The organism is Acidovorax sp. KKS102, from assembly GCF_000302535.1.
Lineage (GTDB): Bacteria > Pseudomonadota > Gammaproteobacteria > Burkholderiales > Burkholderiaceae_C > Acidovorax.
In genome coordinates this window covers 1,309,795-1,366,269 of the sequence record NC_018708.1, presented here as the reverse complement: position 1 = coordinate 1,366,269, position 56,475 = coordinate 1,309,795, and the positions used below count along the sequence as shown (strand labels likewise).

Sequence of the window (56,475 nt, the reverse complement as noted above, 5' to 3'; positions counted from 1 at the left end):
GGCGCCAGCGCGTCGCTCATGCTCACGCTGGAAGCGCTGTTCACAGCCACTCTGGCGTGGTGGTTGTATAGCGAGACCATGGACCGCCGTGTGTGGGCAGCCATGCTTCTTTTGCTGGCCGGTGGCATGGCTTTGGTCATGGACCAGGGCCTGCAGGGCGGCACGCAGCTGCTCGGTCTGCTTGCCGTGCTACTGGCGACGGTGGCCTGGGGCGTGGACAACACCCTGTCCCGGGGACTGGCCGAGCGCGATCCCAGCCAGGTCGTAATGGCAAAGGCCTCGCTGGGAGCCGCTGCGACAGCATGTCTTGCCATGGCGTGGGGCGAGCCTTTGCCCACCCTGACGGCAGCTCTAGGGCTCTTTGCCGTGGGGGCCACGGGGTATGGCTTGAGTCTTCGGTTCTACCTTCTAGCGCAGCGGGCTTTTGGGGCGGCGCGGACTGGCTCCGTGTTCGCCTTTGCACCTTTCATCGGTGCGGCTGTAGCGTTCGGCTTCGGTGAACGGTCTGCGGGGTGGCTGATGCTGCTCGGTGGTCTTCTGATGCTTGCGGGGGTGCTGCTGCATTTGGCTGAAAGTCACGGGCATGAACATGCGCATGACCCGCTGGAGCATGAGCATGCCCACCGTCACGACGATGGACACCATACGCACTCCCATGACGTGATGCCCACTGGGAGCCATAGCCATGTGCACTTTCACGAGCCGGTGACTCATGCCCATCCCCACGCGCCCGATGTGCACCATCAGCACAGGCATTGACTCATTGAGCGGTACCGAGACAGCGGCTAAGGAAATTTCATGATGAAAAAATCAATGCTCTTGTCAGCTGCTGCGCTGACATTCCTTGCGATCTCCGGCTGCAGCACACCTGTCTACGAGGACCGGTACGCTTGGTCCGAAGGCTGGAGGGTCGGCAAAGTGACCAAATTAATCCAAGCGGACGAATTCTTGAAGGTGAGCGGCTCTCGCTGCCGGCAAATGGAGCTCGGCCCCACCGACCAGATTGCAGTCATCCGATGGCGGGAAGTCACCCGAACCCGTGGGCACTTCGCCAGAGTTGACGCGGGCTCCGGCATGGCCGTGGGCGATGAGGTTTACTTCAACGCGTGGAAGTGTGACCAACCTCCAATAGTGCCGAAGGCCCCGCGTGGGGCCAAGGCGGGGCAAACGCCGTAGAGACTGACGAGGAGCCTCAACGAGACGGACTCTTTCTGACCGTGCCTGCGTACACCACACTGCCCGCATCGCGATACTGCAATTCCTCCCCCACGCGCACCACGTCAAAGCAGACGGGCGAGACCTTGCTGACCTCGGGCAGCAGCAGGCAGAGTTGGTTGTTCTGCGTGCTCCAGCGTCCGGCGCGTGTGCGGCCGTTTTCTGAACGCTCTAGGCGGCCGTCCAGGAAATAGTCATGCCCCCAATGGCGTCCGTCGGTGACATGGTGCCCGCCCAGCGTGGCGCGGATCTGCGCGGTGGTCAGTTTCGTTTCCGGGGGCGCCGCGCAGGCCAACGGAGCAAGCGTCATGCACAGGAAATGCGCTCACAACGCCTTGGTAAAGCGGCTGAGCCACCGCCTAGCACCCGCCGTCATGCGGCCATACTCGGGGGCCAATTGTGGGTTTCTGCCTAGCAGGACTTACACCAAGCATGGAGCGCGTTGTACATCACCATGCCATGCCCTAGCATCTCAAGGTCATCGCTGAAGGTCTTGCACAGGCCAAGCGACAGCGCCTAGAGGCCCGCAGACTGCGGCGCCAGGTCCAGCCTGGATGTGTCTGCGCCCCGCACGATCACGGTCAGTTGCTGTAGGGCGGGATCGGTGAGTTCGTACTTCTTGAGAAAGGCGTCAAAGCTGCACAGGTCACCGTCGTGGGTCAATTCGACGCCGCGCACGTCGTAGGGGATCGCTCCCGTGTCCTGGGCCACCTGAAGCACCGAGGCTGTAGGCTTATAGAGGAATTCCGGCTCTTTGTCGATGAACCGGGCAATCAGCCAGGGGCAGGCAATGCGGTCGATCTTGGGCCGCTCGCGGGTGACCCATTTCATGCGGCACCTCCTTGCGTTTCCAGAGGCAGGGCAGCGGCTTGCCAGGCCTCGATGCCGCCCACGTGGTAGCGCGCGTTCATGCCGCGTGCCCGCAGCGCCAGGAACGTAGAGCGGCCAATGTCCTTGCCGCGCAAGCAATACAGCCGCACAGGTTTCGTGGCGTCCAGTTCCTGGCTCCACTCCAACACGCGCGACGGATCGCGCGAGGACACTCCGGCAATGACCTGCGGGCTCTGCAGATAGTCCTCCTCAAGTCGCAAGTCAAACGCACCTGCCGCACCGGCCAGCGCAGAGCCTGTGTCGATGCCAAATGCCAACGCATCCGCCTCGACAGCAGCGCCTTAGCGCTTGTAGACCTTGTCCCACTGGATTTCGCCATGTAGGCATCCACATAGGCGCCCGCCTTGGCCCCGAAGTCCAGTTGGTACGCATGCTCGTACATGTCCAGCGCCAGTACGGGCGTTGCGCCGGCCAGGAGGTGCGTGTGGGTCGGCCGCCCAGTGGTTGATGAGGCGGCTCTCGCGGGAGGACCAGGACAGCAAGGCCCATCCCGATCCGCCCCCCATGGCCTTGGCCAGCCCAGTGAACTGGCTGCGCCAAGCGTCCACGGAGCCAAAGTCACTTCGTCAACGAACGCCAGCACACCAGGATGTTTGCCATGCTTCTCGAAGTACGGCGCGGGAATCACGGTGAGCAAGTAGCAGGGCATAAAGGTTGCCAACGCCGCGACGACCGCGCCCCAGAAGCCGCTGATGAGGAAGCCGATAAATCCTGTCGTGATAACCACCGGGCCGGGGGTGATCATGGCCACGGCCACGGCGTCCACGAACTGGCGATCCGTGAGCCATGCGTACTCCTTAACCACGGGAGTGGTACTGCACTTGGCGGAAGGCCATGGTCACGAGCACACACACGAAGTGCTTGAGCATGAGCATGCCCACCGGCACGACGATGGGCACCATTCACATGTGCACGATGTGATGCCAAAGGGCAGCCACAGTCACAAGCACACCCATGAACCTATGACCCACGCCCATCCCCATGCTCCTGACGTGCACCATCAACACGTTCACTGAACCCCCGGTATTTTTTTGTCTGCTCCCCCGAGGTCACTTGACCGTCAGGTCGGCGACCAGGCGAGCCTTGTAAGCCCTTTCCCGAATTGCATCCTCGCCGTCAGTCGCCCATACAAACGTGCTCTTCCATGCCCAAACCGTTCCATCGATCCGAAGAAATCGTAGGTCACCAGCTTTACCATCCACGGTTGCGACTTGACGCTCTCCTTCGAAATCCAAGGTGAACGTATGCGTTCCTGGCTTCAACTTGAAGCGCACCATCGTGTTGGGGAGAGTCTCGGCGGCCATTTCGTTATCCGCGCTGATCTTCACAAACCGCCCGCCATCTCCCCAGTTGCGCCGTACGACGTAGACGGTGAGCGCATTCGGATCGGGAGTAAAGCGCTTCGCCTGAGCGTCGGCATTCAGGCTGGGGGCGGGTACCCGAGTGCACGCGACTACTCTGCCCTTACTGGTCTTGTAGCAGTATGGCGCTTCGGCGGAGGGATCGGCCCCAGTAGAGGTAGCACAACCCGCCAGCAGGCTAGCTGCCAGCACAGAGCTGAGGATCACGGAGAGGCGGCGGGTGCCTGAATATGTAGGTATTTTTGTCATGGATCTGTTTTTTTGCTGTGGAGGTTGTTGCGTATTGCCTGAAGCTTCATCAGCGACCCCGGTACCGTCACCCACGGTCTGCCTCCTTGGATTGCATATGGCGGCACCGCGATTTCGGTGTTTTTCGGTGTTTGAAACGCATTGCCTGTCGATCCCTCAGTCTCTTGGCCAGGCGTCGGCTGTACTTGATTTTTATGTCCATTGGCGGATGGCGTTTGAGCCAGATACGCCGCAGCCTCCAAAACACAAACACGGAGGTCAACAAGCCGATCCAAATCCAGAACAGTTTGGCAAAAGGCGCGACCTGTGCCGCCTGCATTGACATGGATCGCTCCTTTGTGCCTCCAGCAAAGGCATATTGCCGATGGGCTGACCGAACTCGCCGCTATGTAGTCAGTTGCTTTGACGTGAACGGACTGCTGAAAGTGGATCAACACTGGGGCGTCGCGAGGGCGATCCCCCCAGCCAGGCTTCGTATTACTTCAGCGTGAAACGAACAGAGGCAACCGACTTGCCGGCCTTCGAGACAGCGACGACGGCTTTGGTACCGGCGGGGACTTTGAAGCTGCCCGTGGCTTCCAGCTTGCCGTCACCGGCTTGGAGCTGGACATCCTGTTTCTCGCTGCCTGCCAGCAGCGTGACCTTGGCGGTCATTCCCGCCACGGCAACTGGCTTTCCATGATCGCGCATATAGAGCTGCAGCTTGTCGGCGCTGGCGACGAGTTCGTACTCGACCTCCTTGGCTTCGGCGACAGCACCACCGTGCATCGGTTTGATGTCGTGACCATGGTTGTCAGCAGCGAACGCCGTGCCGCAGGCCGACACCGCCACTGCGAGAATGAGTTGGGAGAGTTTCATGACATTTCCTTTGGGGTTGGAGAAAAGGGAAGGTCCCGCGATCAGCGAGCGGGACCGTTTCAACTACACGGGAGCGGACACGTCCGGGGGATGCGAGGGCTCAGCAGACACGTCCTCATCTTCCTCGTCGGGCCGGTGGGCCAGACGGTAAAGAATCGGCAGCACGAGAAGCGTGAGCAGCGTGGACGAAAGAATCCCGCCGATCACTACGGTGGCCAGGGGACGCTGGACTTCAGCGCCGGTGCCCGTCGCAATGGCCATGGGAATGAAGCCCAGCGAGGCCACCAGGGCAGTCATCAGCACGGGGCGCAACCGGGTCAACGCGCCATCCCGGATCGCTTCGTCAAGTCCAACGCCGCCCTGCCTCAAGCTGCGGATATAGGAAATCATCACCAGCCCGTTGAGCACTGCCACCCCAGAGAGCGCGATGAAGCCAACGGCCGCGGAGATGGACATCGGGATATCCCGAAGCCAAAGCGCCAGAATGCCCCCCGTCAAAGCGAACGGGATGCCTGTGAATACCAGCAAACCGTCCTTGGCATTGCCGAACATTGCGAACAGCAGCACGAAAACCAGCAGCAGAGACACAGGCACAACGATCTGCAGGCGCTTCGTGGCCGATTGCAGGTTCTCGAAGGTTCCACCCCAGCTCGTCCAGTAGCCGGTAGGAATCTTGATCTGGGCCAGGCCTTGCTCGGCCTCTGCCACAAAGGAACCCACATCGCGCCCGCGCACGTTGGTGCTTACGACGATGCGCCGCTTGCCGTTTTCGCGGCTCACCTGGTTGGGGCCGGGTGCAAGTTCGAAAGTCGCGACCTCGCCCAAGGGGATGAAGTTCGTCTTGGCCTCCGTGCCACTGGCAGAACGCGGCAGCGGAATAGGGAGCCGTTTCATCCCTTCCAGGTCGTTACGCAGGGTCTCAGGCAAGCGAACCAGGATGTCAAACCGGCGGTCTCCCTCGAACATGGTGCCCGCCTCGCGACCACCGATGGCGGTGGCCACGGTGTCTTGGATGTCGGCGACGTTAAGGCCATAGCGTGCAGCCTTCTGGCGGTCGATGTTCACCGTGAGCATCGGAAGGCCTGTTGTTTGCTCGACCTTCACCTCGGATGACCCCTGGATCTTCTGCAGCATTGCGGAGACCTCTTCGGCGGACTTGTTCAACACGTCCATGTCGTCACCGAAAATCTTTACCGCCACGTCGCTTCGCACACCCGAAATCAGCTCGTTGAAGCGCAACTGAATGGGCTGGGAGAACTCGTAGTTGTTGCCAGGAATTTTGCCCAGGACTTCCTGAATTGCGGCAAGCAACTCGTCTCGGGTCTTGCGCGGCTCAGGCCATTCGTCCACGGGCTTGAGCATGATGTACCCGTCCGAAATGTTCGGCGGCATGGGGTCCGAGGCAATCTCCGCAGTACCGGTTCTGGCGAAAATGCGCTCGATCTCGGGGAATTTCTCTTTCAAGGTCCTTTCAATCTGCTGCTGCATTTGGACTGACTGGGAAAGGCTGGTACCTGGGATGCGCAGCGCCTGGATCGCAAAGTCGCCTTCATTGAGATTGGGTACAAACTCGCTGCCCATACGCGTGGCGATCAACCCGCACAAGATCACCGCAACTGCAGCTGCGGTCAGTACGACCGCCTTGGCGGCCATGACACGGTCGAGCAGTGGACCATACAAGCGCTTGGCATGGCCCAGCAGGAAGTTTTCCTTCTCGCTGACCCGATTGCCGATGAACAGGGCCACCGCTGCGGGGATGAATGTCACCGACAGAACCATGGCGCCCAGCAGTGCCGCGACCACCGTGAATGCCATGGGGTGGAACATCTTCCCTTCAACGCCTGTCAGCGCGAAGATGGGCAGGTACACCACCATGATGATGAGCTGTCCGAACAGCAATGGACGCCTTGACTCCTGGGATGCCAAAAACACCTCATGGAAGCGCTCGGCCCGCGTCAGTGGCCGACCGTGGTGCGCTTGTGCGTGGGCAAGTCGCCGCACGCAGTTCTCCACGATCACGACAGCACCGTCGATGATGATGCCGAAGTCCAGGGCTCCCAGGCTCATCAGGTTGGCACTCACCTTGTAGTGAACCATCCCGGTGAACGTGAAGAGCATCGACAAGGGGATGACCATCGCGGTAATGATTGCGGCCCTAATGTTGCCCAGGAAGAGGAACAGGATCACGATCACCAGAACCGCGCCTTCCAGCAGGTTCTTCCTCACCGTACTGATGGCTTTGTCAACAAGCACGGTACGGTCGTAGACTGTCACCGCGTGTACCCCCTCTGGGAGGCTCTTGTTGACTTCCAACATCTTCTTGTCCACCGCCTGCGAGACAGTCCGACTGTTCTCGCCGATCAGCATGAACACCGTGCCGAGGACCACTTCGCGTCCGTTGTCTGTTGCAGCACCTGTGCGCAGTTCCCGGCCAATGCCAACTTCTGCCACGTCGCGAACGCGCACAGGAACACCGTTGGCGCTGCTGAGGATCACGTTACCGATGTCTTCAAGCGACTTCACCTGACCAGGTGCACGAATCAGATACTGCTCGCCACGCTTTTCGATATAGCCCGCGCCCACATTGCCGTTGTTGCGGTCCAGCGCAGTAACCACATCCTGCAGTGTCACGCCCAGAGAAGCCAGGCGTTCAGGGATGGGCGCGATCTGGTATTCCTTGGCAAAGCCGCCAATGGAATTGATCTCGGTCACGCCAGGAACATTTCGCAGCTGTGGCTTGATGATCCAGTCCTGAATCTCGCGCAGGTCTGTTGCGGTATAGGGTGAGCCATCGGGCTTCTTCGCCCCGTCCTTGGTTTCGACAGTCCAGAGATAGATTTCGCCCAGCCCGGTCGAGATGGGCCCCAGCGCTGGCGTGATGCCGGCAGGCAGCTTGTCGCGCGCCTCCTGGATACGCTCGTTGACGAGCTGCCGAGCAAAATAGATGTCGGTTCCGTCTTTAAAAATGACGGTCACCTGCGACAGACCGTACCGCGAAAGCGACCTGGTCTGCTCCAGGTTTGGCAGGCCAGCCATGACCGTCTCAATGGGGTATGTAACCCGCTGCTCAGTCTCCAAAGGCGAGTAGCCTGCGGCCTGTGTGTTGATCTGAACCTGGACGTTCGTGATGTCAGGGACCGCATCGATAGGCAGCTTTTGGTAGCTGAAGACGCCAAGCGCCGCCATGCCCAGGGCCGCTAGAAGCACCAACCATCGCTGTTCGATCGAGAATCGAATGAGTTTTTCAAACATGTATGCGCTCCGCGATCAGTGCGTGTGTTCGGCAGATCCCTTGCCGAGTTCAGACTTCACGACGAAGCTGCCGGTCGAGGCGTAGGGCATACCGGCTTTGAGACCCGAGAGGACTTCGACCCGCTTGCCATCGCTTCGGCCCAGCTTCACGGGTTGAGCGATAAAGCCTCCATCAACCTTGAGGAAGACCACCGGCTTTTCCCCGACGTTTTGGACGGCGTCGGCCGAGATGGTTACAGGCGCTGCCGTTTCTTCGGACACCACCTCAACATTGACAAACAGGCCGGGGCGCCAAGCGCCCTTGGGGTTGTCAAGAACCACGCGGGCTTTTGCCGTGCGGGTTTGCTCGCCAATGAGCGCTCCTACAAAAGCGACAGTGCCTGTAGCGGAGGCGTCAAAGGCGGTGGCCTTGATCGTGACCTTTTCGCCCACGCGCACCGATGGCAGATCCTTCGCCGGAACGTTGATCTCAGCCCAAACCTGAGAAAGGTCCGAGATGGTGAAAACCGCAGCATCTTCCTTCACGGCTTCGCCGAGACTAAGGTGCTTCTCGATGACAATGCCATCAAAGGGCGCTCGCAACTCGATACGGTTCAGTCCTGCTACCGACGAAGCGGACAGGCCCATCGCGCTCAGTTTCTGATTGGCGTTGGCTACTGCGACCTCTGCTTCGCTCAAGGCCTGCTTGGCCTGCAGGTAGTCCTGCTCGGCAGACACCTTCTGCTCCCACAGCTTTTTTTCTCGCTCGTAGGTGGTCTTTGCCAGCGATAAGCGCTTTTGGGCCGTCTGCAGCTCGCTGCGTTGCTCGGAAGCAGTCGGGCTCGCGATCACCGCCAAAACTTGCCCTTTCTTGACCACTTGGCCCAAGCTGGCATTGACGCTTTCCACGACTCCCGCAAGCCGGGGAACAACGTGAGACGTGCGATCTTCGTTCAAGCGTATCTCCCCGGGAAGGAGCAACGCCGTCTTGATGTTGGCTTTCACAGCAGCGTCCAGGCTGATGGATGCAGCCTTTATCTGGGCATCGGTCAGTTCGATCTTTCCTTCTTCCTTGCTCATCACGAACATGAAAGGCTCTGTGGCAGTCTGCGCAATGATCTCGATGTCGAAAGCATGGGGTTCAGCAACGATCTCTCGGCTGACAAGACTGTCTTTTTCAGCGGCAAACGTCAGTTTCTGCTTTTCATCTGTCGGGCGGGTCACAGTTGCCGTGACCGTTGCAGCATTCAGGGGCAGCGGTTTATCTTTGTCGGACAGCCAGATTCGCAGTCGAGGCTCGCCACCGTCTTCAGACAACAACGCTTCCAAGCTGAAGTCGCCTTCCTTGAACACGGTACCTCCATGTGGGCCCTTGGCTTCGCTCTTTTCGTGGTGTTCACCATCGGCATGCCCCTTGTCATCGTCGTGGCCCTTTTCGCCACCCTTGCCATGGTGCTCGCCGTCGCCGTGCCCCTTGGCCTCGGTGTGGCCGCCGTGACCGTGGCCATCGTCCTCGGTGGCTGCGGCTTTGGGCTTGCCGCCACCTTGCAAGATGAAGGTTCCCGCACCGACCCCTATTGCGAGGACTACTGCAATGGCGATCAGGTGTTTTTTACTGATGGTGGATTTGCTGGAGTTCATGTTCATGGTCATGCTCAGTGTTGCGTTGCGATCAGGCCGGGAACCATGCTGGCCCCGAGCAGGCGGTCGATATCAGCCGCTGCACGGTGTGCTTCGCCAAGGGCTTTGAGGTACTGGGATTTGGCGGTGAAGTAAGTGCGTTGGGCATCGAGCACTTCCAGGAAATTGAACTTACCGTTCTCGAACCCAATGGTGGCGGCGTCATAGGCCGACTTCGCACCGGGCAGAACTTCCTGCTGCAGTGACTGAACCTCTGCGGTGATCGTGGAAAGGCGCTCTCGTGCCTGCGCCACTTCGCTGTGCAGGCGCACGGTGGCTGCTTGCAGCTCATCGCGGGCCTTGTCCTCAAGTTTCAGCGCCTCCAGGAGGTTGCCTTGGTTGCGGTCGAAGACGGGAAGAGGCACAGAGACCCCGAAAAGAAGGACGTTGCGCTGCGTCTCGTTGCTGCGCTGCATGCCGAAGCTGACGGTGACATCGGGGACGCGCTTGCTTTGTTCCAGGGCGGTCAATGCCTTGCGCCGATCCACCTCGATCCGCGCAAGTACCACGCCTGGCGCAGAAGAAATCAGGGGCTGGAGATCGGCGATGCTCGGGACCGAGGGCAGGTTCTCGGCCTTGCCCTCCAGCACGGTGTAAGGCGCATCGATCCGTCCCAACAGCGCGAACAGGCGGGACAGAGCATTGCGTTGTTCGCTCGCGGCCTGGGCGAGTTCGACGCGAACGCCGGCTTCTGCAACCCGGGCCTTGGACTCTTCCACAGGGGATACTTTGCCAGCGGCTACACGCTTTGAGACGGTATCCGTTGAGGATTTGGCCAGCGCTGCGCTGTCTCTGGCCAGTACCAATCGATCCTGCGCAGTCAGAACATCAAAGTAAGCGGCAGCGACATTGGCCCGCACGGTGGCTTGCAGCTCGGCGAGTTGGGCTTGTGCTTGCTCGCGCGTTTTTTCGGCCGCCTTAGTGCGTGCCGCACGCTTTCCACCCAGTTCTACGGGAAGATTGAGTTGCCAGCTTTGCGTACGTGTTTTGGAGCGTGTGTCTTCCAGCGAGTACGCGAGCTCTGGATTGGGGCGCGAGCGTCCTTGAAGAACCTGTCCTTCGGTTGCCTCCCATTGGCGCTTTGCCGCAGCCACCTCCGGATTTCCCTCCAGGGCCAGTTCGATGGCCTTGGCCAGCGACAAAGGCTCAGCTGCGGCCGCTGCAGCAGACTGAGGTGCTCGTTCGCCAACGGCTGGCCCTGGTGGCAGGCCCTGGGAAAAGGCACCGCCCGAGGCGCTCAGCCATATAGCTGCGGCGCCTGCCGCGAGCTTGATCTTTCTACCGCCGCGCCATGCGTGCGGCATCTCTTGAAGGTAAGTACCCTTGAACATCCGATTCTCCAGTGATTTCAAAACACGAGGGAATCGGCGGACTGGCAACCGTGCAGCTGCCTGGCAACTCGTCAGTCACTCCAGCTGCAACACACGCAACTGCTTCGGCCGCGATGGCGGACAAGACTGAAAAAGAAAAGTGAGATGCCCCCGCCGATCAGGCGAGGACGGACCACTGAGGGCGGTCTGGGGGCGTGGGGGTTACAGCCAGCAGGCGCTTGCCTGAAGGAGGCTCCACGCGGCTTTTATGGATGAAGACTGGCTTTGCATCTGACCAGTTCAAGGCCCCGATACCCGCGCCATGACAGACTGAGCAGTCAACATCAAATGCATCGGCTCCCTGGCTGGACTTTTCGGCCTGACCATTCCCGCCCTTGGCTTCATGCTTGTGTTCGTGATGCCCAAGGTGCTGAGACTGCGCGGCTGAGCTCTCATGCATGCAATAGGCAGCCACCGCAGACCAGCTGAACTGGAACGGAAGCAATGCAAGCATAAGAACGGCGATCAATCGGCGCATTTTTGAAGTCTAGCATGCGTCATGAAGGGCGCACTGAGGCTTTGATGGCCGCTGAAGGGCACTGGGTTGGGAAATCAGCGAGCGCCGCCGTTCATGTCCAGAAGCGCCTTCTTTTCAGCTGCCGACATGTTGAGAAACTCCTGTTGAACCTGCTCACGCGTCTTTGTTGAGCCTGTTGCTTTGACTGGCAGCGCACCTCCGCGCGAAAGGATTGCCAGCGTGCCATCCTTGCGCGCTACTTCGACAGCCTGAAGCACATCGCCACGGGACATCGCGCTCTGCATGTGGTCGGGATGTGTGGTCATGCCCACTTCGCCACCAGCCGGATGGTACAGCGACGAGGCAGATGAAAATCCTGGAGCCGCAATTGCGAAGGCGATCAGAGTGAGTGCGAGGGGTTTGCGAGCAGTCATGGTGTTGTCCCTTGATATCAGTTAGCCCTCGGCGATCTGCCGGGACTATGCCTTTCGACACGGAGACACTGTAAAAATCCGCGCGCGACACGGCGCCAACAGCCAGATTACAAATTTGTAAACTACGAACTGACCGCATTCTTCGAGAATGGCAGCATGAAAATTCTGCTCATCGAAGACGAAGTCAAGCTGGCTGAGTACCTGCGCAAGGGCCTGGGAGAGGCCGGCTACGTGGTGGACATTGCGCACAACGGGGTGGATGGCCTGCACATGGCTCTGGAAGGCGTGCACGATCTGCTGGTCTTGGACGCGATGCTCCCAGGGATCGACGGCTTCAGCCTTCTAACGGCCTTTCGCAAGACCAAGCAGACCCCGGTCTTGATGTTGACAGCAAGGGTCAGCGTCGAGGATCGGGTGTTGGGACTCAAGACCGGTGCCGACGACTATCTGGTCAAGCCCTTTGCGTTTTCCGAACTGAGCGCCCGCATCCAGGTGCTGCTGCGGCGGACCCATAGCGCGCGGGATGCCGCAGAGCCCACGCAACTGCGGTTGGGCGACCTGGAATTAGACCTGGTACGGCGCAAAGCGTCCCGGTGTGGCCAGCGCTTGGAGTTGACTGCGAAGGAGTTTCTGCTGCTGACTCTGTTTCTGAGAAGAAAAGGCGAAGTGCTTTCTCGCACTGAGATCGCTGAGCAGGTGTGGGACATGAATTTCGATAGCGATACCAGCGTAGTGGAAGTCGCGATCCGGCGCCTCCGTACCAAGATCGATGTTCCGTTTGGCACTGCGCTGCTCCACACCATTCGCGGCATGGGATACGTGATGGAGGACCGCAACGGATGAAGGAGCTGGCCCAACATCGCTCATTGCGCCAGCGGTTGTCTTGGTGGCTGGCGCTGCAGAGCTTTGCCGGACTCGGGGTGGTCTGTCTGGCGGTGTATCTGGTGACCGAGTTCAATTTTCGTGATCGGCAAGAGGAAACGCTGGCACAAAAAGAAACCGTCATTCGGCACTTGCTGCAGGATGGCAAGGAGCATGGGGATTCGGAAGACCTTGCGCACAAACTCGATGACTTCCTTGTTGGGCACGGAGATCTATCGCTCGAAGTCGCGCAGGCGGACGGGATGGTTATCTACGCCCACGCCCGCAACCAGAGTGCCAAGACGGTATGGCGCCAACGGCAGTTCGAAGTAGCACAGACTGCGGACCAGACTCCCTCAAAGAACTTGCGCGTTCAGCTGTCGCTGGACATTCGAACCGACCACCAGTTGTTGCACCGACTTGCTCTTACCTTGCTGGTCGCAGCCATCGGTGGGGCCATCGTTGTATCGCTGGGCGGATTCTCCCTGGTCAACTTGGGCCTGGCGCCTGTCCGAAGACTGGCCAGCCAGACGCGTGCAGTATCGGCTGACAATCTGCATCAACGTCTCGACAGCGCCGAGCAGCCCCTTGAGCTCGTGCCTCTGATCGACCAGTTCAACGCGCTCCTAGCTCGCATTGAGAAGGCCTACTCCCAGATGGAAGGCTTCAATGCGGACGTGGCGCATGAGTTGTGCACGCCTTTGGCCACGCTCATTGCCAATAATGAACTGGCTTTGCTGCGCCCTGAGCAGGCGGATATTCGCGAGGTGCTGGCGTCCAATTTGGAGGAGCTGCACCGCCTGACGGGCATCGTCAATGACATGCTGTTCCTGTCCCAGGCGGATCGGGGTGTGGGAGCACGTCGGGCCCCCGTTGCGACTCTTGCATCGGTGGCTGCTGACGTACTGGATTACCACGAAGCGGCACTGGCCGAGGCTGGTCTCACCGCTAAGGTGGTCGGCGATGCGCATGGCGCTTTCGACGTGCCGTTGTTGCGTCGGGCCCTGTCGAACTTGCTCGGCAACGCCACCCGATACGCGAACCCTGGCTCAATCGTCCAAGTCAACCTCAGAACTATCGATGAGGGCCGTGTGTTGATCAGTGTCACCAACTACGGCAGCACTATCGATCCCGAGCTACTCCCGCAGCTGTTTGACCGATTTTTCCGTGCAGATCCTGCTCGCAGCCATGGGCAGAGCAACCATGGCCTCGGGCTGGCCATAGTCGCTGCTATTGCACGCATGCATCAGGGCAAGCCAGTCGCATCGTCAGAGAACGGGGTGACAAATGTAGGAATCGAAATCCGTCCTAACTGATGGCGATTTCGACAGACTGGGATCGCTTGTGACGCGGCCACGGAGCGCGGCGCGTCACAAGCGATCCGATTTACGTAGGACGAAGCAGCGATATTTTCATTGCCGCTTGACTTTAAAGTCACTTCAAGGTTTCCAATTGCGCTATGAAATCAGAAACAAGCATACCTCCCACCACTGTTGACACCTGCTGCTCCTCGGGCTGTTCCAGTTCCGCAGCAGTGGTCCCTGCCGCCACAAGCCGCCCGGGCCAGGGCAAGCTGTTCCGAATCGCCACCATGGACTGCAGTGCCGAAGAGTCGGAGATCCGGCGGGCGCTGGAACCTCTGGAGGGAATCCGCTCGTTGGGCTTCCAACTCGGCGCGCGCACGCTGAAGATCGATGCGGAGGATCGCGCCTTGCCCCTGGCGCTCGATGCCATCCGCAAGGCGGGCTTCGATCCACAGCCGGTGGTCGCTGCGGTAGACACCCAGGGTAGCCAGGGCCGGGTGTTTCGCATTGCGACCATGGACTGCAGCGCCGAGGAGGCGGAGATTCGCCGGGCGCTGGAGCCTCTGGATGGGATTCGCTCTCTGGGCTTTCAGCTCGGTGCGCGGACGCTGAAGATCGATGCCGACGAAGGCACCTACCCGCTGGCCCTCGACGCCATCCGCAAAGCGGGCTTCGATCCGCAGCCAGTGGCCGGCGCCAATGGCTCCGAGGGCGGACAGGCGGGCGAACCAGCCGAAGGCGACGACCATGGACATGGTTTTGCAGGCGGCATCTCCCGTTTGGTGGCCGCGCTGGTGTTCGCCACGGGGGCTGAGGTCCTCTCGTTCTTTGCTCCAGACCAGATGGCCTGGAAGGTGGTGGGCATGGCCATCGCCGCGCTGGCTATCTGGCTGGCCGGGATCGACACCTACAAGAAAGGCCTTGCGGCGCTGCTGCGCGGCAAGCTGAACATCAATGCGCTGATGTCGGTGGCCGTCACCGGCGCATTCCTCATTGGTCAGTGGCCAGAAGCCGCGATGGTGATGGCTCTGTACGCGATTGCGGAGCTCATCGAAGCCAAGGCAGTGGACCGGGCCCGAAACGCTATCAAGGGCTTGCTGGAACTGGCGCCCGAAGAGGCTTTGGTACTGGGCACCAACGGAGCATGGACCGCTACACCGGTGGCCTCGGTGGCCATTGGAGCGACCGTGCGCATCAAGCCGGGCGAACGCGTGCCGCTGGACGGTAAGGTGACCAAGGGCAATGGCGCCATCAACCAGGCCCCCGTGACTGGCGAGAGCATCCCCGTGGACAAGGCACCTGGCGACCAGGTGTTCGCCGGCACGATCAACGAGACTGGTGAGCTGGAGTTCGAGGTCACAGCCTTGTCGAGCAACACCACCCTGGCCAGGATCATCCAAGCCGTTGAGCAGGCGCAGGGCACGCGCGCTCCGACGCAGCGCTTTGTGGATCGGTTCGCCTCCATCTACACCCCCGCAGTCTTCGCCATTGCCGTGGCGGTGGCGGTCCTCACTCCTTTCCTGATGGGACTTACCTGGCTGGAGGCGCTCTACAAGGCCCTGGTCCTGCTGGTGATCGCCTGCCCATGCGCTCTGGTCATTTCCACGCCGGTCACGGTGGTCAGCGGATTGGCCGCAGGAGCGCGCCGTGGGATCTTGATCAAGGGCGGAACCTACTTGGAAGATGCCCGGCTTCTGAAGGCGGTGGCGCTGGACAAGACCGGCACCATCACCGAAGGCAAACCCAAGCTGGTGAAGTGGAAGGTGTGGGGTGCCGGTGACGAGGCAGCAGTCCAGCAGATGGCTGCCAGCCTGGCGGCTCGTTCCGACCACCCGGTTTCCAAGGCGATTGTCCAGGGCTTGGATGTAAAGGGTCCAGAAGCAGAAAGCTTCAAGGCCTTGCCTGGGCGCGGCGTCGAAGGCATGGTCAATGGTGTGCGCTTGATGCTGGGCAATCACCGACTGATACATGAGCTAGGACTGTGCGGTCCGGAGCTGGAGGCGGAGCTGGCCACCCATGAAAAACAAGGCCGCACGGTCACCCTCCTGGCGGACGAATCGCGCGTCCTGGCGTTGTTCGCGGTAGCAGACACCATCCGAGAAACATCCAAACAGGCCATCGTCGATCTCAAGGCTTTGGGTGTGACATCCGTGATGCTGACTGGCGACAACACAGCGACGGCAAAAGCCATCGCTGCGCAGGCCGGTATTGATGATGCACGCGGCGATCTGCTTCCTGAAGCCAAGCTCGACGCGATCAAGGAAATGCAAAAGCGCTATGGCACCACTGGCATGACCGGCGATGGGATCAACGATGCGCCGGCACTGGCGCAGGCCGACATTGGCTTTGCCATGGGGGGAGCGGGAACCGACACTGCCATGGAAGCGGCGGATGTGGTCATCATGAACGATGACCTGCAACGCGTCGCAGAGACAGTGCGTCTGTCCAAACGTACCCATGCCGTGCTCTGGCAAAACATCACCCTGGCCTTGGGTATCAAGAGCGTGTTCTTGGTCATGGCGGTGGTAGGCACCGCAACGATGTGGATGGCCGTCTTCGCGGACATGGGAGCGAGCTTGCTGGTGGTGGGTAATGGGCTGCGCCTGCTTCGGGGGACGCGAGTTGATCCAACCTATAAGAAGGTGAGTGCAAAACCAGTGAAACATGCACACTCGCATTAAGCGATTTCGCACTCTATGGTCGGCAGCTACGTCGCTGGAGCAAAGAAGTTGGCAGCCCAATAACTCCTGGGCTAGTCGTTGCAATAAGTACCAAAATGAGAACTGCTGATTCGGGAAGACTTCTTCGCGAGGTTGTTCGCTTGTTCACACAAGCGCAGAGTGTGGTGATTCAATGCAACACCACTACCAACAGCCAATGCAATCTGCTGGCCGAACTGGCACGCTCCGGTCCGCTTGCATTGTCTGAACTCGGCGTCCGATTCAGGCGTGAAAAAAGCTGGGTTTCCCGTTCCGTGGAAGCTTTGGCGGGCCATGGTCTAGTCGTCAAGGTGAACAATGCCGCCGATTCCCGGAAGTGGCTGGTCACGCTCACCGACGAAGGTTTGCAGTCAGTCAATGCTTGGAACGCTGCCCTGGATAACCACGCAGAGCATTTGCTTGCCCACCTGAGTGATGGGGACCGTGTCGCTGTCGAGAAATCTCTTTTCGTTTTATTAAAGGCAATGAAACAAGACTAGTCCACTGGCTACGGCCCGCGCATTGGAGCACTGAGCGAATCAATCAGCGTAGCATTGACTCCAGTGTTCACTAATGTCATCGGTATCGATACTGCTCCGGTACAGTTCCCTTGTGCGAAGAATTCTCGTTATTTGCCTGTTGTTGCTGGGTAGACCTAAAAAAGTGATTTATGTGGTTGAAGGGAGTCTGCGGCTATCATGCGACCACTTCTCAAGTGTCTGCCCATTTCATGCGCCGACTGCTCGCAGTCATCCTGTTGCTCTCCTTTTTCTGCCAGGCCTTCGCAACGGCCCGTCAGGTGGTTGCGTACGACCACGAGGGAGGGTTTCATGTGGAGCACGCTGAGATGCATTTGGAAGGTGCTGCGCACCACCATGACGAAGATGGTGTGATGCACCAGGACAATTCCCAGGAGTCGGTCCAGCACATGCTTGCGGAAGCAGGTCTAGGGACGGCAGCACTTTTCCATTTTCCGGAGCTGTCGCTTCCTGCTGACCGCTCGCCCACACCGGCTGTAAACGCTGAAACCGTCAGCCCGTCCCCCTATCTGGACGGTTTACGACGACCTCCCCGACTGATTTCCTGATCCACCTTTAGCGCCACGCCTTCTTCACGAAAGCGTGGTTGTTCATCGGTGCGGTAGTCCTTTCGATCAGGCGCTGATGCGTCAACGATCCTGGACCACTGCCTTGATCGGTCAGGAATCACGTGAGTTTTGTCATTTCCAGGCTTGCGGTGCGTTGCGCCGCTGGCTGTGCTTTCAGCTGCGCCCTCGTTGGCGCAGCCTTTGCGCAAGCCAACATCCCCCCATCACACTCAGCCACGGTATCAACCGCGAGCCCAGCGCTTGCGCAAGCCGTGGAGGGCGCATGGCAGCGAGCCACACAGGCGAGAGAAGCCGAAGGGCAGACCCAGCGGGCTGCTGCTGAACGGGTGGCTATCTCAAGCCCGTGGGCGGCGCCCCCTGCACTGGAGTTGTCCTACCGTGACGACCGCTGGCAAGCCTCGGCTGGACGGCGGGAATCCGAGGCCGGTCTTGTCTGGCCGTTGTGGTTGCCCGGACAGCGCAATGCACGCGGCGCCGCCGTTGATGCCGACGTAGAACTCTCCCGAGCTGCCGTCCAAGCGGGGCGCCTACATTTCGCGGGCCTGGTGCGAGAAGCTGCCTGGGGCATTGCAGCCTCCAGGACCGAGGCCGACCTGGCTGATGCCCAAGTGCGATCTCTTCAGGAGATACCCAGGCACCCACGGGAGCCACTGCGGCCCAGGAGGCCTATTGAACGCTGCGCCGACCATTTAACTCTCACCCTTTCCCGTAGGCATTAGTGCGCCGCCTGCCCAAGCGCGCCGTATTACGCAATTTCTCATCCAAACGAAACGCAATGACCATCAAGACCAAACTCTCCCATCTGACTGGGGGTGCTTTGATGCTGGCCGCATCTGCACTCTTCGCTCCTACGGCAATGGCCCATGGTTCTGCCGCCCCCATGCACGGTGGGGTTGTGCAGACCGCCGCGGACTTGTCGTTTGAGCTGGTTGCCACTGCCGAAGGCGCGGAGATCTACATCCAGGACCACGGCAAAGATTCGGATGCCTCGCGGTTCGACGGCAAACTGACGGTGCTCAACGGTGCAGAAAAGTCCGAAGTGTCCCTGAAACCAGCTGGCGCAAACAAGCTGGAGGCCAAGGGCGTGAAGTTGGTCAAGGGGACGAAGGTGGTTGCGCTGATCACGACCAACAGCAAAAAGACCGTCACTGTTCGATTCACGGTGAAGTAGGGCCCGTGGCGCGCGGCTCTCTGTCCTTGCCTGCACTGCAAGGAGGTCTGCTGGCCTTGCTGGCCGCAGCTTTGTTTGGCATCAGCACCCCGCTGGTTCAGCGGCTGGGTGCTGGGCTGGGTGCGTTCACGTCGGCTGCGCTGCTGTATGCAGGGGCGGCTGTCGTTGGTGCCTTGTCCCTGCGGACCGCTGCTCACGAGGCAAGGTTGCAAAGATCCGACGCCTGGCGCCTCATCGGCATGGCGGGGTTTGGCGCTGCCCTAGGTCCTGTCGCCCTGTCCTGGGGGCTGCAACACACAAGCGGTGCCAGCGCGTCGCTCATGCTCACGCTGGAAGCGCTGTTCACAGCCACTCTGGCGTGGTGGTTGTATAGCGAGACCATGGACCGCCGTGTGTGGGCTGCCATGCTTCTTTTGCTGGCCGGTGGCATGGCTTTGGTCATGGACCAGGGCCTGCAGGGCGGCACGCAGCTGCTCGGTCTGCTTGCGGTGCTACTGGCGACGGTGGCCTGGGGCGTGGACAACACGCTGTCCCGGGGACTGGCCGAACGCGATCCCGGCCAGGTGGTGATGGCGAAGGCCTCGCTGGGTGCTGCTGCGACAGCATGTCTTGCCATTGCGTGGGGAGAGCCTTTGCCACCCCTGACGGCAGCTCTAGGGCTCTTTGCCGTGGGGGCCACAGGGTATGGCTTGAGTCTTCGGTTCTACCTTCTGGCGCAGCGGGCTTTTGGGGCGGCGCGGACTGGCTCCGTGTTCGCCTTTGCACCTTTCATCGGTGCGGCTGTAGCGTTCGGCTTCGGTGAACGGTCTGCGGGGTGGCTGATGCTGCTCGGTGGTCTTCTGATGCTTGCGGGGGTGCTGCTGCATTTGGCCGAGAGCCACGGGCATGAACATACGCACGAGCCGATGGAGCATGAGCACGCCCACCGTCATGACGATGGACACCATTCGCACGTTCATGACGTGATGCCCACGGGGAGCCACAGCCATGTGCACTTCCATGAGCCGGTCACCCACGCCCATCCCCATGCGCCGGATGTTCACCACCAGCACAGGCATTGACCAGACCAGATGTCCCAAGACTGAGGCAAAGGAGCTTTGACGATGCAAAACTCGATGCTGTCGATTGCTGCTGCGCTGGCTTTGCTGGTGCTTTCAGGCTGTAGCACCCCAGTCTATGAAAACCAATACGCTGTGTCCGAAGGCTGGAGAATCGGCAAGGTCACCAAACTGGTCACCGCAGAAGAATTCTTGCAGACAGGTAGCCCTCGCTGCCAGGGAATGGAGATTCGCCCCAATGACCGCTTTGCATTCATCCAAAGGCAAGTGACCCGAGCGCGCGGGCACTTCGCCAAAGTGGACCCGGGCACTGGTATAGCAGTGGGCGACGAGGTTTACTTCAACGCGTGGAAGTGTGACCAACCTCCAATAGTGCCGAAGGCCCCGCGTGGGGCCAAGGCGGGGCAAACGCCGTAGAGACTGACGAGGAGCCTCAACGAGACGGACTCTTTCTGACCGTGCCTGCGTACACCACACTGCCCGCATCGCGATACTGCAATTCCTCCCCCACGCGCACCACGTCAAAGCAGACGGGCGAGACCTTGCTGACCTCGGGCAGCAGCAGGCAGAGTTGGTTGTTCTGCGTGCTCCAGCGTCCGGCGCGTGTGCGGCCGTTTTCTGAACGCTCTAGGCGGACATCCAGGAAGTAGTCACGCCCCCAATGGCGTCCGTCGGTGACATGGTGCCCGCCCACCGCTTAACGGATCTGCGCCGTGTTTAGCTTCGTTTCAGGGGGCGCTGCGAAGGCCATGGGCGCCAGTATCCCGCCCAGAAAATATACGCACAGCCCCCCGCTAAAGCAGCGGGGGCACCGCGAAAGTGCCCGCCGTCATGCCACCATGCTTGGAGGCCAGTTGTGCGCCTCTGCCTAGCAGTATTCTGGGAGCGTGCTGCGGGATTGTTGATGCTGCTGGGCGGAGTTGTGATGCTGGCGGGAGTGGTGCTGCGTTTGGCGGAAAGCCATGGTCACGAGCACACCCATGAGCCTATGACCCACGCTCACCCCCACGCACCAGATGTGAACCGCCCCGGGTATGAACTGACCCCCAGAAGTTGGACAAACTTCAAGGGGTTTCATGAAGAAGTATCAGACAGAGTTCAAGCTCAAAGTGGTCAAGAGTTTTATGGCTGGGGACGGTGGGGCAAAGCTGCTGGCGCGCCAATGGTCTGTGCCTGAGGAGAAGATCCGCACTTGGGTGAGCCACTACCGCCTGCACGGCATTGACGGGCTGCGCCCCAAGCGCAGCACGTACAGTGCGCAGTTCAAACTGCAAGTGCTGTCCCATCAGGATCGCGAACAGCTCTCCAGCCGCCAGGTCGCGGCGATCTATGACATCCGCAATCCCAACCAAGTAGTGGTCTGGCGACGCAATCTCGATCAAGGCCGCCTGCAAGCTATTGAGAACGAGAAAGAAGAGCGTCCCAAGATGAAGCTGGAAGGCCGCTGCGCAGCGCCGTCGGACAAGGTTGCCGCCGACGCAACGCAAACCCTACGAGAAGAGAACGAACGACTGCGCGCCGAGGTCGCGTACCTAAAAAAATTGCAGGCCTTGATTCGGTCGAAGAGATCAGCTGCGCCGACAAAGCGCGTCTGATTGCCGGGTTGAGGCATCACCATAAATTGGCATACCTGTTGCAGGTCGCAGGCCTGCCACGCAGCACGTTCTACTACCAATGCCAAGCGAGCCAGCGCGCCGACCAGCAATGCGCCTTGGAGGCCAGGATTCGTACTGTCTATGACGAGCATAAAGGACGCTATGGCTACAGACGGATCACGGCCGCGCTATGCAATGCTGTGTTGGAACCGATCAACCACAAGTGCGTGCAGCGTCTGATGCGCAAGATGGGGCTGCGCGCGTTGATTCGGGTGAAGAAGCGATCCCGGCATGTTCTAGGCGTCAGCGATGCGCACGTGCCGAACGTTCTACAGCGCGACTTCCGTGCGACCGCACCAAACCAGAAGTGGGCAACCGATGTCACCGAATTCAATGTGAATGGCCACAAGCTCTACCTGTCAGCTTGCATGGACCTCTACAACGGCGAGATCGTCGCGTACCGCATGGCAAGGCGTCCGGTCTTCGAGATGGTTTCCAGCATGCTCGAGGCAGCGCTGGCACGGACCGCTTGCACGGGGGAACTGATCGTCCACTCGGACCAAGGTTGGCACTACAAGATGCAGCCCTATCGAGCGATGCTTGTGCAACGGGGAGTCAAGCAAAGCATGAGCCGAAAGGGCAACTGCTTTGACAATGCGGCAATTGAGAGCTTCTTCGGCACCCTCAAGGCCGAGTACTTCCGGCTTGCTGCGCCCGACAGCCTTGATACGCTCGAAGCGGGCGTGCATGATTACATTCACTACTACAACCATGAGCGCATCAAGCTCAGATTGAGCGGACTCAGCCCGGTGGGATACCGGCTGAGAAACAGCGACTGATTGGCGGCAAGGTAACCGTCCAACTTCTGGGGGTCAGTTCAAACCCGGGGCGGTTCACGCTGAGGTCAGGTACCGCAGCAAAACGGAGGGGAGGCCTGAAAAGGCATCGGGGTGCCGCCCGGTGGCGCGCAGCATGACCAGTTGGACTGCAGCGCCAAGGCGTGCAGTCCCTCTGAACCGGGGCGGGCGCAGCTCCTGGATGTCTTCAATGCTCAGCCCAAAGCACTCTTCGACTTCCCGCTTAGATAGCGATTTGGGCAGGGTATCGGCGCCAACGAAACGTAGGTAGTAGCTAGACAAGCTGGTCCTCCCATGGCTGGCGCGGTCGCAAGCCTGCTGCAGTCTACGTATTCGCTACTGATAATTCCAGACAATAAAAAGGTGCGGGTTAACCCGTAGCTCTTAACCGGGTTTTCTGCACGGAAAGTGAGATCACCCCTCTTCACGAGCGATACTGGACTTGTCCTAGGGATGGTCTGAATAGCTGCTATTAGAAGCTGCGTTCAACGATTGAGGAGGCACGCCAGACACAGCGAAATGCACGAAACGCTTCTCTTCGAGGCGATTTGCGTCTTGTTCGCTGCCCTCAGGCTACTTTCGGGCGCACCACGCCCATCTCTTTATCAACTGATGCCTGGCCATCCACAGGTTGGACAGCGCAAACAGCGTCACCGCATGGGCGAAATCAGTCCAGACTTGCTCTTCCTTGACGTGCAGCAGGTCGGTGATCTGCTCGACATCTGCCTTGTTGGCGGCCGTGATCGTTCCCGTGTGCACCAGCCCGGAGTCTGCATCGACCGCAATGAGCGCCTTCATGCCGAAGTGCCACTGGTTGCCCTTTTTGGTCTGATGCATCTCGGGGTCGCGCTCGCCGCTTCTGTTCTTGGTCGAGCTGGGCGCGGCAATAATGGTGGCGTCCACGATGCTGCCGCGTCTGAGGAGCAGGCCCTTTTTGGCTAGGTCGCGTTGACGAGCTTCAGAATGTCCTCTGCCAGATAGTTGGCTTCGAGCAGCTGGCAAAGTTCAGGATGGTGGTTTCGTCGGGGATTGAGGATGCCATCATCGCTGAGCGATTTGACTGAAGCTGAAGCCGCAAAAGCGTTTGCTGCTCCAGGCATCGTAAGACATGCGGCATCCTAGATCGCAGCGGGGCCATTCCTTCGGAGGTTTAGAAAATCACACGTAAGCCGGCACGAACCGTAGTTGCGGGGCGCGGACCGCCCGATTGTGCGCGCGGATAGAAGGTACGGGAAACATCGACATATGGCGCGAACTGGCGGTTGAATTCGTAACGCGCCTGAAGCCCGAAATCGGCCTGGTAGAGACCCCTGCGCACGGTTGCATCGACGTTCGAGGCCGACCACTCCACATTAACGTACGGGCGTGCGACGAAACGGTTTGTGAGCAAAAAGTCGTTCTCAAACCGCGTGCGAGCAGACACCTTGCCATCGTCGCGAACGAACAGTTTGAGGTCCACGTCAAAGGCATAGGGCGCGAGACCGCGCACGCCCAAGGTGAGGTAATTGCGCTTACCCGGTCTCGCGTCGTGACGGAGGCCCACTTGTGCGTCCCAAAATGGGGCAATGTAGCGGCCGTAGAGCAGTTGCAGTTCCGCAGCCTCGATTCGACCACCCGCGCGTTCTCCGTCAAATTGGTACCACAGGCGGTTGAAGTCGCCACCGATCCAGCCGTCCACACTGAGTGACTGGCTTGAGCCCGCTTGGCCGCGTATCTTGCCGGTTCCGGCTTCTATCTTGGTGTAGGAATAAATCGATTCGTCTTCCATGGCCTGTGCAGACAGGGCGGACAAGCCCAGCGCTGCGGCGGCGAGCCAGCGCAGGGACGCTAATTGTTTGAGATAGTTGTTCGTCATGGCAAGGTTTAAGCTACTTCAACGAGGCGCATCATGCCGGTCGCTGCGTGGTAAAAAAGATGGCAGTGGAAGGCCCAAGTGCCTTCATCTTCGTAGGTAACATCTAGCTCCACTGTTTGTGCCGGTGGCACGATGATGGTGTGTTTGCGCGGGCCGAATACGCCATTGCCATTGACCAGCTCCATGAATACACCGTGCAAGTGCATCGGGTGCTCCATCATGGTTTCGTTGACCATCTTGATGCGTACCCTCTCCCCAAGCCCTATTTTGAGGGGCTTGGCATTGGAAAGTTTCTTGTCGTTCATCGACCAGAAATAACGCGTCATGTCACCGGTTAACCGTACCAAAAGCTCTCTTTCCGGCGCACGGTTGTCGGCGTTGCGGGTGGCAGCGCGCAGCAGCGCGTATTTCAGTCGGCGCTGGCCGTCCGCATCCACCGGGGCAGTGATCGGGGCTCCTGCCGTCTGGTTCGACATCCCGGGCATACCCGCCATCGAATCCGCCGACATTGCAGCAGACGCGGGCTTACCCGACGATGCCATGCCGGGCATGTCGGCCATGGCGTTGTCGGCAGGCGTGGAAGGCATGGTCATAGACGCGCCTGGCGAAGGGGCCGCCAGTTTACCCATATCCATGCCGGGCATTCCGGCCATGCCTGAAGCATCTGCCGCGCCCGAGGTATTGGCCGAGCCGCTCATGTCCATGCCCGCCATGCCCATGTCGGCCATAGTCCGCACGGGCTTCGGTCCCATGTCCGGCACGGGGGCACTCATGCCAAGTTCCGGTGCTAATGTTCCCAAAGCGTAGCCGATGCGTGCGATAGTGGGCACGAAAATACTGTAGGCCTTGGCTTCCTTCGGTTGCACAATCACGTCGTAGGTTTCGCCGTTGCCGATGCGGAATTCATCGACATCGACAGGGCTCACGTTCTGACCGTCGGCCTGCACCACAGTCATCGGCAGGCCTGGAATTCGGACATCAAACATATTCATCGGCGAGGCGTTGATGAAGCGCAAGCGCACGCGTTCGCCAGGCTTGAAAAGCGCGGTCCAGTTCTCGGCTGGCTTTTTGCCTGCCATCAGGAAAGTCCACTCGTCACCGCCATCGCTGTAGTCGGTCGGGTCCATGCGCATCTTGGCCCATTCCATGCGATCGTTCCAGATGGAATCACGCGCCTTCTTGTCGGGCGCATTGCGCAACTGGGCAAGGAATTGTGGCGTCGTGATTCGCCGGTAGTTGTAGAAACCATCAACCTTCTTCAGGTTCGCTAGAACCTGCTGCGGTGGCGTGTCGTTCCAGTCCGAAAGCATCACAATGTATTCACGGTCGTACTTGAACGGATCGGGCTTGATCGGGTCGATGACGATGGGGGCGAAATAGCCCGCAGCTTCCTGCAGAGCCGCATGGCTGTGATACCAGTACGTCCCCGACTGGCGCAGCTTGAAGCGATAGGTGAAGGTTTCGCCCGGCTGAATGCCCGGAAAGGTAACGCCTGGCACGCCATCCTCGCTGTTGGGTACCAGTAAGCCATGCCAGTGAACGCCGGTGATTTCACGAAGCTGATTGGTCACACGAATAACGACTTCGTCGCCCTCACGGAAACGCAGCACAGGCCCCGGCATGGTGCCGTTGATGGTGATACCCATGGAAGGCTTGCCAGTGATATTGAGCACCGTCTCAGCGATCTTCAAATCATAGGCGCGGTTGACGGGTAACGCGCCAATCTCAACAGCGCGCAGCTGTGCCCATGCGGGTGTCAGCGCTCCAACGGCGCCCAGGCCGAGCAGCGACTGCAGCGATTTGCGTTTCAGTTCATCCATGTTGATCTCATTCTTTTTCGTTCAAAAGTGACTAGGTAAAGGCAGCGCCGCCCGTGGCGGCGTTGCTCTACCCCCGCTTACTGGGCAATTTCCATGCTGGTCACGACTATCGCGCCGTCCGATTTTTCGGCATTGAACCTGACCTTGCTACCAACTTGGACCTTGTCCAACAAGGCTGCGTCCTTGACCTTGAAAACCATAGTCATGCCAGGCATATCGAGATTTTTGATGTCACCATGCTTCAAGGTGATTTTCTGGTTTTCCTTGTCAATCTTGCGAACCTCACCATCTGTCGCGGTAGCCGCTGCCGACTTGTCCATGGCCATGCCAGGCATGTTCATACCCGCCATGCCGCCCTTGTCCTTGGGTGCCATCTTCATGCCCGGCATATCCATGCCCGGCATACTGTCCTTGCTCATTGCGGTTTGGGCATAGACATTGGTTGCGAAAGCCGCTGCCAGTGCGATAGCGCCAAGAACAGCGAAGGAATTTTTGGTTTTCATAATGTGCTCGATTTCAGTAAAGTAGGAAGGTTGGGATTTCTATCGAAATGGCGTCAATCAGGTTGGATAAACCTAAAGAGACGCTGCATGTGAATGCGCTGCCATCAATGCTTGTGGGCTGCTGCGGCACCGGCTTTGGGCGCGGCACCAGCGGCCGCGGCTGTTCCGGCGACGGTCACCAGGCCCTTCATGCCAGCGTCGTAGTGGCCTGGGTACAGGCATGCAAAATTCACATCCCCGGCTTTGGTGAATTGCCAGATGATTTCGCCCTGTTTGCCTGGGGCGAGGGAGATCTTGCTGGGCTCGTCATGCTCCATCTCGGGGAACTTCTTCATGGTCTCGTAGTGCTCCTTGAGCTCGGCCTCAGTGCCCAGGCTGAACTCGTGCTTTACCTGGCCACTGTTCTTGATCACGAACTTGATGGTTTCGCCCTGCTTGACGGAGATCGCTGCCGGCGTGAAGCGCATGGTGTCAGCCATGTCCACGTTGATTGTGCGGGTCACCTTGGCAGCCTTACCGGGTTGACCAATGGCTGACTCCTCGCTTGCGTGGCCGTGACCACCGCTATGAGTACCACCTGCAAAGCTGTTGAAGGACAGAGCCACCAGGGCGGAGGCTGCGATCAGGGTGAGAGTGCGTTTCATAGTTGCCTTGGGTTCTGGATGTGATGTGGAACGTAGCGATCAGTGGCCGCTGTGCGAAGACGGCTTTTTGACCTTGACGACGGTGTCTGAGCTGGATTTCTCTTTGCGAGGCATGGACTGCCCACCCTCGGCCTTGAAGCGGGCCGGTTCAGCCATCGGCCCGGTGTACTCGTACGCCACCGTGCCCTCTGGGTTCTTGTACCAACCCGGATTTTTGTAGTCGCCCGGCTTCTGGTCGCGGCGTACTTTGACGACGCTGAACATCCCGCCCATTTCGACCGACCCGAACGGGCCTTCCCCCGTCATCATGGGAATGGTGTTGTCCGGGATGGGCATCTCCATCTCGGTCATGTCTGCCATGCCCCGTTCGCCCATGACCATGTAGTCGGGGATCAGGTTGTTGATCTTCTTGGCGACGCCGCGATGGTCCACTCCAATCATGGTGGGAATGTCGTGACCCATTGCATTCATGGTGTGGTGGCTCTTGTGGCAGTGGAACGCCCAGTCGCCTTCTTCGTCCGCGAGGAACTCGATCTGGCGCATCTGGCCCACTGCCACGTCGGTGGTCACTTCATAGAGACGCGTGCTCTTTGGTGTGGGACCGCCATCCGTGCCGGTGACCAAAAACTCATGACCGTGCAAATGCATGGGGTGGTTGGTCATGGTGAGGTTGCCGATGCGAATGCGCACCTTGTCGTTGAGCCGGACGTTCAAGGAATCGATGCCAGGAAAGATGCGGCTGTTCCAAGTCCATAAATTGAAATTCAGCATTTCCGCGACCTTCGGCGTAGCGGCCCCGGGCTCAATGTCGTAGGCACTGAGCAGGAAGCAAAAGTCTCGATTCACTTCATCAATCAGCGGATGCTTGGTCTTTGGATGCGTGATCCAAAAGCCCATCATGCCCATGGCCATCTGGGTCATCTCATCGGCGTGCGGGTGGTACATGAAGGTACCTGGACGGCGCGCCACGAATTCGTAGACGAAGGTCTTGCCCGACTGGATTGCGGGCTGGTTCAATCCCGCCACACCGTCCATGCCATTGGGCAAACGCTGTCCATGCCAGTGGATGCTGGTGTGCTCGGGCAGCTTGTTGGTCACAAAAATGCGAACGCGGTCGCCTTCCACCACTTCAATGGTGGGACCAGGACTCTGGCCGTTGTATCCCCACAGGTGGGCCTTGAAGCCAGGGGCCATTTCGCGCACAACGGGTTCTGCCACCAGGTGGAACTCCTTGACCCCCTGGTTCATGCGCCAGGGCAGCGTCCAGCCGTTGAGCGTGACCACCGGGTTGTAGGGGCGCCCGGAGTTGGGCACCAGCGGCGCCATGGTGTCTGCGCTTGTCTGGTACACGGGTTCTGGCAGTGCGGCCATTGCCACGCGGCTCACACTCGCTGCGGCCACGGCCCCTCCGGCAATGCCAGCAAACCGGAAAAAATCTCTTCTTGAATTCATGTTGGTTTCCTTGAGGGGATCAGTGGCCTGCACCGGCTTCGGCAGCGGCTGCGCCACCGCCCGAGACGCCAGCGCTGGTGGGCTTGCCGATGAGAGAGGCCTGAAGGGCGGCGTCCGCCAGCCAGAACTGCTGTTCGGCGTTCAGGGCCGCCATCACCGAGTTCACCTGGTCGCGGGAGTCGGCAAGCAACTCGAAAACGCTGATCAGCATCCCGTTGTAGCGAAGCTGGTTTTCTTCGGAGATGGTTTTTCGCAGGGGAATCACCTCGTCGCGGTGGTGACGCGCGATGTCATATGCAGTGCGGTACGCGGAGTAGCTCTCCCTAAGGTTCGAACCCGCCGCGCGTGCGGTTGCTTCCAGGCGGTTGGCCGCAGCCAGGGTCTGCGCATTCATGGCGTCGCGCCGCATTCCACCCCAATCGAAGATGGGTAACTGCAAGCTGATCTCGAAGCCGCGCCGCGTGGAGTGGGTGTTCTCGGCGGCATCAAAGACTGAGTCGCGCCGCACGCCCAACTCGATGTCCGTGAAGGTCGTGATCGTGTTCCAGCCTTGCGCGCGTGCGGCTGCGTCGTAGTCAGCCTTCGCGATCTGCAGATCCAGCCGCCCCTTAGACGCTTGGCGGCCAGCGTCCGATGGGGACAGCGGCTCCTTGGGCAGTGTGGGAAGGCGTTCAGGCAACTTGAGCTGTTGGGCTTGGCTATCGTCCAGGCCTAGCAGCCGCACCAGCTCCTCACGGGCTGCCGTGACCTGGTGCTGCGCACTGGCCAGCTGGGTCGCAGTGTCGGCGTAGAACGCTTGCTGGCGCACACGATCGAGCTTGTTGAAATTGCCCACTGCCTGCATGCGCTTGGCCAACTCAGCGCTGGCTTGAGCACTTGCGACGACCTGTTGGGTGTATGCCAGTGTCTGTTGCGCGGCGACAGCCCGGACCCAGGCCTGACGTACCTGCGTGACTTGGTCCACTACGTCGCTGCTCAGGCGCAACTGGGTCTGCTTGATGCGCTGCTCGGCGATGCCTTTGCGTGTCGGCAAGGTCAGCAGGTCAAGCAGGCCGAAGGACAGGATGCGGCCGATCTCCGTCTCGCTGCCCAGGCGAACGCGCTCCAGGCTCAGAATGGGGTTGGCGATGCGGCCGGACTGGGCTGCCGTGGAAGCGTCCGCCCAGTTTTGAGCCACGATGGCCTGCAGGGATGGGCTATTGACGAGTGCGAGTTGAACGGCATCCTTCTGACTGAGCGGCTTGGCCAGCAGATCCGAAGCGCGCTGGCGCAAGGCGTCCCGCTCGCTCTGGTCCCGGGCCAAGGTAAGCTGGCCGTCCGTGAAACCGCTTGCGGCTGTATTGGCGCTGGTGAGGTTCTGCTCCAGATTCACGCTGGCGCAACCAGACAAGACCGCCACTGCGGCCACGGCGATCACGAGTTTGGCGCGGGGCGTGTGCAAGGGGCGGTTCATTGTTTGCCCCCGTGGTGTGCGTCATGGCCCTGCGCGGGTTGGTCCTGGCCGGTTGTGGGTGCCGTCTGGCGAATTTCCTTGGCATAGGTGCGCCAGCCTCCGATCTCGCCCACCTTGTCATTGGCCGCTTTCCAGGGCTGGACGGATTGCTCTTTGTAGGCTTCGTAGCCCGAGAGGGCTGATCGGTACGAAAGCTGATAGTCCACCTTGGCGGATTCGCCCTCTGGCATCTGAGCCAGAGCCAGGGACGGCGCTATTAGCGCGGCGGCCAGCCAGGGGGTTGATATAGGTCGTGAAAGCCAGGAAATTTTCATAGGTTCACCATGCGTTCTTGATGCAACGCATTGTGTGATCCCAAGGCTTCCGCCGACATAACGGCTTAATTACATCTTTGTCATCTGAAAGAAAGCCCGCGATCTGCAGGCACACTTGCCGTCATTCGCAGACAGGGAGATCCCGTGAAGATATTGATCGTCGAGGATGAAATCAAAACCGGCGAATACCTGCGCCAAGGCTTGCGTGAGGCAGGGTTCAACGCCGATCTGGTTCACAACGGAGTCGATGGCCTGCATCTGGCCCAGGAAGGTGACTACGACCTGGTGATCCTGGATGTGATGCTTCCTGGGATGGATGGCTGGCAGGTGCTCACCAATCTGCGTCGCCGGGGCCTGGAGATGCCCGTACTGTTTCTCACGGCCAAGGATCAGGTGCAAGACCGGATCAAAGGGTTGGAACTGGGGGCGGACGACTACCTGGTCAAACCGTTTTCCTTTGCCGAGCTATTGGCGCGAGCGCGCACCATCCTCAGGCGTGGTCGCAATGGCACCGAGGTGACGGTCCTCCAGGTGGCCGATCTAGAACTAGACCTCTTGCGGCGGCGAGTCAGCAGATCTGGCAAACGCATCGACCTCACGGCCAAGGAGTTCGGACTCCTGGAGCTGCTGATGCGCCGCCAAGGGGAAGTTCTGCCGCGCTCTCTGATCGCGTCGCAGGTGTGGGATATGAATTTCGACAGCGATTCCAACGTGATTGAGGTGGCGATGCGCAGGCTTCGGGCCAAGATTGACGATGCCTATGACGCCAAGCTGATTCAGACGGTGCGAGGCATGGGTTATGTGCTTGAGGCACCCCAGGAGAATGTGTGATAGCTCGGTACTCGCTCACGACACGACTGACAGTCTTTTTTACGCTGGCTTCCGGGCTCGTGCTTGTTGGCCTGGGGACACTTGTTGCCATTTCCATTGACCGGCATTTTGTGGAACTCGACCGCGATGCTCTGCGCGACAAAATTCACCTCACACGTGAGGTGATAGGAAAATCCACGTCACCGCAGGACCTCAAAATTCGGCTGGACGACGTTTTGCACAGCCACGAGGGCCTTTTTGTCAGCGTTTTCCGTGACAAGGACCCGCTTTACGCGACCACGGGTTTCCAGTTTCCACAGGACCTCATCGCCCAAACCCAGAAAGCCCGCTTGGGGGTCGCATCCTGGCAGACCAATGACCGCGAGTACCGAGGGATGTCCGAATCCGTATCGATGCCGGGCGCCTCTCAAGCACCGCTCCAGATTTGGGTCGCGTTGGACATCGCACACCACAAGCATTTCATGCAAGGCCTGATTCGGGTGCTCGTGGGTTACGTGGCATTGGCAACGCTGGTGGCTGGGATCCTGGGCTGGTGGGCTGCAAAGAATGGCTTGGCGCCCCTTCGGACAATGCGGTCTCGCGCGATGGCGATCACGGCGCAGCGGCTGGACGATCGGATGCCAACTCAGGAGTTTCCGGTGGAGATGGCAGACTTGGCTACAACCCTCAACGAGATGCTCCGGCGCTTGAAAGAGGAGTTTGATCGCTTGTCCGAGTTTTCTTCGGATCTGGCCCACGAGTTGCGTACGCCGATCAACAACCTGATGACGCAGACACAGGTCACCCTCAGCCAGGCACGCTCCCCGCACGAGTACCGTAACATCCTCGCGTCCAACGCGGAGGAGTACCAGCGACTGGCGCGCATGGTTGCGGACATGTTGTTCCTGGCGAAGGCCGATCACGGACTCATCCTTCCCAGCACCGAGAAAATCGCGGTTCACGATGAAACGCGAGCCCTGTATGACTTCTATGAGGCGCTGGCCGAAGAAAAGCAGGTGCGGCTGGAGCTCGTTGGGCAGGCAGAGGTTTGGGGTGATCGATTGATGCTCCGTCGAGCCCTGAGCAATCTTTTGTCCAATGCGATTCGCTACACGCCCGCTGGTGAGCGCGTGGTCATCGACGTTATGGGCAATGCCCACGGAACTACGGTAAACGTCCTGAACGCCGGCCCTCCCATCGACGAGCAAATGATCCCCCGCCTCTTTGACCGGTTTTTCCGGGCCGACAAATCGCGAAAGCAACTGGACTCAGATGGAGCGGGCCTTGGCCTTTCTATCACCCAGGCCATCGTTCACGCGCACGGCGGCAGCATGTCAGTGAGTTCGGTCGATGGCATGACCTGCTTTTCGATGTATTTCCCCAGTGCTCAGAACATTGGCAAGCGCCTCACAACAGATGCATGACCCCCTGGCCACCCTCATTGACTGCTGGAAGGCAGATCCCAGCAGCACCTACAACACCTGGTTCTTGTGGGATCAGCGGATCAAAAACTTCCGCTCTATTCGCCGAGGCATTGCGCAAGTGGTGGAGGACATCCGGGCGGGAACGTTTGGCAACGCCTACCGAGGATCCTCGTTAGAGACAATCGTTGGCTCCGTGGCGGAGCAGCGCCAGATCTTCAAGGGTGCGGACCACGCGTTCCTCTGGAAACCCAAGCTGCGCATTCCGGACATCTACGAGAACGCAAGCAATCAGCGCGCCTTTGCAGACCTTCTTCACACCTGCGATCACTGCGATTGCGCAGAAGACGTCGTTGCCGCCATACAGCGCATCGATGCAATCGGCATCAAAGGCTTGGGCCCAGCAGTCGCCAACTTGCTGTATTTCATCCACCCAACGCTGCTCTCTCCCTTTAACACTGCCATTGTCAATGGTTTCAACGCAGTGACTGGCGGGCGCGTGAAGCTCGGACGTTGGGACCACTATCTCTCTATGCGGGAGGGCTTGCTGCGCTTGAACGCGCAGTACCGGCTGAAACTATCGAATGATCTCGGTGCGATTGCGGGACTCATGTTTGACATTGGCAGTGGCCGATATGCAGCGCCGCCACAAGCAATGGATGCGGCGACGGCGACACTCTGGCAAGAAGACCTTGAACGTGTGCGGCTGGAATCCACCGCATCGCAACGGGAGATGTCCCAGGCGACCGAAAGCGATGCGACCCACACGGGTATTCAGGCTTCATTGCGCGATCTGGGCAAGTCTCTCGGGTTTGATGTCTGGATAGCGTCCAACGACCGGGGTCGCTCCTACGGCAGCGGCCTTTTGGGAGACGGATGTCTGGCGCAGTTGCCTGCCAGCGTGGACAGGGGACTGGAGTCGATTCGACTCATTGATGTCGTATGGATTGATACTCAGACATCGCAGGTCGCGGCCGCATTTGAAGTCGAGCACACCACGTCCATCTATTCGGGGATCGTGCGAATGCTCGACCTGGCCTTGGGCACGTCGGTTGCAGTCAACTGTGCATTGTTTCTTGTGGCTCCAGACAATCGCAGAGACAAGGTCGCTGAGCAACTTCAAAGGCCTGCCTTCTCCAGGGTGTCGGAGCTGGGAATCCGGTACTTGCCTTACAGCCAGCTGGAGCAGAACCATGCCTCCATGAGCCGCTTTGGGTCCAGCATCAAGCCGTTGCTGGAGATTTCGCAGCAGCTGTGAGACCCGGTTTTTTTGCATGGTGCGGTTCGCCTGGGTTTCGCTCCTTGAGCCTCGGGTTCGATTCTCGGCGATGTCGGCAAGATGAATTTCCTGTTATCCCGAACGGAGGGACTAGCGGCTGAAACCCTGCGCCCAAAAACGATCCAGGTCTGGCGCCAGTAACTACTATGGACCATCACCTTGGTAGAGATCTCCAAGGCGGCACTTCGCAAATTCTTCGTCCAACCATGAGGTCCTCGACATGAACGTCACTACCAAGCCATTGGATGGTCTGTCGCCAGTCGGTTTGTTGGGAAACTCTGTGTCCACAGCACCGAGCATCCAAGGGGGCGGTTTTCTAGACGCCATGAAGCAGGCGCTGACAATCACAAGCCAATTGCAAGGTGAATCGGGTCGGCTGAGTCGAGAGGTCACACTGGGCAACCCCACGGTCAGCTTGGAAGGGACCATGCTCGCTGGAGTCAAGTCGAATATTGCGTTCCAGGCGACCTTGCAAAGCCGCAATCGAATTGTCCAGGCCTACACCGATGTGATGAACATGCAGGTCTGATCTTGAGCGAGTTGTAAGACAACGGTCGTGCGCACCTGCTGTCGGGGCCGTGGGCACGCTTTGCATTCAAGCTGGAGGTGGCCCTTTTGAAAAAGGCTCCTCCAGCTAAGCCGCTGACCCCCTGGGAAAACTCACTGCAACCGTGGCGCCTTGGAGGATTCGTCCGAGGTGGTGGCCATGGCCGCATGCTGCGCTGCGTGATAGCGGTCCGGATAGATTTCGTTGAGCTTGCGGCCGTCTTCGCCCACAGCGACGACTTCGCCTTCGCGGATGGCACGTGCCAGCTCGCTCTTGACTTGGTCACGTGTCTTCAGCGATTTGCCTGTCACGATGGGATAGCGGCCTGACATCAGTTCATTGCGTTTGACGCCGAATTCACCGGCGACCATGATGTCGCCTGTACGGATAGCCTGCTCCAGCTCGTCCCGCACTTGCTCCCGGGATTTGCCGACCTGAGTCGAAGTAGCCACAGGATAGGCGCCAGGATTGATCTGCTTGAGCGTAAGACCCGATTCGCCAGAGGCGAGCATGTCGCCGCTCTGCTGAGCCTGCGCCAATTCAGCACGGACTTGCTCGCGCGTCTTACTGACCACTTGGTCCGAAGCAAATGCAGGGGCGGCGATGAGGGAAAGGACGATGAGGGTGGACTTCAGTTTCATGATGGGATTTCCTTTTTGGGTAAATGGCAATGGTTCAGGTGCAACCGCAGGCCGGTTTGGGAGGGCACGCGGTTGCCGGTGATCGTTGAGAGGGTTCAGGGCAGTTGGCGGGCATCGACCCAGCCAGCTTCGCCGCCCATATCCCGCACACCGTCACGACCGACGGGGTTGCGCTTGGCTGACTGCAACTCATCGAGGACTTGCTGGCGGGTCTTGGTCAGCTTGGGGCCCGGGACAAGTGGATAGGTACCGGGATAGCCACGGCTGATCCAGTACAGCGTGCCGTCCTTCTGAGCGGCCAGCACGGTGCTTTCAACCGCTTGGCGGCTCACCGCATTGCCCAGATGGTCGGCGGCCAGGCTCACGCCTTCCTCCTGGCTGGGGCTTGCGTGGTAAACGGAAGTGGCGAAGGACGCAGTAGTGGACCCGGCAAGGCTGGCGACGAGGATTGCGGTACGAACTTTCATGATGGTCTCCTGTGGCGCCGGATGCCCGATATGGTTCATCCAGGTGGCGATTTCTGCGCCATGTACAGAAGTCTAGAAGCCGCACCCCTACGAAGCGGTGACCTTCCGATTACGATTTTGAAAGCCACAGGCCGCATGGGGGTTGCTGGCATGCTCTGAAGAGCGCATGAGCGAAGGATGGACCTTCGCTCGAAGGCGATTTCCTAAGGGCCTGCACTCTTCTTGACATTCACACAGGGACAAGGCCCAAGCTGCCAGTTTAGGCAAAAGCGACGCATGGAGGTGATGCTATGACCTACAAGATTGCTGATACCCGTCGACAGCTCAGCTACGCACTTTTGCGCGTTTTTGAGCAAGCGCGCGGGCAGCGGGAACTCGCTGTAGCCGATCTCGTGCTGTGTGCGCTTGAAGAACTTGCACGCAAAGACACCAACTGCCAGGGAACGCTTGATCGGGCGTACTTGCAATCGGTGGCTGTTGGCACGATTGTCGATGTCCCTACATCTTCATCAAGATGATTTTGCCGTACGCTTATGTTGCATTGATCACGCTCTTCATCGATGAACGTAGTGCGCTGCGCGGTCGTTGCCTCAGCAACTCAACTGTACGAGCAAACGACCGGCATACAGATATGAATAGCAACTGGCCGTTGCGGCGACCCTCGCGCGAATGTGATGCGTAAATTACAGCCCTGAAATCTCCTCGTAATCTAGGGCGCATAACGACGGCAAATAGCTCGAAAGCCGCGTCAATTGGCGGTGCCAGCCTACAGCGCCGATTACCCCAGACTGCAAAAGATGGACGCTCCTCGCAGGCAACTGCGCAGGTTCTCGCTCATCTTTCGAGCTACTTATCAGGAGATTTTGATGAACCACACCCCGAACCAATATGTGTCTTGCATCGAGGCTTGCCAGTCGTGCGCCACGGCCTGCCATCAGTGCTTCGCAGCTTGTTTGAAAGAAGACGACGTGAAGATGATGGCACGCTGCATTGCCCTGGACGTCGACTGCGCAGCAGCGTGTAGCTTTGCGGCCGACGCCATGGCGCGCAATAGCGAGCATGCAGCTGCGATTTGCGCGCTGTGCGCTCAGATCTGCAAGGCCTGCGCCGATGAATGCGCCAGGCATGAGGCAGACCACTGCAAGGCCTGTGCGCAGGCTTGTCTCAAGTGCGCCCAAGAGTGCGACGCCATGGCGCGTGCGGCTTAATCCCGTTGCTTAACTCCTGGAGAGCATCTATGAAAACATTCCCAGCTTCTCACTCGCTGTCCGCCGCCGCTGTCATAGCTTGTGGCTTGTTGTCGCCTCTGGCACTGCATGCCCAGACCGCTCCCCACTCGGGCATGAAGGGCGCCGGTATGGATCAATCGATGCCTCACGGCAAGATGGACATGAAGGCAATGATGAAAGAGAACAACGACAAGATGGCATCCGTGCCAATGTCGGGCAACCCAGATGTGGATTTTGCCCAGATGATGCGGGTCCACCACCAGGGTGCGATTGACATGGCCCAGGCCCAGTTGCGGGATGGCAAGGACCCGAAAATGCTCAAGATGGCCAAGGACATCGTTGCCGCTCAGAAAAAGGAAATCGCTGAACTGGATGCATTTTTGGCCCGCAGTGGCAAGACACCTGCCGCTCCTACCAAATAGTCCTGAGTCCGATGTCGCTGCCCTGGCTCTTGGATCGTCAAAATCCAGGGCAGTGCCGTTTGGGAAGGGATCGGATGCCTGTTGCAGTCCAGGCCCTTGATTGAGGTCAAAGGTGGCAAAGGTTCTTGCTTGACACTCCCACCGTGTTAAGGCAACGCTGATTAAGGTCCACCATTGAGAGGGGTCAAACGTTATCCGCAGATGAAGCAGCAGACCTTGGCAATGGCCGCAGATCAAGACAACGGATTCGAGCATTCGCGCAAACCCACCCGACGCGAAGAGTTCTTGCGGACCATGGAGACAATAGTGCCATGGGCCGCTCTGTGCCAGGTGATAGAGCCGCACTACCCCAAAGCAGGCAACGGCCGCCCGCCCATTGGCCTTGAGCGCATGCTGCGCATCCATTTTCTTCAGCACTGGTTCAACCTGGCCGATCTGGCGTGCGAGGAGGCTCTGTATGACAGTGCCAGTCTGCGCCGCTTTGTGGGGATTGACCTGGGCCGCGAACGCGTGCCCGACGCCACCACGCTGCTGAAGTTTCGCAAACTGCTCAATGAGCAAAAACTGGGTGAAGCCCTGTTTGCCAAGGTAGGCCAGCAATTGCAGGAGCGCGGCTTCAAGGTCAACACCGGCACCATCGTGGATGCCACCATCATCGCCGCGCCCAGTTCTACCAAGAACGCCGACAAGGCGCGCGATCCCGATATGCACCAGACCCGCAAAGGCCAGCAGTGGTATTTCGGCATGAAGCTGCACATTGGCGTGGACAGCCAAAGCGGGCTGGCGCACAGCGCCGTGGTGACGGCGGCCAACGTGCATGACAAACACCCGCTGCCCGATCTGCTGCATGGCAACGAGCAGCGCGTGTACGGCGACTCGGCCTACGCCAGCCAGAAGGCTCTGATCCGGGGCAAGGCGCCCCAAGCCAAAGACTTCACCAACCAGCGCACCCGCCGTGCAGGCGAGGTGGACGAAGTTCAGCGGGCCAAGAACCGCAACAAGTCACGCATCCGCGCTCGGGTAGAGCATGTGTTCGGGGTGGTCAAGCGCCTGTGGGGATTCACCAAGGTGCGCTACCGCGGGCTGCAGAAGAACGCCACACGCGCATTCACGGCCTTGGCGCTGGCCAACATTTTCCTTGCCCGAGGGCGACAGCAGGGACAGGTGCGCCCGTAAGGGTGGAAATCGGGCCTCAAGGCCCTGCGAACGGCCCAAATGGGCGGCGCAAGAGGCCACAAAATCCAAAAAATGGCGTCTTCCGCGTTCGCGCGGGAAATTTCGAGGGCTTGTTCAGCGTAGCCCTAAGTCGGCCGTGAGATTGCTGAAAATTCATTCGGCATTTTTGTGCAGCGAACAGTCCGCACGACCATTACCAACGAAGTGCGACAGGCCTCGTTCGCTTTCCTTGGGTCTCGTCTGTTCCTCACAGCGCGCAATCATTCGGACGTATTCAAAGGCCCCATGAGCGCAGCAATGATAGGGCAAGGAAGCGCCTCTCCCGTGTCTTCGCACCTCTCCAGCATGTCTCTCAGAGCGCCTCGCATGCGCTGAAGGTCGCCAACCTTCTCATCGATCTGGTCAAGGCGCCGCCGTGTCACCGTCTGAATAGCCCGGCGATTCCGCCCATCCTCCAGATCCAAGAGCGACTTCACCTCGTCCAGCGAGAACCCAAGGCTCTGAGCGCGCTTGATGAAGCCGATCCGCTGGATCATCGAAGCGGGGTAGCGCCGGAAGCTGCCGGCGTTCTTCGGGATCGGCAACAGGCCGCGTCCCTGGTAGTAGCGGATTGTCTCCACGCCGACGCCAGCGACCTTCGCCAGCCTGCCAACCGTCATCCAATCACCCAAACCTTCGTTCATCGAGCGATCCACTGTCTATTCACGAGCAACACAGAATAACGCAGTACCGCGTAGTTGACCCTTGCCTCCATTTGATCCAAATCAATTTCCCGCAGCTCAGTTGGGAATAGGATCACAGGTGTCAATGGGTCAATAGGCCGCACATGCGCACACTTCTCAACCACCGCAGGATTCGCGCCATCGCGTGGATGGTGCTCGGGGTATGGCTGTTTGCGCTCGGGGCCGGGGTGGCCAATGCCTGCCTTCTGGAGTCTCCGCAGCAACATCGGCATGCTGTCGGGTATGAGCATGTCCCATCGTCCGGGCATGGAAATCATGAAGGCCTCCATGGTGAGCACGAAGAAGGTTCCCACGACCCGTCGAAGGCCCCGTGCCTGAAGCTCTGCGGCGACGTCAACCAGTCCGCCATTCAGAAAGCACCAACCTTCGCGTTCGACCTCGTCGGTTTGGCGCCTCCCGCCTATGGAGACCAGCTGCTGGCTCCGACGTTGGCTCTGCGAGCCATCCCATCGAGGGGTCACCAGCGACCACCTCCCAAGCGGCCGTCGTGGCTGCTGTTCGAGCGTCTCGCGCTGTAGCGCCTCCTTTGAGTTGCCGTGTCGGTCACACCCGGCGCACAACTCATAAGCCTTGACTCTGTACCCGACTACGGAGTTTTCATAGGGCTTTGTCCGCTTGCGGCGACATCGGTTTCGCCCCAATGGCAGGCACCCGCGGCTAAAGGAGAGAGAAATGAAATTCACGCATTCGATCGCGGCCATCGTGGGCGCCGCACTGGTCACCTTGTCTGCGTTCGCGCAGGACAACCATCAGGCCCATCACCCCGCAGGTGCGAGTCCGACCGCGGCCGAGACGCCAAGGGCGCCGACCACCGAGGGCATGGATGCGCAACTGAAGTCGATGCAGGCCATGCACGAACGGATGGTGGCTGCGAAGACGCCTGCGCAGCGCAAGGCGCTCATGGCCGAACACATGCAGGCCATGCGGGCTGGCATGGCGATGATGGGCGCAATGAAGGATGGAGCCGAGTCGGCGCCGACAGCTGAGCGGCAGCAAATGCTCGAAATGCGCATGGACATGTGCCAGTCCATGATGCAGATGATGATGGACCGGATGCCTGAGCCGGCGAAGTGAGGAGGACGACCATGACAACTTCTCACCGCACCGGTCCAAGGTTTTCGCGCTCGCGATGGTTCCTGGGCTTTCTGGTCTTCCTGGCCGTGAGCATCTACATGCTGCTGACGGAACACCGCGGGCACTACCTGGCCGCGCTGCCACTGGTCCTCCTAGCGACTTGCGTCATCGCTCATGTGCTGATGCATCGCCATGCCGTACCAGGCGACGGTAGCAAGGCGAATCCACCGTGCCCGGGAGAGCGCAAATGAACCACGATGCGCCCGCTTATGGGCTTTGGCTGCTCGTCCTCGTGAACTCGGCGGTCTTCATCATGTTCGCCTTCAGCTTCTTCAAACCGCAGACCTCGCGCGACTGGAGAACCTTCGGGACATTCGCAGCGTTCATTGTTGCCTTGTTCGTCGAGATGTACGGCTTTCCGCTGACGCTGTACGTGCTGTCCGGCTGGCTTCAGACCAAGTATCCCAGTCTGGACTTGCTGTCGCACAACAGCGGCCATCTCTGGTCGACCCTGCTGGGCGAGAGCGGCGACCCTCACTTCAGCCCGCTTCATATCGCAAGCTACATCTTCATCGGGGGCGGCTTCTGGCTTCTGTCGAGCGCCTGGACGGTGCTCTACCACGCGCAACGGCACGCCCAACTTGCCGTGAGCGGCCCATACGCCAGGATTCGGCACCCGCAGTATGTGGCCTTCGTGGCGATCCTTTTCGGCTTTCTGCTGCAGTGGCCGACGCTGTTGACGCTGCTGATGTTCCCCTTCCTCGTCGTGATGTATTCGAGGCTGGCAGTCAACGAGGAGAAGGACATGCGCAAGCAGTTCGGCGCCGAGTTCGACGCCTATGCCGCGCGCACGCCGCGCTTCCTTCCCTCCCTCTCGGACACGCGCCAGCGAGGCTGACATGAAGAAGACCCGCTGGCGTCAGCGCATCAATCGACCGTACCTGGCTGCAGCCTACGGACAAGGCGATGGCTGCGGCTCCAGCTCGGATGCGGACATGAGCGCCGCGCCCCGCCGGGCATCGACACACGCAATGCTGATCGCCTGCGACCAGACCTAACGGAGAACCCATGGCAAAGAACAAGAAGGGCGCCAAAGGCGCCAAGCACAAGGCCGATGTGGACGGCACCGGCACTGCCCACGGCTCAGCGCGCGACGAGACAGCGACACGCTCGATCGGCCGCGAGGACTACGAAGCACAGTTGCACATGCTGCAGATCGAACTGGTGAAACTGCAGCGGCATTTCATCAAATGCAACGACCGTATCCTGATCCTCTTGGAGGGAAGGGACGGCGCAGGCAAGGACGGCAGCATCAAGCGGCTGGTCGAACACCTGAGTCCTCGGGAAACACGGGTCGTCGCGCTAGGAAAGCCCTCCGACCGGGATCGCACGGGCTGGTACTTCCAGCGCTACGTCCCGCACCTGCCAGTTGGCGAAGAGCTCGTGGTGTTCAACCGCAGTTGGTACAACCGTGCGGGCGTGGAACCGGTGATGGGCTTCTGTACCGCCGAGGAGCACGAGGAATTCATGAACTCAGTGCCCAAGTTCGAGGAGATGCTGGTCAACTCCGGTATCAAGCTGCTGAAGTATTACCTCGACATCGGCAAGAAGGAGCAGAGCCGCCGGCTCGGGGAACGCCGCCGTGATCCCCTCAAACAGTGGAAGTCGAGCCCGGTGGATGCCGTCGCGCTTAAGCACTGGGACGGCTATACACGGGCGCGCGACGAGATGTTCATGCGCACCCATACGGCCGCGGCGCCCTGGTCTGTCGTGCACGCCGACAACAAACGGTTGGCGAGGCTCAACCTGATCAGAGACATCCTCTCCCGGCTGCACTACGCCGGCAAGAAGCACAAGGTCATCGCTCCCGACCGGGAGATCGTCTTCGAGTTCTCGCAGGACTGCCTGGACTCGGGCCGACTCGCTCGTTGAGACCACGAACACAGCGAACAGGAAGAACAGCCATGAAGTCGATCAACGTTGAAGTCGGAGGGCTCGTATCGAGCCTGAGCGCGGAGGGAGTACGCCGCAAGCTGCTGCAGCTTCCCGGCGTCCATCATGCAGATGTCAACTATGTTGCGGGAAGCGCAACGGTCCATCTCGATGAGGGACAACTCAGTGTCGAGGATCTGCGCCAGCGCATCGCCGAATGCGGCTATCACTGCCGTGGCGAGCAGACGCCCAAGCACGTGTGCGCGCCCGCCGCTGGCGTCTCTGCCGACCCCAGCCATGCGGTGCACGGCCATCACGGCGCACCCGCACGTCAGGCGCAAGAGATGGGGCATGAGGGGCACCACGCGCATGCCCCCGCCACGGCCGCACGCGCGAAGGCTGCGGCCACGACGCCCGCCGCCCATGCTGCGCACCAGGCCCACGCAGGCGACCCTGCGATGGACGACATGATGCACGACATGGGCCACGGGTCGGGCTCGATGCAGGACATGGCTCGGGACATGCGCAATCGCTTCTTCGTGGCCCTGGTCTTCGCCATTCCCGTGTTCTTCTATTCCCCGATGGGGAAGATGTTCGGCGACTTCCAGACGCCGTTCGGGCTGGACGACAAGCTCTTTCTTTTCTTCCTCGCAAGTGCCGCGATCATCTATCCAGGTTGGCCTTTCTACGTGGCGGCGTGGCGCGCGCTGCGCAACGGCGTCGCCAACATGGCCACGTTGGTCGTGCTGTCGGTGGGCACCGGCTACCTGTTCAGCATCGGCGCGACCTTCTTCTACGAGGGTGAGGTGTTCTATGAAGCGGCATCGGTGCTGCTGGTCTTCATCCTGCTGGGGCACTGGCTGGAGATGCGCGCGCGCGCGGGCGCATCCGACGCGATTCGCGCGTTGATGGATCTCGCCCCACCCATGGCCACGGTCGTGCGCAACGGGGTGGAGACCAAGGTACCGACCGCCGAGGTTGCAGCCGGGGAACTGGTCGTGATCAAGCCCGGCGACAAGATCCCGGTGGATGGCGAGATCGTCGAGGGCGCGTCGCAAGTGGACGAGTCGATGCTGACGGGCGAGTCCATGCCGGTCAAGAAGGGCGTGGGCAGCACCGTCGTAGGCGCCAGCATCAACAAGAGCGGGAGCTTTCGCTACAAGGCCACGAAGGTCGGCGCGGACACGGCCTTGGCGCAGATTGTCAAGCTGGTCCAGGAGGCCCAGAACTCGAAGGCCCCCGGCCAGCTGCTGGCCGACCACGCATCCCAGTGGCTGGTGCTGGCGGCGATCGTGATTGGCCTGCTGACCTTCAGCGTCTGGTACTGGGTGATGGGACAGACATTACTGTTCGCACTCACCTTGACCATCACCGTGTTCGTGATCGCATGCCCTGATGCGCTGGGGCTGGCCACCCCGATGGCCATCATGGTCGGGACCGGGCTGGGCGCAATGAACGGCATTCTCTTCAAGAATGCGGCCGCATTGGAGAACGCCACCAAGTTGACGGTCGTGGTGTTCGACAAGACCGGCACCTTGACACTGGGGCAGCCCGATGTCGTCGAGATGGTGGCCGCGCCCGGTGTCGAGGAGACGCGGCTTCTGGCGACGGCCGCCGCGGTGGAGAAGTTCTCCGAGCACCCCCTCGCGCTCGCAGTGCTCAAGCGTGCGGGAGACATGCCGACGGAGGTCACCGAGAACTTCACCAACATCGATGGGCAAGGCGCACGGGCCACTATCGGGGGCGAGACGGTGCTCCTGGGCAACCGGCTGCTGATGCAGTCGGAACAGGTGGATCTGGCCCCCCTTGCCAGCGAGGCGGCGCGGCTGCAAGGCGGGGGGCGCACTGTGGTCCACGTCGCGCGCGGTGGCCGGCTGATCGGCCTCATCGCGATCGCCGATGCCGTGCGGCCGACCTCGCGCGAGACGATCGCCAAGCTGCAGGCACGCGGCGTGAAGGTCGCGATGCTGACCGGCGACAACCAGGCGACCGCCGAGCGCATCGGCAAGGAACTGGGTATCGACATCGTGCTTGCGGATGTGTTGCCCGGGCAGAAGGCCTCCAAGATCAAGGAACTGCAGCAGCAGGGTCACAAGGTCGGCATGGTCGGCGACGGCATCAACGACGCTCCGGCGCTGACGCAGGCCGACGTGGGCTTTGCGATTGGCGCGGGGACGGACGTTGCGATGGAAAGCGCCCAGGTGGTGTTGATGAAGAGTGACCCCTACGACGTGGTCGGGGCCATCGAACTGTCCCGGGCGACGCTGCGCAAGATGCACCAGAACCTCTGGTGGGCCGTGGCCTACAACGTGATCGCCTTCCCGCTGGCGGCCGGGGTGCTGTATCCGTTCACCTTGTCGCCCGAGGTCGCTGCATTGTCCATGTCGGGCAGTTCCGCGATCGTCGCGATCAATGCGCTGATGCTCAAGCGCACGCGCCTGCCGGGGATCAAGCGCGTGACGTCGCGTGCCAGTGTCCCAGCGGCCGCGTCAGCCTGAGCGGCGGGCCACCATGGTAGAGAGCCGCGCCATGCGATCACCGCGCGAATCCGGGCCCACCCGCCAGCAAGACCTCGGCGTCGCGCAGCTGGGTTGGCTCGCTGCGGCCGTATTCGTCGTCTCGGCCGGATATGGGGCACTGATGCCCTTGATCCCCGACTGGCTGCGGCCCTTGATGGGCGACGCGGATCCTGCGGCGCTTGCGCGCCATGTCGGCTACCTCAGCGGCATCTACACGGCGGGCATCCTGCTGGGTGCGCCCCTGTGGGGCATGCTGGCGGACAGGCTGGGGCGTGCCCGCGTGTTGCTGGTGGGCCTGATCGGCTACGTGGCCAGCCTGCTCCCGCTGCTGCGCCCCGAGTCCCTGGGCGTGGTCGGCATCTATGCGCTGCGCGGCGCGACGGGCTTTTTTGTGGCCGCGGTCGTGCCGGTGGTGCCGGCGCTCGTCGCGCAGTACACCCCAGAATCGATTCGCGCCAGGCGCTTTGCATGGCTGGGTGCGATGTCGCTGCTCGGGTTCCTGTTCGGCCCCGGCCTGAACGCCGCTGCAGAACGGCTTGTCGGCCTGGGCTTCTTGAGCGTGCTGGTACAGGGCTCATCGACCACGCTCGTAATCGCACTCTCGGCCGCGCTCGGCGCGCTGATGATGCTGGGCCTGGCCGCAACGCTTCCCGCACCTTCCTCCCTTGGAGAGGCGGACGCAGCCGATCACGACGGAGCACCCCGGAGCCGCTCCCTGGCGCTCTGGATTCTCAACGGTGTGGTCATGTTCGTGCTTGCCGGCTTTGAACTCGGCATCGTGCTGCAGGGCCAGCGCCACCCCGATCTCTCCTCCCGAGAGGTGTCGTTGATGTTCGCCGAGTGCAGTCTGGTGATGCTGGGCGTCAACGCGGTGCTGTTCTTCACCGGCCTGCTGGAGCGCGCCGACCCACGCCGCGTACTGGCCTGCGGCATGGTCCTGGGCATCGCCGGGCTCCTGATGCTGGCCCGCCATGGCAGCGAGATGTGGCTGTACGTCGGCGTGAGTTTCACGGCTGCGGGCACGGGTCTCGTGCTCCCCACCCTGGCCTACCTCGCTGCCGGCACCTCGGCGCGGCGGCTCGGTATCGCGATGGGAGGGCTCGCCGCGGCAGCCGGCCTCGGACAAACACTGGGATCGGCCGCCACCGGATGGCTATTCGGCGCTGTGATGCAGAGCACCTTTGCGTGGCTGTCGATTCCACTGGCCGCCACCCTCGCGCTGCTGCTCATTCCGCGGCGTTGGTGGCCAGCCAACCCCGTCCTGGTGAGCGCTTCACCGTCCCGCACTTTTCTCACTTCCACGGAAACCGAACCATGAGACTGATCCTGATGTCCCTGCTCGCAGCGCTTGCCCTGTCGCTGAGCGGATGCGGCTACAACGACTTCCAGCGGCTGGACGAGCAGACCAAGTCCGCCTGGTCCGAGGTGCTGAACCAGTACCAGCGGCGCGCCGACCTGATCCCCAACATCGTCGCGACCGTCAAGGGCGAGACCAACTTCGAGCAGGAGACGCTGACCCGGGTGGTCGAGGCCCGCGCGAAGGCGACCTCGATCCAGGCCACGCCGGAACTCGTCAACAACCCCGAGGCGTTCCAGAAGTTCCAGGCGGCACAGGGCGAACTGTCCGGCGCGCTGAGCCGGCTGCTGGTGGTGAGCGAGAACTACCCGCAACTCAAGGCGAACCAGGCTTTTCAAGACCTGCGTGCCCAACTTGAGGGCACGGAGAACCGCATCACCGTGGCGCGTGGGCGCTACGTGAAGGCGGTGCAGGATTACAACGTGCTCACGCGCAGCTTCCCGACCAACATCACGGCCAAGCTGTTCAGCTACGTCGTCAAGCCCAATTTCTCGGTCGCCGACGAGAAGGCCATGGCGGCGCCGCCACAGGTCGATTTCGGCGCCTCGGCGCCGGCGGCGCGCCCCTGACATGAGAACGCCCAGAACAGCGGTGCTCTCTCCGGCGGCCCCTCTTCGGCTGGCCCACGCTCTGGCCTGGCTGCTGCTGAGCCTGTTCCTTTCGGTCGCGTCCGCGCAGGAGTTGGTCGCCGTTCCCCCGCTGCAGGCGCGCGTCACCGATCTCACGGGAACGCTCGCCGCCGATCGTGTCGCCGCGCTGGATGCGCAGCTTCGGGCCTTCGAGCAACGCAAGGGCGTGCAGATCGCCGTGCTGATGGTCCGCTCGACGCGGCCCGAACCCGTCGAGCAGTACACCCTGCGGGTGGTAGAGCAATGGAAGCTCGGCCGTCGCAAGGTGGACGACGGCGCGTTGCTCCTGGTGGCCAAGGACGACCGCACCGTGCGCATCGAAGTCGGATACGGCATCGAGGGTGCGCTGAGCGACGTGGTATCGCGGCGCATCATCGACGAGGTGATCACGCCGCGCCTGCGCCAGGGCGATTTCGACGGCGGCATCGCCGCAGGCGCCGAACAGATCATGCGGGTGATCGATGGCGAGGCCCTGCCTGCGGCGGACCCACGGCGGCAGGGGCAGACCAACGACATCGGGCAGGCCTGGCCCTTCCTGTTCGTCGCGGCCCTGATGCTGGGCGGAGTGCTGCGCAACGCCCTCGGCCGCCTTCCAGGCTCCCTGGTCACGGCTGGCGTGCTGGGTGCCGCTGCGTGGCTGTTGGTGGGCACCTTCGCGGTGGCCGCGGTGGCTGGACTGGCGGGATTCCTCGTCACGCTGCTGGGCATCGGCATGGGTGGCCACGGCGGCCTGCACGGGCGCCACCGGGGAGGCGGCTGGCCGGGCGGAGGATTCCGCGGCGGCGGCGGCGGCTTCGGTGGCGGCGGCGCGTCAGGACGGTGGTGAGATGAACATGCAACGACTTCTTCGCCACCTTGCGACCACGGATCGCGCAGTCCGCCGCGCCTTCCCCCCGCGTGCCCTGGATGCGATCGAGCAGGCCATCCGCACGGGAGAGTTCCAGCATGGGGGCCAACTGCGCTTCGTGGTCGAGGGTGCGCTGGACGGATCGCCACTGTGGCGCAACCAATCGCCGGGCGAGCGGGCGCTGGACCTGTTCGCACGCCTGGGTGTGTGGGATACGGCGCACAACAGCGGCGTCCTGATCTACGTGCTGCTGGCCGACCGGGCCGTGGAGATCGTGGCCGATCGCGGCATCCATGCCTGTTGCGGTGCCGAAAGGTGGTCGGCTGTGTGCCAGCGCATGGAAGCCCAGTTTGCGCAGGGACGCTTCGAGGCCGGAGCCCTGGAAGGCATCGTGGCCGTCAGCCACCTGCTGGTGCAGCACTTTCCGCGGGGCGCGGACCACGGCAACGAGTTGCCGGATCGGCCGGTCCTTCTTTGAACGACAACATCCTTGGAGACCTACCATGCAACTTCAGTTTCTGGGTGCCACCGGCACCGTGACCGGTTCCAAATACCTGCTGCGCCATGGCGACGCGACCATTCTGGTGGACTGCGGCCTGTTCCAGGGATTCAAGCAGCTGCGCCTGCGCAACTGGGAGCCGCTGCCGGTCGCGCCCAAGACCGTCGACGCGGTCGTGCTCACCCACGCCCACATCGACCACAGCGGCTACCTGCCACTGCTGGCGCGACAAGGCTTTCGCGGCCGGGTTTACTGCACGTCCGCGACGCACGAGCTGTGCAAGATCCTGCTCACCGACAGCGGCCATCTGCAGGAGGAAGAGGCGAAGTTCGCCAACCGGCACGGTTTCTCCAAACACCAGCCCGCGCTGCCGCTGTACACCCGTGAGGACGCCGAGCGCTGCCTGAAGCTGTTCGCGCCACGTCCGTTCTCTCAGGACTTCGAGGCGCTGCCCGGACTCACCGCGCGGTTGACGCCTTCCGGGCACATGCTCGGCTCGGCCTTCGTGCACCTCAACGACGGCCGGCGATCCGTGCTCTTCTCCGGCGACATCGGCCGGCCCAACGACCCGGTGCTGCGCCCGCCGGTGCAGGTCCCCGGCGCCGACTACCTGCTGGTGGAATCCACCTACGGCAACCGCAAGCATGAAGCGTCCGACGCACTGGCGCAGCTGGAGACTGTCATCAACAAGACGGCCGCCCGTGGAGGGGTCGTGGTCATCCCAGCGTTCGCTGTCGGCCGAGCGCAGAGCCTGATGTACGGCATCTACCAGCTCAAGAAGCAAGGGCGCATCCACCAGCACCTGCCCGTGTACCTGGACAGCCCGATGGCCATCGATGCCACACGGCTGTACCACGCCCATCGCGACGAGCACCGGCTCTCGCCCGAGGAATGCGAGGGCATGTGCCATGCCGCGAAGATCGTCAACAAGGTCGAGGAGTCCAAGGCGCTCAGCGCCGGTCGTGGACCGATGGTCATCATCTCCGCCAGTGGCATGGCCACTGGAGGACGCGTGGTGCACCACCTCAAGTCATTCGCGCCCGACCATCGCAACACCATCCTGTTCGCCGGCTACCAGGCGGGCGGCACCCGTGGCGCCGCGATCGTGCACGGCGCGTCCACCGTCCGCATCCATGGCCAGGACGTGCCGATCCGCGCCGAGGTGGCCTCGCTCGACAACCTTTCCGCCCACGCCGATGCCGACGAGATCCTCGCGTGGATGCGCGGCTTCACGCAAACACCGCGCCGAACCTTCGTGACCCACGGCGAGCCGGAGGCGGCCGATGCGCTGCGCGCGCGGATCGACCATGAACTGGGCTGGTCGGTTGCCGTGCCCGAGTACCTGCAGACGGTGGATCTGGTATGACGGCGCACCTGCACGAGACCGGCACCGGCACCGGCACCGGCACCGGAGAGGATGGCGTGAACACGCTGCAGGCGTGGCGCACCGGCATCGACACCCATCAGGAGCCGGTGGTCTACATGCGGCGCGACTGCCCTGTCTGCCGGTCGGAGGGTTTCACGACCCAGGCGCGCGTGCAGCTGACGGCCGGCCGCCGCAGCATCGTGGCGACGCTCAGCGTCGTCGATGGGGATTGGCTGGCCGAGAACGTCGCTGGCCTGTCCGAATCGGCATGGGCGTCGCTGGGGGCGCAGCCGGGCCAGCTGGTCACGGTGACCCATGCACCGCCGCTGGATTCGCTCAGCCATGTCCGGGCCAAGGTCTACGGCAATGCCCTGGGCGATGCCGAGTTCAGCGCCATCATCTCCGACGTCGCGGCGGGCCATTACTCTGACCTGCATCTGGCCACCTTCATCACCGCCTGCGCCGGCGATCGCCTGGACCTCGCGGAGACCGTCTCGCTCACGAAAGCCATGATTGGCGTCGGTGACCGCATCGATTGGGGGCGCCCGCTGGTGGTGGACAAGCATTGCGTCGGCGGCCTGCCCGGCAACCGCACGACCCTGCTCGTGGTGCCCATCGTGGCCGCCTGCGGCCTCACGATGCCCAAGACCTCCTCGCGCGCCATCACCTCGCCGGCCGGGACGGCCGACACAATGGAGGTGCTGGCGCCGGTGAACCTGGATGTGCGAAGCATGCGGCGCGTGGTCGAACGCACGGGCGGCTGCATCGTCTGGGGCGGCTCGGTACGGCTCAGCCCCGCCGACGACATCCTCATCCGCGTCGAGCGGCCGCTGGACCTGGACAGCGAGGGCCAGCTCGTCGCCTCGGTCCTGTCCAAGAAGGCCGCTGCGGGCTCGACCCATGTGCTGATCGACCTGCCCGTGGGTGCCACCGCCAAAGTGCGCAGCGCGCAGGCCGCGGCGGCGCTCGGTCGGCGCCTGCAGGAGGTGGGCAGCGCCATCGGCCTGCACGTGGCCTTGCGCGTCACCGATGGTGAGCAGCCGGTCGGCCGCGGGATCGGCCCGGCACTGGAGGCCCGCGACGTGCTGGCCGTCCTACAAGGGACGCCCGAGGCCCCGGCCGACCTGCGGGAGCGAGCGTTGCGGCTGGCGGCGGACATCCTCGAAATGGGCGGTGCAGCGCCCGCCGGCGGCGGCCTGACGCTCGCCACGCAGGTGCTGGCCGACGGCCGCGCCTGGGCCACGTTCGAGGCGATCTGCGCTGAGCAGGGCGGCCTGCGCAGCATCCCGGTGGCAACGCATCGGCACACCGTCGCATCGCCGTCCACGGGACGGGTCTCCCGAATCGACAACCGGCTGCTCGCGCGGGCGGCCAAGCTCGCCGGAGCACCGACCGCCGCTGCCGCCGGCATCGACGTGCATGCGCGCCTGGGCGACCAGGTCGAAGCGGGACAGCCGCTCTTCACGCTGCACGCCCAGGCGCCGGGCGAGCTGGCCTATGCGCTGCAGTTCGTCCGCTCGCGCCCACCGATCTTCCAGATTTCGGAGAACCTATGAAACCTCTCGTTTTTCACCTGCCGGGCGACGAAGACTTCGCCGATGGACTGATCCGGGCGTTGGGCGCGCAGCGGGCTGCCCTGCAACTGCACCGGTTCCCGGACGGCGAGTCGCTGGTGCGGCTGGACGCCGACGTCACCGGCCGCACCGTCGTGATCGTGGCCAGCCTGGCACAGCCGGACGCCAAGGCGCTGCCCTTGTTGTTCGCCGCGGACGCAGCGCGCGACCTCGGCGCCACCCGCGTGTTGCTGGCTGCCCCGTACCTGGCGTACCTGCGTCAGGACCGGCGCTTCAACACGGGCGAAGCCATCACGTCCCGCACGTTCGCTGCGCTGGTGTCGACGGTGTTCGACGGTATCGTCACCGTCGATCCCCATCTGCACCGCTACCGCTCGCTCGGCGAGGTCTACCGGGTGCCGACCCGTGTGGTCGAGTCCGCGCCCGCCATCGCGGCCTGGGTCGCAGCCCATGTGGACCGTCCCGTGTTGATCGGACCCGATGCGGAAAGCGAGCAATGGGTCCAGGAAGTCGCGCGCTTGGCTGGCGCGCCGTTCACGGTGTTGCAGAAGATCCGCCGGGGCGACAAGGACGTGGAGGTCAGCCTTCCCGACACCGCGGCCCTGGCAGACCGCCAGCCCGTGCTCATCGATGACATCGTGTCCAGCGCGCGCACGATGATCCAGGCAATCGCCAGTGTGCGCAGCGTGGGATTGCCGCCACCGGTGTGCATCGGGGTGCACGCCCTGTTCGCCGCCGACGCGTACCACGCACTTCTTGCGGCAGGGCCCCAGCGGGTGGTGACCTGCGACACCGTGCCGCATGTCTCTAACGGCATCAGCGTGGTGGCACCGCTGGCGACAGCGGTGCAGGAACTGATGGAAGCCGGCGCGCCATGAGCCGCTGCGCCGCGCTCGCCATGACGCTCACGATCGAGGGGAGATGACTGCCCATGTGCTTTTCCGCACCCGCCAGTTTCACGGCCGCAGCGGTTCTGCTGGGCCTGGGGACCGTCACCATGCGCCGGGCCCGCTCACGGCGCGAACTGCCGTATGCCGCCATCCCGCTGCTGTTCGGGGTCCAGCAACTGCTCGAAGGCTGACGTTCCCCGACCGCGCGCCCTTGCTGAACGTGGCGCTGACGCATCTCTACTCGTTCTTCTCGCACGTCCTGTGGCCGATCTACGTCCCGCTGGCTGCGCTGGCGCTGGAGAGCGTCCGTTGGCGCCGTCGGGTTCTGGTGGCCATTGCAGTCGCGGGCGCGCTCGTCGGTCTGTACCTGCTGGCGATGCTGGTGAAGCTGCCCATCACGGCCCGCGTGGTCGGCCAGCACATCCTCTACGACTCTCCGCACTTCTACGTGATGACCACGATGGCCCTGTATCTGATCGGCACCTGCGCAAGCCTGATGGTTTCTAGCCACCGGCGCGTGGCGGCTTTTGGGGTGGCCGCCTTTGTCTCCGCAATCGCCGCCTACATGTTCTATGCAACCTGGTTCATCTCGGTGTGGTGCTTCTTTGCCGCTGTGCTCAGCTTCATCGTGCTGTGGCAGTTCCGTGAGCCCCGAGCGAGGCTGGCCGTGCCATGACGAATCCTCCGGCCAGATTCAAGCCCGCACTGGCCTACGCGGACTGCGGCCGCACGCAGGGCCCGATGCGCCGCGCGGCGTTCTTCACGGTTCAGTTGCTCGACGGATTCGAGACCATGCGCGATGCGGTCGCCGGCCGGCTGCCGACGGTATTCGCGCAAGCGGAACTCGCGCAAGGCACCAAGACCGGGCACTTCATCGCCGCGTTCTGCATCCTGTCCCTGCACCGGGTAATCGAGGAGGGCTCATGACCGCACAAAACCGTCTGTCCGTTCTGTTCTCCGACATCGCACCGGCGGACCAGGCCGCGCTGCAGCAACGGCTTCCGACCCACTGGCACGCGCACTTCGTCCAGAACGAACGCCTGGTGGTATCCGATGTCGGCGATGAAGACACCGAGGTGCTGTGCGTCTTCGTGCGCACGCGCGTTGACGAATCGGTGCTCCGGTTGCTGCCGCGCGTGCGGCTCGTGGCAACGCGCTCCGCGGGCTTCGATCACATCGACCTGCAGGCTTGCCGCCGACGCGGCATTGCCGTGTGCAACGTGCCGGACTATGGGTCCGCCAGCGTCGCCGAACATGCCTTCGCGCTGCTGCTGGGCGTGGCTCGCCATCTGACACAAGCCCACGAGCGGGCGCGCCAAGGTTCTTTCGCTTACCGCGGCCTCACCGGCTTCGAGCTGGAAGGAAAGACGCTGGGCATCGTCGGGCTGGGCCGGATCGGGCGCCACGTGGCCCGTATCGCCCTGGGCTTCGGCATGGAAGTTCTCGCGTACGACCCGGCCCTCGCCCCATCGCTCGACATCACGGCAGCACCCATCGCCGGCGTCCGCGTGGTGACGTGGGAGCAGATCCTGCAAAGCAGCGATGTTCTGAGCCTTCATGTTCCGGCCACGCAGGCCACGCACCACCTTCTCGATGGCCAGGCCTTCGCGCGCATGAAACCGGGCATGGTACTGATCAACACGGCACGGGGTGCGCTCATCGACGACGCCGCCCTGCTGCACGCACTGGAGGCAGGTACCGTCGCCGCAGCAGGACTGGACGTGCTGGAACAGGAAGGGGATCTGTCTCCCGAAGTGCCCACGGGCTGCGGCGGACTGGGTTGCGATACCGGCTGGTCGGCATCCAGCCCACTGCTGACGCATCCGCGTGTGCTCGTGACACCGCATGTCGGGTTCAATACGTCGGAGGCGATCGCGCGCATCCTCGACGAGACCATCTCGAACATCGCAGCCTGGCATGCGGGCCGCCTGCGCAACAGGTTGGATGAGCCATGACGCGACCGAACCGCCCCGTTTCCACCGTGCGTCTTGCGGGCCGCCCAACGCAACGCTCGGCGCTGCGCCGGGCCACGCAGATCGCTATGGCCCTGAGCGGGTTCCTGCTCTGGGTGGCCTGGCACCGGGGCCTGATGCGCTGCGATACCCACCGGGCGGCCGACCGCTTCGCCGAAGTGCTGCAGCGATTGGGCACGACCTTCGTGAAGCTGGGCCAGCATCTCAGCCTGCGGGCCGACATTCTGGCGCCCGATGCGCAAGAGGCTCTGGCCAGCCTGCAGGCCAATGTGGCGCCGTTTCCTCCCGAGCAGGCGGTCCAGGAGGTCGAGGCGGCGCTCGGCCGCCCATGGCAGCAGCTCTTCGCACGCTTCGACATGCACGCGCTCGCCGCGGCCTCGATCGCCCAGATTCATCGTGCAGCCCTGCCGGACGGGACGGAAGTGGTGGTGAAGATCCGCCGCCCTGGCGCGGCCGAGCAGGCCGAGACCGACATGCGCATCCTGCGCCGCATCGTCCTGGTCATGCAGGGGCTCGTGCCCTCGCTGCGTCGCTGGGGGCTGGCAGCCATCGTGGACGAGGTTGCGGCCAACTTCCGCTACGAGATGGATTTGTCGCGCGAGGCAGCTTCCGTGCGACGTTTCGCCGACGCCTGGCGCGGCTCTGCCGACATCGTGATCCCCGACGTGGTGGACGGCCTGTGCACGCCGACCGTCATGGTCCAGCAGTTCAGCCACGGAGCTCACCTGCACGGTCTGCCTTCGTCCACCGCGGTGGCGGCCGCGGGCAAACTCGTGGACAGCTACGTCGCCCAGATCTTCCGCGATGGCTTCTTCCACGGCGACCCCCATCCCGGCAACGTCTTCGTGATGGACGATGGCCGCATATGCCTGCACGACTTCGGCATCGTGGGCCGGGTCGACGGCAACATGCGGCGGGCGCTGGTGGCGTTCGCCCTGGCCTTCGTCGAGCAGGATGCCGAATGGGTGGTCGATGCCTGGCTCGACCTGGGCCTGCTCGGCGACGGCACCGATCGGGCCGTGTTCGTGCCTGTCGTGCGTGCCCTGGTCGCAGACTGCGCACAGAGGCCGCTGAAGGACTGGTCGCTCTCAGGTGCTCTCGCGCAGCTCGTGGCGGCGGGCCGGACCCAGGAAGTCCGGCTGCCCAGGGACCTCCTCGTGCTCACGCGTACCCTGTTGTTGCTCGAAGGGACGGTGCGCCTGCTGGCACCCGAGTTTTCCATCATCGAAGCCATCTCTCGCCACACGACCACGGGCGTCTTCGACGAGCCCAAGTCTGCGGCATCGCAGCGTCTGCCATATGAACTGGGGAACGCGGCCCACGCCCTGCCCTCCCTGATGGCGCGGCGTCTGCACAGCGTCTTGCGGCAGGGTGACCTGCTGCAACTGTCGATCAAGCCGGATGCCAGGATGCTGAGCGGGATCGACCGCCTCGGCCGTCGCGTCGCGCTGGCGCTCGTGACGCTCGGCCTGTACATCGCATCGAGCTTGTTGATGCAGCACGGCGTGGGCCCGCGCTGGGGCGACATGCCGGTACTCGCGCTGCTGGGCTATGCGCTGGCGATCCGGTTCACGTTTTCCATCGCGCGCAGCCGCGGCTGAGGCGCCTCATCAAGCAAGGAGTCAGGCATGAACAAGGTCAGAGTGGCGGTGAACGGATACGGTGTGATCGGCAAGCGGGTGGCGGATGCGGTCGCACTCCAGGAGGACATGGCGCTAGCCGGCGTCGCGGATGTGGTGCACGACTATCGCCTGCAGGTGGCCGCGCAGCGCGCTTTCCCGATTTACGCGGCGACCGCTGAAGCCGCACAATCGATGCGTGCTGCGGGGCTTCCTGTCGCGGGCGATCTGGCCGACCTGCTCGCCAACGCGGACGTCGTGGTCGATTGCACACCCAAGAAAGTCGCCGCGGTCAACAAGAGGGCGTACGACGCTGCCGGTGTGAAGTCCATCTTCCATGGCGGCGAGTCCCACGCGTTGACCGGTCATTCGTTCGTCGCGCAGGAGAACTACGCAACCGCGATCGGCCGCACCTCCACCCGGGTGGTGTCCTGCAAAACGACGTCGATCGTGCGCACCCTGGGGGCGCTTCGGACAGCGGGCCTGCTCAAGCGAGCCCGCGGGACGCTGATCCGCCGGGCTTCCGACCCGTGGGAGGCGCATGCGGAGGGCATCATCAACACGCTCGTGCCGGAGAAGACGATCCCCAGCCATCAGGGACCGGACGCGCGCACTGTGATCCCGGACCTGGACGTCGTCACGATCGCGGTCAAGGCGCCGCACAACAGCAGCCACCTGCACACCTGGTGGGTCGAACTGACGAGGCCGGCCACGCGCGACGAGGTGCTGGCGGCCTTTCGCGCTGCGCCACGGATCGCGTTCGTGCGATCCTCGGATGGTCTCGTGGCCCTCAACAGCACGGTGGAACTGATGGCCGATCTCGGCCGCCCGCGCGGCGACCTGTGGGAGGTCGCGTTGTGGGAGGACGTGCTTTCGGTCGATGGCGATCAGGCGTACTACACCTACCAGGTCTTCAACCAGGCGATCGTAATCCCCGAGACCATCGATGCCATTCGCGCCTTGAGCGGCATCGAGACCGATCCCCAGGTGTCGATGGCGCGCACCGATGCTTCGCTGGGAC

The 56,475-nt window shown here is 61.7% G+C and carries 57 protein-coding genes and 5 pseudogenes (2 of these 62 cut by a window edge); 38 read left to right on the top strand and 24 right to left on the bottom strand.

From position 1 onward, the window contains the following. Positions 1 to 759: the 3' portion of a DMT family transporter gene (locus C380_RS06230; protein WP_015013010.1), read on the top strand. Its footprint begins 297 nt before the window's first position; 759 of the gene's 1,056 nt are visible here — the last part of the coding sequence; its start codon lies beyond the left edge, outside the window; its stop codon occupies positions 757 to 759. 433 nt (positions 760 to 1,192) lie between these two features. Here C380_RS06230 and C380_RS06220 read toward each other — a convergent pair whose 3' ends face one another. The 4 genes and pseudogenes from C380_RS06220 to C380_RS24345 form a co-directional block, all read right to left on the bottom strand. After that, positions 1,193 to 1,525 carry a hypothetical protein gene (locus C380_RS06220; protein ID WP_015013008.1) on the bottom strand — a complete coding sequence of 111 codons (333 nt, stop codon included), beginning with the start codon at positions 1,523 to 1,525 and terminating at the stop codon, positions 1,193 to 1,195. A gap of 101 nt (positions 1,526 to 1,626) precedes the next feature. Further along, positions 1,627 to 2,046, bottom strand: a pseudogene (locus tag C380_RS06215) (chromate resistance protein ChrB domain-containing protein). Beyond that, complete coding sequence (locus C380_RS25505; RefSeq protein WP_051022504.1) at positions 2,043 to 2,363, bottom strand: rhodanese-like domain-containing protein; 321 nt, start codon at positions 2,361 to 2,363, stop codon at positions 2,043 to 2,045. Before C380_RS25505 ends, C380_RS06215 begins: the two are co-directional and overlap by 4 nt. 293 nt (positions 2,364 to 2,656) lie before the next feature. After that, positions 2,657 to 2,911, bottom strand: a pseudogene (locus C380_RS24345) (chromate transporter); the annotation flags it as partial. A gap of 1 nt (position 2,912) precedes the next feature. Between C380_RS24345 and C380_RS25495 the strand changes: the two are divergent. Further along, positions 2,913 to 3,122 (top strand): annotated as a pseudogene (locus C380_RS25495) (EamA/RhaT family transporter); the annotation flags it as partial. A 33-nt stretch (positions 3,123 to 3,155) separates the two neighbouring features. On the opposite strand, the gene C380_RS06205 reads toward C380_RS25495, so the two are convergent. From C380_RS06205 to C380_RS06180, 7 genes are all read right to left on the bottom strand, one after another. Next, positions 3,156 to 3,791, bottom strand: a complete 636-nt coding sequence (locus tag C380_RS06205) for a hypothetical protein (protein WP_231940671.1) — start codon at positions 3,789 to 3,791, stop codon at positions 3,156 to 3,158. A gap of 402 nt (positions 3,792 to 4,193) precedes the next feature. Then, the gene (locus tag C380_RS06200; RefSeq protein WP_015013004.1) at positions 4,194 to 4,574 is read right to left on the bottom strand and encodes a hypothetical protein; all 381 of its coding nucleotides are present in this window, start codon (positions 4,572 to 4,574) and stop codon (positions 4,194 to 4,196) included. A 63-nt stretch (positions 4,575 to 4,637) separates the two neighbouring features. Then, positions 4,638 to 7,826 (bottom strand): CusA/CzcA family heavy metal efflux RND transporter, encoded by a 3,189-nt coding sequence (locus C380_RS06195; RefSeq protein WP_015013003.1) that lies wholly within the window; start codon positions 7,824 to 7,826, stop codon positions 4,638 to 4,640. Between the two features lie 15 nt (positions 7,827 to 7,841). Next, entirely contained in the window at positions 7,842 to 9,458 is a 1,617-nt protein-coding gene (locus tag C380_RS06190) for an efflux RND transporter periplasmic adaptor subunit (protein ID WP_015013002.1), read from the bottom strand. A 2-nt stretch (positions 9,459 to 9,460) separates the two neighbouring features. Further along, positions 9,461 to 10,816: a TolC family protein gene (locus C380_RS06185; protein WP_015013001.1), complete on the bottom strand. Its 1,356-nt coding sequence runs from the start codon at positions 10,814 to 10,816 to the stop codon at positions 9,461 to 9,463. A 157-nt stretch (positions 10,817 to 10,973) separates the two neighbouring features. Further along, positions 10,974 to 11,333 carry a cation efflux protein, CzcI family gene (gene czcI / locus C380_RS25815; RefSeq protein ID WP_015013000.1) on the bottom strand — a complete coding sequence of 120 codons (360 nt, stop codon included), beginning with the start codon at positions 11,331 to 11,333 and terminating at the stop codon, positions 10,974 to 10,976. Between the two features lie 74 nt (positions 11,334 to 11,407). Continuing rightward, positions 11,408 to 11,746: a hypothetical protein gene (locus C380_RS06180; RefSeq protein ID WP_015012999.1), complete on the bottom strand. Its 339-nt coding sequence runs from the start codon at positions 11,744 to 11,746 to the stop codon at positions 11,408 to 11,410. A gap of 156 nt (positions 11,747 to 11,902) precedes the next feature. On the opposite strand from C380_RS06180, the gene C380_RS06175 reads away from it, so the two are divergent. From C380_RS06175 to C380_RS06145, 8 genes are all read left to right on the top strand, one after another. Beyond that, entirely contained in the window at positions 11,903 to 12,589 is a 687-nt protein-coding gene (locus C380_RS06175) for a heavy metal response regulator transcription factor (protein ID WP_015012998.1), read from the top strand. Further along, the gene (locus C380_RS06170; RefSeq protein WP_015012997.1) at positions 12,586 to 13,923 is read left to right on the top strand and encodes a heavy metal sensor histidine kinase; all 1,338 of its coding nucleotides are present in this window, start codon (positions 12,586 to 12,588) and stop codon (positions 13,921 to 13,923) included. The genes C380_RS06175 and C380_RS06170 overlap by 4 nt, the downstream gene beginning before the upstream one ends. Positions 13,924 to 14,141: 218 nt before the next feature. Then, complete coding sequence (locus C380_RS06165; protein WP_015012996.1) at positions 14,142 to 16,592, top strand: heavy metal translocating P-type ATPase; 2,451 nt, start codon at positions 14,142 to 14,144, stop codon at positions 16,590 to 16,592. Positions 16,593 to 16,732: 140 nt separating this feature from the next. Continuing rightward, positions 16,733 to 17,110: a MarR family winged helix-turn-helix transcriptional regulator gene (locus C380_RS24330; protein WP_238544075.1), complete on the top strand. Its 378-nt coding sequence runs from the start codon at positions 16,733 to 16,735 to the stop codon at positions 17,108 to 17,110. 230 nt (positions 17,111 to 17,340) lie between these two features. After that, on the top strand, positions 17,341 to 17,697 hold the full coding sequence (locus C380_RS06160) for a hypothetical protein (RefSeq protein WP_043565197.1): 357 nt from the start codon (positions 17,341 to 17,343) through the stop codon (positions 17,695 to 17,697). Between the two features lie 796 nt (positions 17,698 to 18,493). Then, positions 18,494 to 18,889 carry a hypothetical protein gene (locus tag C380_RS06155; RefSeq protein ID WP_015012994.1) on the top strand — a complete coding sequence of 132 codons (396 nt, stop codon included), beginning with the start codon at positions 18,494 to 18,496 and terminating at the stop codon, positions 18,887 to 18,889. Positions 18,890 to 18,894: 5 nt separating this feature from the next. Continuing rightward, positions 18,895 to 19,950: a DMT family transporter gene (locus C380_RS06150; protein ID WP_015012993.1), complete on the top strand. Its 1,056-nt coding sequence runs from the start codon at positions 18,895 to 18,897 to the stop codon at positions 19,948 to 19,950. A gap of 42 nt (positions 19,951 to 19,992) precedes the next feature. Next, positions 19,993 to 20,364, top strand: a complete 372-nt coding sequence (locus C380_RS06145; protein WP_015012992.1) for a hypothetical protein — start codon at positions 19,993 to 19,995, stop codon at positions 20,362 to 20,364. A 16-nt stretch (positions 20,365 to 20,380) separates the two neighbouring features. Here the strand turns inward: C380_RS06145 and C380_RS06140 are convergent, their stop codons facing one another. Next, entirely contained in the window at positions 20,381 to 20,641 is a 261-nt protein-coding gene (locus C380_RS06140) for a hypothetical protein (protein ID WP_051022495.1), read from the bottom strand. Between the two features lie 382 nt (positions 20,642 to 21,023). On the opposite strand from C380_RS06140, the gene C380_RS24320 reads away from it, so the two are divergent. Beyond that, positions 21,024 to 22,381 (top strand): IS3 family transposase gene (locus C380_RS24320; protein WP_085944658.1). Its coding sequence is split into 2 segments (ribosomal slippage): positions 21,024 to 21,501 and positions 21,501 to 22,381, totalling 1,359 coding nucleotides; the frame shifts between segments, so codons are not numbered across the junction. Between the two features lie 54 nt (positions 22,382 to 22,435). Here the strand turns inward: C380_RS24320 and C380_RS25810 are convergent. The 9 genes and pseudogenes from C380_RS25810 to C380_RS06090 all read right to left on the bottom strand — a co-directional run bounded on the left by C380_RS25810 (position 22,436) and on the right by C380_RS06090 (position 30,356). Then, positions 22,436 to 22,681 (bottom strand): DUF4158 domain-containing protein, encoded by a 246-nt coding sequence (locus C380_RS25810; protein WP_168162349.1) that lies wholly within the window; start codon positions 22,679 to 22,681, stop codon positions 22,436 to 22,438. A gap of 384 nt (positions 22,682 to 23,065) precedes the next feature. After that, positions 23,066 to 23,432: pseudogene (locus C380_RS06125) on the bottom strand (transposase); the annotation flags it as partial. A gap of 117 nt (positions 23,433 to 23,549) precedes the next feature. After that, positions 23,550 to 24,254 carry a copper resistance protein B gene (locus C380_RS06120; RefSeq protein ID WP_015012988.1) on the bottom strand — a complete coding sequence of 235 codons (705 nt, stop codon included), beginning with the start codon at positions 24,252 to 24,254 and terminating at the stop codon, positions 23,550 to 23,552. A gap of 8 nt (positions 24,255 to 24,262) precedes the next feature. Continuing rightward, a complete protein-coding gene (locus tag C380_RS06115) occupies positions 24,263 to 26,074 on the bottom strand; it encodes a copper resistance system multicopper oxidase (RefSeq protein WP_015012987.1) in 1,812 nt (603 codons plus the stop codon). Positions 26,075 to 26,151: 77 nt separating this feature from the next. Continuing rightward, positions 26,152 to 26,577, bottom strand: coding sequence for a copper-binding protein (locus C380_RS25805; protein WP_015012986.1), 426 nt, complete (start codon positions 26,575 to 26,577; stop codon positions 26,152 to 26,154). Positions 26,578 to 26,681: 104 nt separating this feature from the next. Further along, positions 26,682 to 27,221: a plastocyanin/azurin family copper-binding protein gene (locus tag C380_RS06105; protein WP_015012985.1), complete on the bottom strand. Its 540-nt coding sequence runs from the start codon at positions 27,219 to 27,221 to the stop codon at positions 26,682 to 26,684. Between the two features lie 39 nt (positions 27,222 to 27,260). Beyond that, a complete protein-coding gene (locus C380_RS06100; RefSeq protein ID WP_015012917.1) occupies positions 27,261 to 28,673 on the bottom strand; it encodes a multicopper oxidase family protein in 1,413 nt (470 codons plus the stop codon). A gap of 19 nt (positions 28,674 to 28,692) precedes the next feature. Beyond that, a complete protein-coding gene (locus tag C380_RS06095) occupies positions 28,693 to 30,126 on the bottom strand; it encodes a TolC family protein (RefSeq protein ID WP_015012918.1) in 1,434 nt (477 codons plus the stop codon). Beyond that, on the bottom strand, positions 30,123 to 30,356 hold the full coding sequence (locus tag C380_RS06090) for a hypothetical protein (protein ID WP_233247170.1): 234 nt from the start codon (positions 30,354 to 30,356) through the stop codon (positions 30,123 to 30,125). Before C380_RS06090 ends, C380_RS06095 begins: the two co-directional genes overlap by 4 nt. Before the next feature lie 228 nt (positions 30,357 to 30,584). Here C380_RS06090 and C380_RS06085 point away from each other — a divergent pair, with 228 nt between their 5' ends. The 4 genes from C380_RS06085 to C380_RS06070 all read left to right on the top strand — a co-directional run bounded on the left by C380_RS06085 (position 30,585) and on the right by C380_RS06070 (position 34,479). After that, positions 30,585 to 31,271 (top strand): heavy metal response regulator transcription factor, encoded by a 687-nt coding sequence (locus tag C380_RS06085; RefSeq protein ID WP_015012984.1) that lies wholly within the window; start codon positions 30,585 to 30,587, stop codon positions 31,269 to 31,271. Further along, positions 31,268 to 32,674, top strand: coding sequence for a heavy metal sensor histidine kinase (locus C380_RS06080; RefSeq protein WP_015012983.1), 1,407 nt, complete (start codon positions 31,268 to 31,270; stop codon positions 32,672 to 32,674). The genes C380_RS06085 and C380_RS06080 overlap by 4 nt, the downstream gene beginning before the upstream one ends. Further along, a complete protein-coding gene (locus C380_RS06075; protein ID WP_015012982.1) occupies positions 32,667 to 33,929 on the top strand; it encodes a hypothetical protein in 1,263 nt (420 codons plus the stop codon). Before C380_RS06080 ends, C380_RS06075 begins: the two co-directional genes overlap by 8 nt. A 241-nt stretch (positions 33,930 to 34,170) precedes the next feature. Further along, entirely contained in the window at positions 34,171 to 34,479 is a 309-nt protein-coding gene (locus C380_RS06070) for a flagellar hook-basal body complex protein FliE (RefSeq protein ID WP_015012981.1), read from the top strand. A 131-nt stretch (positions 34,480 to 34,610) separates the two neighbouring features. On the opposite strand, the gene C380_RS06065 is transcribed toward C380_RS06070, so the two are convergent. Together C380_RS06065 and C380_RS06060 are read right to left on the bottom strand one after the other, a co-directional pair. Continuing rightward, on the bottom strand, positions 34,611 to 35,138 hold the full coding sequence (locus C380_RS06065; RefSeq protein ID WP_015012980.1) for a DUF4148 domain-containing protein: 528 nt from the start codon (positions 35,136 to 35,138) through the stop codon (positions 34,611 to 34,613). 95 nt (positions 35,139 to 35,233) lie between these two features. Then, the gene (locus C380_RS06060; protein ID WP_015012979.1) at positions 35,234 to 35,605 is read right to left on the bottom strand and encodes a hypothetical protein; all 372 of its coding nucleotides are present in this window, start codon (positions 35,603 to 35,605) and stop codon (positions 35,234 to 35,236) included. Between the two features lie 290 nt (positions 35,606 to 35,895). Between C380_RS06060 and C380_RS24885 the strand changes: the two genes are divergently transcribed. From C380_RS24885 to C380_RS06045, 4 genes are all read left to right on the top strand, one after another. Beyond that, positions 35,896 to 36,123: a hypothetical protein gene (locus tag C380_RS24885; protein WP_148279921.1), complete on the top strand. Its 228-nt coding sequence runs from the start codon at positions 35,896 to 35,898 to the stop codon at positions 36,121 to 36,123. Positions 36,124 to 36,402: 279 nt separating this feature from the next. Next, positions 36,403 to 36,813: a four-helix bundle copper-binding protein gene (locus C380_RS06055; RefSeq protein ID WP_015012978.1), complete on the top strand. Its 411-nt coding sequence runs from the start codon at positions 36,403 to 36,405 to the stop codon at positions 36,811 to 36,813. Positions 36,814 to 36,947: 134 nt separating this feature from the next. After that, a complete protein-coding gene (locus C380_RS06050; RefSeq protein ID WP_051022494.1) occupies positions 36,948 to 37,256 on the top strand; it encodes a DUF305 domain-containing protein in 309 nt (102 codons plus the stop codon). 201 nt (positions 37,257 to 37,457) lie between these two features. Further along, complete coding sequence (locus C380_RS06045) at positions 37,458 to 38,432, top strand: IS5 family transposase (RefSeq protein WP_015012976.1); 975 nt, start codon at positions 37,458 to 37,460, stop codon at positions 38,430 to 38,432. 260 nt (positions 38,433 to 38,692) lie between these two features. Here C380_RS06045 and C380_RS06040 read toward each other — a convergent pair whose 3' ends face one another. Then, positions 38,693 to 39,115: a MerR family DNA-binding protein gene (locus C380_RS06040; protein WP_003090234.1), complete on the bottom strand. Its 423-nt coding sequence runs from the start codon at positions 39,113 to 39,115 to the stop codon at positions 38,693 to 38,695. A 143-nt stretch (positions 39,116 to 39,258) separates the two neighbouring features. Here C380_RS06040 and C380_RS25255 point away from each other — a divergent pair, with 143 nt between their 5' ends. The 19 genes and pseudogenes from C380_RS25255 to C380_RS05955 form a co-directional block, all read left to right on the top strand. Continuing rightward, positions 39,259 to 39,693 carry a hypothetical protein gene (locus C380_RS25255; protein WP_079279895.1) on the top strand — a complete coding sequence of 145 codons (435 nt, stop codon included), beginning with the start codon at positions 39,259 to 39,261 and terminating at the stop codon, positions 39,691 to 39,693. Between the two features lie 154 nt (positions 39,694 to 39,847). Then, the gene (locus C380_RS06030; protein WP_003090236.1) at positions 39,848 to 40,249 is read left to right on the top strand and encodes a hypothetical protein; all 402 of its coding nucleotides are present in this window, start codon (positions 39,848 to 39,850) and stop codon (positions 40,247 to 40,249) included. A gap of 11 nt (positions 40,250 to 40,260) precedes the next feature. Continuing rightward, complete coding sequence (locus C380_RS24310; protein WP_009516014.1) at positions 40,261 to 40,500, top strand: DUF2933 domain-containing protein; 240 nt, start codon at positions 40,261 to 40,263, stop codon at positions 40,498 to 40,500. Beyond that, positions 40,497 to 41,147 carry an isoprenylcysteine carboxylmethyltransferase family protein gene (locus tag C380_RS06025; protein WP_003090238.1) on the top strand — a complete coding sequence of 217 codons (651 nt, stop codon included), beginning with the start codon at positions 40,497 to 40,499 and terminating at the stop codon, positions 41,145 to 41,147. The genes C380_RS24310 and C380_RS06025 overlap by 4 nt, the downstream gene beginning before the upstream one ends. Before the next feature lies 1 nt (position 41,148). Beyond that, complete coding sequence (locus C380_RS25250) at positions 41,149 to 41,307, top strand: hypothetical protein (protein ID WP_009516017.1); 159 nt, start codon at positions 41,149 to 41,151, stop codon at positions 41,305 to 41,307. A 10-nt stretch (positions 41,308 to 41,317) separates the two neighbouring features. After that, positions 41,318 to 42,181 (top strand): polyphosphate kinase 2, encoded by an 864-nt coding sequence (gene ppk2 / locus C380_RS06020; protein ID WP_003090242.1) that lies wholly within the window; start codon positions 41,318 to 41,320, stop codon positions 42,179 to 42,181. A gap of 32 nt (positions 42,182 to 42,213) precedes the next feature. Next, entirely contained in the window at positions 42,214 to 44,679 is a 2,466-nt protein-coding gene (locus tag C380_RS06015; protein ID WP_006226038.1) for a cation-translocating P-type ATPase, read from the top strand. Between the two features lie 31 nt (positions 44,680 to 44,710). Further along, entirely contained in the window at positions 44,711 to 46,018 is a 1,308-nt protein-coding gene (locus C380_RS06010; RefSeq protein WP_015012974.1) for an MFS transporter, read from the top strand. Next, positions 46,015 to 46,626 (top strand): LemA family protein, encoded by a 612-nt coding sequence (locus C380_RS06005; protein WP_009516025.1) that lies wholly within the window; start codon positions 46,015 to 46,017, stop codon positions 46,624 to 46,626. The genes C380_RS06010 and C380_RS06005 overlap by 4 nt, the downstream gene beginning before the upstream one ends. A 1-nt stretch (position 46,627) precedes the next feature. After that, positions 46,628 to 47,512, top strand: coding sequence for a YgcG family protein (locus C380_RS06000; protein WP_009516027.1), 885 nt, complete (start codon positions 46,628 to 46,630; stop codon positions 47,510 to 47,512). 1 nt (position 47,513) lies between these two features. Continuing rightward, positions 47,514 to 48,011, top strand: a complete 498-nt coding sequence (locus C380_RS05995; protein ID WP_003121538.1) for a TPM domain-containing protein — start codon at positions 47,514 to 47,516, stop codon at positions 48,009 to 48,011. A gap of 25 nt (positions 48,012 to 48,036) precedes the next feature. Next, on the top strand, positions 48,037 to 49,398 hold the full coding sequence (locus tag C380_RS05990; RefSeq protein ID WP_003090261.1) for an MBL fold metallo-hydrolase: 1,362 nt from the start codon (positions 48,037 to 48,039) through the stop codon (positions 49,396 to 49,398). Continuing rightward, on the top strand, positions 49,395 to 50,954 hold the full coding sequence (locus tag C380_RS05985) for a thymidine phosphorylase family protein (protein ID WP_015012973.1): 1,560 nt from the start codon (positions 49,395 to 49,397) through the stop codon (positions 50,952 to 50,954). Before C380_RS05990 ends, C380_RS05985 begins: the two co-directional genes overlap by 4 nt. Beyond that, positions 50,951 to 51,850 (top strand): ribose-phosphate pyrophosphokinase, encoded by a 900-nt coding sequence (locus tag C380_RS05980; RefSeq protein ID WP_015012972.1) that lies wholly within the window; start codon positions 50,951 to 50,953, stop codon positions 51,848 to 51,850. Before C380_RS05985 ends, C380_RS05980 begins: the two co-directional genes overlap by 4 nt. Before the next feature lie 53 nt (positions 51,851 to 51,903). Continuing rightward, positions 51,904 to 52,538 (top strand): annotated as a pseudogene (locus C380_RS05975) (DUF6629 family protein). After that, on the top strand, positions 52,535 to 52,789 hold the full coding sequence (locus tag C380_RS05970) for a hypothetical protein (protein WP_009516033.1): 255 nt from the start codon (positions 52,535 to 52,537) through the stop codon (positions 52,787 to 52,789). The pseudogene C380_RS05975 and the gene C380_RS05970 overlap by 4 nt, the downstream one beginning before the upstream one ends. Then, complete coding sequence (locus tag C380_RS05965) at positions 52,786 to 53,817, top strand: hydroxyacid dehydrogenase (RefSeq protein ID WP_003121543.1); 1,032 nt, start codon at positions 52,786 to 52,788, stop codon at positions 53,815 to 53,817. The genes C380_RS05970 and C380_RS05965 overlap by 4 nt, the downstream gene beginning before the upstream one ends. Positions 53,818 to 53,903: 86 nt before the next feature. Beyond that, positions 53,904 to 55,436 (top strand): AarF/ABC1/UbiB kinase family protein, encoded by a 1,533-nt coding sequence (locus tag C380_RS05960; RefSeq protein ID WP_170962203.1) that lies wholly within the window; start codon positions 53,904 to 53,906, stop codon positions 55,434 to 55,436. Between the two features lie 27 nt (positions 55,437 to 55,463). Further along, positions 55,464 to 56,475, top strand: the 5' portion of a protein-coding gene (locus C380_RS05955) for a type II glyceraldehyde-3-phosphate dehydrogenase (protein ID WP_015012971.1). 44 nt of this gene lie beyond the right edge of the window; only the first 1,012 of its 1,056 coding nucleotides appear in the window; it begins with the start codon at positions 55,464 to 55,466; its stop codon lies off the right edge, out of view.

Coding starts and splice junctions, on each gene's coding strand:
- C380_RS06170 (WP_015012997.1), top strand. CDS start 12,586: ATGAAGGAGCTGGCCCAACATCGCTCATTGCGCCAGCGGTTGTCTTGG.
- C380_RS05980 (WP_015012972.1), top strand. CDS start 50,951: ATGAAACCTCTCGTTTTTCACCTGCCGGGCGACGAAGACTTCGCCGAT.
- C380_RS06155 (WP_015012994.1), top strand. CDS start 18,494: ATGACCATCAAGACCAAACTCTCCCATCTGACTGGGGGTGCTTTGATG.
- czcI (WP_015013000.1), bottom strand. CDS start 11,333: ATGCGCCGATTGATCGCCGTTCTTATGCTTGCATTGCTTCCGTTCCAG.
- C380_RS05995 (WP_003121538.1), top strand. CDS start 47,514: ATGAACATGCAACGACTTCTTCGCCACCTTGCGACCACGGATCGCGCA.
- C380_RS06160 (WP_043565197.1), top strand. CDS start 17,341: ATGCGCCGACTGCTCGCAGTCATCCTGTTGCTCTCCTTTTTCTGCCAG.
- C380_RS05985 (WP_015012973.1), top strand. CDS start 49,395: ATGACGGCGCACCTGCACGAGACCGGCACCGGCACCGGCACCGGCACC.
- C380_RS25255 (WP_079279895.1), top strand. CDS start 39,259: ATGCGCACACTTCTCAACCACCGCAGGATTCGCGCCATCGCGTGGATG.
- C380_RS24310 (WP_009516014.1), top strand. CDS start 40,261: ATGACAACTTCTCACCGCACCGGTCCAAGGTTTTCGCGCTCGCGATGG.
- C380_RS06030 (WP_003090236.1), top strand. CDS start 39,848: ATGAAATTCACGCATTCGATCGCGGCCATCGTGGGCGCCGCACTGGTC.
- C380_RS06120 (WP_015012988.1), bottom strand. CDS start 24,254: ATGACGAACAACTATCTCAAACAATTAGCGTCCCTGCGCTGGCTCGCC.
- C380_RS06115 (WP_015012987.1), bottom strand. CDS start 26,074: ATGGATGAACTGAAACGCAAATCGCTGCAGTCGCTGCTCGGCCTGGGC.
- C380_RS06060 (WP_015012979.1), bottom strand. CDS start 35,605: ATGAAAGTTCGTACCGCAATCCTCGTCGCCAGCCTTGCCGGGTCCACT.
- C380_RS05960 (WP_170962203.1), top strand. CDS start 53,904: ATGGCCCTGAGCGGGTTCCTGCTCTGGGTGGCCTGGCACCGGGGCCTG.
- C380_RS06070 (WP_015012981.1), top strand. CDS start 34,171: ATGAACGTCACTACCAAGCCATTGGATGGTCTGTCGCCAGTCGGTTTG.
- C380_RS06040 (WP_003090234.1), bottom strand. CDS start 39,115: ATGAACGAAGGTTTGGGTGATTGGATGACGGTTGGCAGGCTGGCGAAG.
- ppk2 (WP_003090242.1), top strand. CDS start 41,318: ATGGCAAAGAACAAGAAGGGCGCCAAAGGCGCCAAGCACAAGGCCGAT.
- C380_RS06015 (WP_006226038.1), top strand. CDS start 42,214: ATGAAGTCGATCAACGTTGAAGTCGGAGGGCTCGTATCGAGCCTGAGC.
- C380_RS06055 (WP_015012978.1), top strand. CDS start 36,403: ATGGACGCTCCTCGCAGGCAACTGCGCAGGTTCTCGCTCATCTTTCGA.
- C380_RS06075 (WP_015012982.1), top strand. CDS start 32,667: ATGCATGACCCCCTGGCCACCCTCATTGACTGCTGGAAGGCAGATCCC.
- C380_RS06180 (WP_015012999.1), bottom strand. CDS start 11,746: ATGACTGCTCGCAAACCCCTCGCACTCACTCTGATCGCCTTCGCAATT.
- C380_RS06190 (WP_015013002.1), bottom strand. CDS start 9,458: ATGACCATGAACATGAACTCCAGCAAATCCACCATCAGTAAAAAACAC.
- C380_RS06010 (WP_015012974.1), top strand. CDS start 44,711: ATGCGATCACCGCGCGAATCCGGGCCCACCCGCCAGCAAGACCTCGGC.
- C380_RS05965 (WP_003121543.1), top strand. CDS start 52,786: ATGACCGCACAAAACCGTCTGTCCGTTCTGTTCTCCGACATCGCACCG.
- C380_RS24885 (WP_148279921.1), top strand. CDS start 35,896: ATGACCTACAAGATTGCTGATACCCGTCGACAGCTCAGCTACGCACTT.
- C380_RS06005 (WP_009516025.1), top strand. CDS start 46,015: ATGAGACTGATCCTGATGTCCCTGCTCGCAGCGCTTGCCCTGTCGCTG.
- C380_RS06175 (WP_015012998.1), top strand. CDS start 11,903: ATGAAAATTCTGCTCATCGAAGACGAAGTCAAGCTGGCTGAGTACCTG.
- C380_RS05990 (WP_003090261.1), top strand. CDS start 48,037: ATGCAACTTCAGTTTCTGGGTGCCACCGGCACCGTGACCGGTTCCAAA.
- C380_RS06105 (WP_015012985.1), bottom strand. CDS start 27,221: ATGAAACGCACTCTCACCCTGATCGCAGCCTCCGCCCTGGTGGCTCTG.
- C380_RS06050 (WP_051022494.1), top strand. CDS start 36,948: ATGAAGGGCGCCGGTATGGATCAATCGATGCCTCACGGCAAGATGGAC.
- C380_RS06220 (WP_015013008.1), bottom strand. CDS start 1,525: ATGACGCTTGCTCCGTTGGCCTGCGCGGCGCCCCCGGAAACGAAACTG.
- C380_RS06000 (WP_009516027.1), top strand. CDS start 46,628: ATGAGAACGCCCAGAACAGCGGTGCTCTCTCCGGCGGCCCCTCTTCGG.
- C380_RS06195 (WP_015013003.1), bottom strand. CDS start 7,826: ATGTTTGAAAAACTCATTCGATTCTCGATCGAACAGCGATGGTTGGTG.
- C380_RS05970 (WP_009516033.1), top strand. CDS start 52,535: ATGACGAATCCTCCGGCCAGATTCAAGCCCGCACTGGCCTACGCGGAC.
- C380_RS06095 (WP_015012918.1), bottom strand. CDS start 30,126: ATGAACCGCCCCTTGCACACGCCCCGCGCCAAACTCGTGATCGCCGTG.
- C380_RS06200 (WP_015013004.1), bottom strand. CDS start 4,574: ATGAAACTCTCCCAACTCATTCTCGCAGTGGCGGTGTCGGCCTGCGGC.
- C380_RS06090 (WP_233247170.1), bottom strand. CDS start 30,356: ATGCCAGAGGGCGAATCCGCCAAGGTGGACTATCAGCTTTCGTACCGA.
- C380_RS06185 (WP_015013001.1), bottom strand. CDS start 10,816: ATGTTCAAGGGTACTTACCTTCAAGAGATGCCGCACGCATGGCGCGGC.
- C380_RS25250 (WP_009516017.1), top strand. CDS start 41,149: ATGAAGAAGACCCGCTGGCGTCAGCGCATCAATCGACCGTACCTGGCT.
- C380_RS06100 (WP_015012917.1), bottom strand. CDS start 28,673: ATGAATTCAAGAAGAGATTTTTTCCGGTTTGCTGGCATTGCCGGAGGG.
- C380_RS06025 (WP_003090238.1), top strand. CDS start 40,497: ATGAACCACGATGCGCCCGCTTATGGGCTTTGGCTGCTCGTCCTCGTG.
- C380_RS06065 (WP_015012980.1), bottom strand. CDS start 35,138: ATGAAACTGAAGTCCACCCTCATCGTCCTTTCCCTCATCGCCGCCCCT.
- C380_RS06045 (WP_015012976.1), top strand. CDS start 37,458: ATGAAGCAGCAGACCTTGGCAATGGCCGCAGATCAAGACAACGGATTC.
- C380_RS25805 (WP_015012986.1), bottom strand. CDS start 26,577: ATGAAAACCAAAAATTCCTTCGCTGTTCTTGGCGCTATCGCACTGGCA.
- C380_RS06145 (WP_015012992.1), top strand. CDS start 19,993: ATGCAAAACTCGATGCTGTCGATTGCTGCTGCGCTGGCTTTGCTGGTG.